Raw genomic sequence first — 57,671 nt, 5'->3', positions numbered from 1 at the left:
TGTATTGGGCGTATACGCTACTTCTACAATAAATCCATTTGGATCGTAAAAGTCGATTGTATAGTACCCATCTGAATAATGATTCATTTCAATCGGACCACGTATTACTTTCACTTTCGTACTAAAAAGAAACTCTGCTACTTCATCAACTACACCTCTATGAATAGCTTGATAACAAATATGTCTTGGTCCTAAAGTATTTACAATCTCCTCCTCTACTTCTTTAAAATAAATTTCACTTTCTCCATCCAATTATTGGAAACAACATATCATAAAAAGAAATGGACTCCTCTAAATCCTTTACCAAAAATTCAATATGATGAATACCATCTCGAAATGTATTCATTTTAAGAATGCGCCCCCTGTACTACTTGCACAATTTCCATCGGTGTATGAACCATATAATCCGGTGCATCTTTTTTTACTGTTTCAATGACATCATACCCCCAAGATACCCAAATTACATTCACACCAGCCTTTTTACACGCTGCTACATCTCTCTGCTCATCACCAACGTATAACATATCTTGCTCTGTTATTTTTTTTGATTTTAAAAATCTTTTTATCATTTTATCTTTACCGAATAAATTTTTAGAACAATACACTTCTTTAATATTTTCTATTCCATTGTTGTGTAAAAATGCCCGAATATGCTCTTCTGAGTTCGATGATATGACTGCAATCCCGTATCCCTTTTTATGTAATTCATCTAATACATCCTTCATCCCATGGAACAAAACGAGATCTTTTATAGCGGGTTGATATAATTTATAAAACTCTAACGCTAAAATAGGAAGCTTATACAGTGGTACATCAAGCTTTTTACATCTCTCAGACATAGTCAATTTTCGTAAAGGCTCAATTTCTTCTTCACTAACGGTCTTATAGCCATGCTTTTCAGCAAGTTGATTATAAATCGGAACAAATATATTTTGTGAATCTACTAATGTGCCGTCAAAATCAAAAACAATATATTTTTGCATCCCCATACTCCCTTTATTTCTTTTTTTCCTAAACCTCTGTTATTCAACAACATTGTTGCCTTACCCTTCTATAAGCATAAAAAAAAACAAGATTTTCTCTTGTTCTTTTTAAGAAAGCCATTTTGGCGGTACATTCGTATTCCAATAAATATTTCCTAACTCATGATGCCCATTGTATCCATCATCAAAACGATGATAATGGAAATTAAAATAATAACCATCTTGCGGTGGATGATCTCTTCTTACATGAAATCGCAGTAAGTCATTTCCTGATTTCGTATCATAAACGTGAAAAATCTTTTCATTATTCCCACCAGCTGGTCTTTGAGAAATCGCTAACGATTGTAACGATTCTTCTGGTACATCATTTGCCAATTCAGCAATTGCCTCTTCAATTTTTGGTAATATTACATCTTTAAACTCATCTTCAATTACTGGACCAATTTTAGTACCAAACTTTTGCATCGACTGCTTCTCTGCTTCTTGCATTGCATAAGTAATAAAAGTATCGGTGGTTAACCTGTCATTCGTTTCTTCATATGTATAGGACGTACTCTCCAAATTTTGTTGCCTAGCTGTGCTCGTAGGCTTGTCCGCAGCTTTGGCATTATCAAGCAATATGGAAGGAGGCGTCACTAAACCAAATGTAAGTACGGTAATTAATGCAACTAAGGTTTTTCTAAACCAATTTGGCATTTATGTTCCCTCCCCTTTCACTCATTATATTTTATATAACGGTTGTTTCTTCTATTATACAAAATGATTGTAATTTTTGCACTTTACAATTTTGTTAACGTTCACACATTTTTCACTTGAATATGAAATTGTAAGATTTCATACACTATATATAACAACAATGAGGAGGCAACCTGATGACTTTAGATGTCATGTATTCCGCCGCAAGCATACTCGTTTTAGTGTATTTTATTTATCAATGTGTTACAGACTAGAAAAAGAGCCATTTTTAGGCTCTTTTTCTATGGTAAAAATACAATCCAACCCATCAATAATATAAAAAGAATCCCGGTGATTACAGCTGGCAATAAATAAAAATAAGAAAATATAACGATTCCATATAAAAGTATTGCTGGAAGTAATAAATAACGATTCGCCTTCCATCTTAACAAAAGTAACTTCCCTTCTTCACAATATAAGTGAAGAAACATTTTTTGCGTAAACTCATTCCAATAATCACGTGCATAGCGAGAGATTGCAAATAAAGCGAATACGAGAATAATAGCTGCAATCCACCTCGGACTCATAATAATACTTACCGTGCTTATACATACAATTTGAACATAAAACATTCGTGTACTACTTGTACGGAAAAATTCTTTCAAAAAAGATTCAACAATACGAGAATCGGCTTTCTTTCCTAAAAACCTTTTAGAACGTGGAAACATCCACGGTTTTTTATTCGAACTACTCGGCTTAGCAGCATGACCACCAACTTGCATAATCCCGCTCGTCCAGCGCATACTTTCTTCTTTTTCTTTTTCGACTTCTTTATAAAAGTGATTTTTATAATTCATCTTCTCTTTTACTAATACAATAATTAAAGAAATTGCTAGACTGATACATAGAATTGAATAAAATGGATTTTTATAAATAAAAAATAAACTAACTCCCAAAAAGGATACGCTTATAGAAAATATTACATTTTTTACAATCCATAAAACCCATCGTTTCCCAACACGTACATGAATAAATCTCGTCAACAACGACAACAAAAATCGAAATACAGTAAAGAATACCCAAAATAATACGATTTGTATCTCTGTTACTTTGATGCCTTTTATCAACACTGGTAACATAATAACGACTACTATTACATTCGTTATCGCTATTCGAACAAATGTGTAAATCATGCCATACTGAACTAATTTTTGCATATGAGCTGGATACGAAATTAAAAATAAACTATCTGCTTGTTCAAAAAATGAGCGAACTCCTCTCGAATATGTTACAAGATAAAATATGAGTAACCCTAATCCGAAGTATATCGTCTCTTCCATCGATAATTCATGTATCCATAGTGACCGATAATAGATTCCCATAAATATAAATGCTGGAATAATAATATATAAGGCAACTGTCCAATCTGTTACCGAACGTATAGACTTCCATTTCCGCTCAAGTTCATGGCACAATCTTTTATAAAACTGTTGTTTAATCATGTTGTTCACGCCTTACAATTGCATCAAAGCAGTCTAATAATGGACTCTCCGGCATTTCAGCTAATGTTTGAATCGAATGTAAATTTCCATCTGCTATTAACGTTCCTTGCGAAATAAGCAAAAATCTCTCACAAATTCTTTCAGCGGTATCTAATACGTGCGTACAGAGTAAAATCCCTGCCCCGCGTTCTTTCTCTTTATATAGATAACTTAAAAATTCTTTTGTAGCTACTGGATCTAAGCCGATAAAAGGTTCGTCAATTATATAAAAATCTGGTTCCGTTAAAAACGCCAATATGAGCATTGATTTTTGTTTCATACCTTTTGAAAACTTTGATAAATACTCATGCTTATGCTTATCCATTCGAAATGTATGTAATAATTGCTCCGCCCGTTCTTCCCAGCTTCCAATTTCACTTCTACGAGCTGCCATTAATAATTCAATATGCTCCCAAAGCGTCAAATAATCATAATATGTTGGATGTTCTGGTACGTATGCATAAGAATTTTTCTTTTTGCCAAATGATATTTCACCATTCATATTTACAAGTAATCCGAGCATCGTTTTAATCGTCGTACTTTTCCCGGCACCATTTGCGCCAATAAGAGCAACTAACTCACCCTTTTCGATGGAAAAAGCAATATCATGAATTGTTTTTTCGCCTACTTCATATCCAGCAGAGCGGATATTTACTTTTAACATACATTCCCCTTCTTTCCATTTTCAATACAATCAAGGAAAAGAATAACATACAACCATCTATATATCACTATAAAATATTTATTTTCCTAGCAGGAAAAAACGTTTTTTAACAGAATATTAAATGTTTGATTACATTTTATCGGAGTGGATAGTATGTCTTTTCAAATTCGTGAAGCGACGATAGACGATCTTGATGCACTTTGCTCTTTAACGAAAGAATTAAAAGGTTCCTCTATTTCCTATGAAGATATGAATAACCGATTGCAATTCGTACAAATGAGTCCTTTTGATTTTTTATATGTTTACGAGGAAGAAGAAACTATATTTGGATTACTTGGGTTTCGTATACGTGAAAATTTAGAAGATGTAACTCGGTATGGAGAAATTTCAATTATTAGCGTTGATTCAACAATAAGGCGTAAAGGCATTGGACAAGTGTTAATGGATTATGCAGAGCAAGAGCAATTAGCAAAGAAGCATAATTGCATTGGCACATGGCTAGTTAGTGGAACAAAAAGGGTAGAAGCTCATCCTTTTTACAAAAAATTAGGATATGAAGTAAATGGATATCGATTTGTAAAACATTTTTAAACTACTTATAAATTGAAAGGACTATAACTATGACAAACATTAAAGCAATTTTCATTGATCGTGACGGTACAATTGGCGGCGACACTACAATACATTACCCAGGCTCTTTTACATTATTTCCTTTTACAAAAGCAGCCTTAAAAAAACTAAAAGCTCAAAATATAAAGCTTTTCTCTTTCACAAATCAACCGGGTATCGCAGATGGAATAGCGACTGTAACTGACTTTGTACAAGAATTAGAAAGTTTCGGTTTTGATGATATTTACCTATGTCCCCACAAACACAGTGATGGTTGTGAGTGCCGTAAACCAAGTACAGGTATGCTTCTTAAAGCAGCGGAAAAACATGGACTAGATTTAACGCAATGCGCTGTAGTTGGTGATCGATGGACTGATATTGTTGCAGGAGCAGAAGTAAACGCGACAACGATTTTAGTACGAACGGGCGCTGGATATGATGCTTTACATACGTACCGAGACAAGTGGGCACATATTGAGCCGAACTACATTGCAGAAAACTTTGAAGATGCAACAAACTGGATATTAAATCAACTGTAAAACAATTTAAAAGAGACGTTTCACTCTGTAAAATAAAAAAATAGCAATATAAATCCTCTCTTACAAAAACAAGAGAGGATTTATATTGCAGGTTTTGATTCACACGCCACAATGTAAAACATTGTTTACGTTGCTTTTTGAGAAACAAACATTACAAATCACATCATATTTTTATCACTACTATCAATACAATTCTCTGAACAAATAACATCGATATTAACAATACTTGTCATACCTTCCATCTCAGACTGTCAAATCATTTTCTGATTTTATATTAATCGCTTCTTGTAGAAGCCGTTCGAGGATAGCAGCAAACACAGCGATAACGAGCGCAGCAAAAATGATGATGAGCGCCATTAATCCAATTGGAGGATCAACTTTCTTCGCTATAAAACGAAAGAGTGGCATAGCTAATATATACAAACCACTGATTGCAATCGCGCAACACTTTATGTTCTTTAACGCCTTTACAGATAATTTTGAGAACGCTGTGTTCTTGTCTATATATTGCAAAAGATTAAAAGCCTGGTGGAGAGCAATGTAAAAAGGTAAAGCCGCTCCATACATGACAATGAAAACCAAATATTTCATCAAGATAATATTTGGATACAACTCAGCCGCGAAATTCGCTATTTTGGGCACTAAAAATATACATAATGCAAGCACTGCAATTCCAGCCAGAAAAAGAATTACTTTTAAGAAAGTAGTTGAACCTCGTTTCACATTCATTTACAATACCTCACTTATTTAATGACAATATGATTTTATCACATGTTTTATCGTTTAACAATAAATTATTGTTGTTTTTTATCATAATATTATTGTTTTCACCATGTTTTTTGACAAAAATAAAAAGAATTTCTCATTACAAAGAAATTCTTTTACTTTAAAATGTCTCTTTAATTTTATATATTTTAAAACGTTAATTCATAATGGAAATAACGATTATCTCTTAAATAACCATTTTCAGCGTATAATCGCTGCGCTGATAAATTATCAATCTCTGTTTGTAATTTTACACCTTTTGCGCCATTTTCTAATGCGAATGTTTTAGCAGCCTCTAATAATTTTTTACCTGTTCCGGCTCCGCGCTTCGCCTTTTGTACAAACAGATCATTTAAAATCCATAACTCTTTCATCGAAATGGAAGAAAATGATGGATATAATTGCGTGAATCCAATATATTCACCATCTTCAACTGCTACGAAAATAACGGATTCTTTTTTCTCAATGCGATTTCGTAAAAATACTTTTGCGCCTTCTATATCTGAATCTTGTTTATAAAACATGCGATAGTTATTAAAAACTGATGCTAGTCCATCTAAATCTGCAATTGTTGCCTCATATATTCTCATTTTACTCCATTCCCCTTCCAATACTGTCTCATTATATCTGTTGCCCATGTAGGCTGTTGTATGTCCTCTTTCGGCATAAACTCTTTCATTATTGGCTTTATATCCAATATAGGGGTACCATCAATAGCATCTAATCCCTCAACAATAATTGATTTACCTTCTCTTTTTATTACTTTTACAATTGTCACACCTATACGATTCGGACGATTTTTCCCGCGCTGTGCAAAAATACCTACTTTAGGATAATCATTATTATTTCTAGGATATCTAGCTACATATTGAATTTGTTCAGCAGTTACTTTATGAAAATAAAAAACAATTTCAATATGAGAAAATTCTTCAATTCCTTGTATACTTTCTTCTGTATACATATCAGTTTAAGTAATGCAGGACCTAACTTCTCCCCACTCATCATCTTTTATTTCCTTTCTTTCATTATGTACAAATGCGATTGGTTGAACTGAAAACATACGCATTCCCCCTCAAATGTAACCACTTACATTATAAAATATTTTCTGAATGTTTTCCAGATAGATGCACTAAGTTTACATAATATAATTATAATCTATCTTTCTAAGGAGACATTTACAGCTTCTATTGCATGTATATGAGTAGTATCAAATACTGGGACTGGTACGTCTTCTTGCTTTATTAATAACCCTATTTCTGTACAACCTAATATGATTCCCTGTGCTCCTTTTTCCACTAACTCTTCTATGACTTTTTTATAACATTCTCTAGATTGAGATACTATTTTTCCTAAACATAATTCTGTATATATTACTTCGCTTACTTTTTCTCTATTTTTTTCTGATGGAACTATTACTTTTATATCATTCTCTTCTATTCTTGACTTATAGAAATCTTGCTCCATTGTATATGTCGTTCCAAGTAGCCCAACCGTTTGAATACCTTTTCTTTTAATTTCTTTTGCAGTTGCATCAGCAATATGCAAGACTGGAATATTAATATTTACCTTTATTTTGTCAACTACCTTGTGCATTGTATTTGTGCAAATGATTATAAAGTCTGCTCCTCCTATTTGCAGTGAATATGCCGCATTCCCTAATACTTCTCCTGCGCCATCCCAATCTCCGTTAGACTGGAATCGTTCAATCTCTTCAAAGTCAACGCTATTAATCATACATTTTGCTGAATGTAATCCTCCTAATCTCTCTTTTATTTCTTCATTAATAATTCGATAATATTCAGAAGTTGATTCCCAACTCATACCACCTATAAGACCTATCGTTTTCATATAAACACCTACCTAAACTATTTTTAGAAAACTAATACCAACATTTTATTATGTATATTATACATAATAAAACAAGACTTTAAGTTTATAATATAAAGTCTTGTTTTAACTAATTTAAGATGTCAATAATGAAAATTAATTCTATATTCATTTCCAAGGAAATTTTTATAGAATATTCAGAAATTAACATTCCGATGTTTTTATAGAATCTTCATATTGATAATTAAAGCATTCTCGATACAACTGTTTAATTTCATCATAAGTAGGAACTCGCGGATTATTACCTGGGCTACCACTTACAATTGCATCTTTCGCCATTTTAGAAATAGCATTTTCAAATTCAACTTCATTAATTCCGTATTCTTTTAAATTTGGAATACGAAGATTAAAACAAAGTTCCTTTATTTCAGCAAGCGTGTAATTCGCTACTTCTTCATCAGAATTTGAGTACAAATCTTTGTTTAAACTGCGTCCAATTTCTGCTAACCTTTTCACTGCACTTGTTTTTGTAAACTCTAAAACTGTAGGTAATAGTATGGCATTCGATATACCATGTGGTACATGAAATAATGCCCCCACAGGCCGAGACATTCCATGAACTAATGTAACGGATGCATTGGAAAATGCGATTCCAGCTTGTAATGAGGCAATCATCATTGCTTCTCTTGCTTCCATATTATCTCCATCTTCATATGCAATACGTAAATATTTCATGATACTTTCAATAGCTGAAAGAGCAAGTACATCTGTAAGTGGCTGTGAAACTTTAGAAATATATGCTTCTATTGCATGGCACAATGCATCTATCCCTGTTGCTGCCGTAATGTGGGGTGGTACCGAACATGTTAAAATAGGGTCAATAATTGCTACTTGTGGTATAAAACTAGGATGCTTCATCATCATTTTTACATCTGTTTTTTTATTCGTAATTACTGCTACACTTGTTACTTCTGATCCAGTACCAGAAGTTGTTGGAATTGCAATAAGTGGTAGTGGATCATTTTCTATTTCGATATCCTTTTGAACGTAATATTCAATTTCTCCACCATTAGTAAATAACACTGCTACCGCTTTCGCAGCATCAATACAACTTCCACCACCAATACCGATAATAAAATCACACTTTCCTTCTTTACAAATAGTTAACGCTTCTAACACGTGTATATTTGTAGGCTCAGCATTCACTTTATTATATGTAATAACAGTTATACCTTTCTTCGTTAGTTGTTTTATACACCTTTCCACATAGCCTAATTTCTCCATAATTGTATCAGTAACTATAAAAGCTCTTTTCCCTAACTTTTTTGATTGTTCTCCCAGTTTTTCAAGCGAATTTCTTCCATATAATACAGACTTCGGCATACGAAACTCAGCAACTTCTTGCAAGTATTCCACCCCTTCTTACCCTAATTAATATTTTATGAAATAAAATATAGATTTGATGAATCTTTATTATTCAATTTTTAATAGATTCCTGTTAAAGTATAGAACGCGATAACTGCAAATACAGCAACCGTTTTCAAAATTGTAATAGCAAATATGTCTTTATATGATTGTTTATGTGTTAATCCTGTTACTGTTAGAATAGTAATAATTGCACCGTTATGCGGCAATGTATCCATACCTCCTGATGCCATTGATACGATACGGTGCATAACTTCTAATGGAATATCAAATTGATTGGCTGCTGCAATAAATTTATCCCCCATAGCACTTAAAACAATTCCCATTCCTCCTGATGCAGAGCCTGTAATACCTGCTAATATATTTGTCGTTACCGCTCCATTCACTAAAGGATTCGTGAACGTTGCAGAAATACTGTCTCTCATTATCGCAAAACCAGGAAGTGCTGCAATCACACCGCCAAATCCAAATTCAGCCCCTGTATTCATTGTCGCAAGTAGTGCTCCCCCAATACTTGTATTTAATCCAGCTTGAAAACCTGTTACTACTCGTTTCCAATATAATAAAAGTGTTGAAACAATCCCAATAATAAGTGCCAACTCTACTGACCAAATTCCCACTACTGCACTTAATTCTACTTTTCCAAATGCTTTCATACCAATAGCAGAAAAATCAAAACCGTCCGGATACCACTTCGGTATCATGATTGTGAAAACTTTATTCATTACACCTACTAAAATAAGTGGTACAAATGCAATCACTTGCTGTACTCTTGTAATCTCAATACTGCTCATTAATGGCATAGCTTTTTGCTCTAATTGCAAAGATGCAGCCATTTCATTATTCCCATCATTAAATCCGAAATACCCTTCTCCTGCTGCCTTAGCCTTTTTACGTCTACTCTCTAAATATAGTAAACCTAACGTTAAAACAAAGATTGCTCCTAAAATACCTAGTATCGGTGCTGCATAAATATCAGTTTTAAAAAAAGTTGTAGGTATTACATTTTGAATTTGTGGTGATCCAGGAAGTGCATCCATTGTAAACGTCGCTGCTCCGAGAACAATCGTTCCAGGAATTAAACGCTTTGGAATATCCGCTTGTCGAAACAACTTAGCCGCAAACGGGAATATAGCGAATACCACTACATACACACTAACACCGCTATACGTTAAAATCGCTCCCATTAATACAATTGCTAAAATTGTACGTTTTTCCCCAACTAACTCTACAATTGTCTTTGCGATTGAATCAGCAATTCCTGACATTTCTACTACTTTCCCAAATATTGCTCCAAGTAAAAACACAGGGAAATATAGCTTAATAAACCCTACCATTTTCTCCATAAAAATATTAGAAAAGAAAGGTAATACAAAACTAGGTTCTGTCAAAAATACCGCAAACAATGCAAAAATCGGTGCAAATAAAATAACAGAAAACCCTTTATATGCTACAAACATAAGTAAACTAAGTGCTAATAAAATAATAACTAGCTCCAATTATACCCCTCCTTTAAACTGAAAATTCAATCTTTTAACAACAAACTTCTACAATCATGTCAAACTCTATTCTATCCAGACAAACCTCCTCTATTTATTACAAATTTTTCATGCTAAATATGTCTAATTATACATATTCGATTACATATGAAAAATCCCTTTAAACAATAACGACTTCATCATCATATGTTAAAGGGATTACTAGTATCTATATTTATTATTTTATCAAACTTGTTTCTACACAAAAATGATGCAGTTCTTCAATATCCTTCACTATATGAGTCGCTTTAACTTCAGTCAATTCAGTTTCACTACCATACCCATATAACACACCGATTGAAGCAATTCCATTATGATTCGCACCAATTATATCGTGCTTTCTATCACCAATCATGACCATTTCTTCTTTTTTAAGCCCTTCATTTGTTTGTAAAATATGAGCAATGATTTCTTCTTTTTTTATTCTTGTACCATCTAAATTACTCCCAACAATATCTTCAAAATAACCCGTCAACTGGAAATGATCTAGTACTTGTTTCGCAAATATAGTAGGCTTTGACGTTGCTACAAATAAATGATTGCCTCCATCTTTTAATTCTTGCAAAAGATTAGTAATACCATCATATACTTTATTTTCTAATAAGCCACTTTGTTTTAAATATTCACGAAAATAATAGACAGCTTTCTCAACTTCTATTTCACTCATATTATATCTATTTGCAAACGATTGTTGAATTGGCGGGCCGATAAATGCATCTAGCTCGCTTATATTTCCTTCTTCTATCCCCATTTTCTCTAACGCATATAGAACAGAATTTATAATCCCTTCTTTCGGATCAGTTAATGTTCCATCTAAATCAAAAAGAAATGTTGTATACATATTGAATTCCTCCAGTTACTTTACTTTATATGTAACCCACCAAAAACACTCACCTATATGAAAAGTTAAATCTAATGCAAATGGTTCAAAAATAGAGCGCAACTCTTCTTTCGTATAATAGTTTTTAATAATCTCATGTCTCTCGCCATTCGAGAGTGTGCGAATTTTATATGTATTTACATCTCCATCTTTACGAATAAGCTCTCCACCAATTCCTTCATTGAACATATTATCTGCGAAACATACAGTTGATCCCTGTTGCAATACTCGGTGGAACTGTTTTAAAAAACTAATAATCTCTTCTTTTTTTATATGTGAAAACCAAAAGTTTGCATATCCCCCTTGAAAGATATCTTTCATTTGTTCTAGTTTAAAAGCATCACCTTTCTGAAAGGTAACCTTTTCCTTAGAAAGCTCTTTTCCCTTCGCTATCGCTAGTACTTCCTCAGAATAATCGATCGCTGTTATATGTGTAGCTACACCTGCTACATACTTCGTCCAATATCCTGTTCCGCAAGCCACTTCAAGAACTTTTCTTCTATTACATATTTCTTTTAATTTCTGTTCAAGCATCTTTTGTTCCGCCTGCCTTACTGGATCTTCCCGATTGTACACCGCTTCATATTCACTCGCTCGATTACCATAATATGTATACATAAAAAAACTCCCCCTCTATTAAACAAATCACACCATTTCCATAATATCATTTTTATTCTTTTCAGAAAATTACTTTTTCACCCTCTCATACTTTCAGTTACAAAACACAAAAGATATGATAAAGTAAAAAAGTTACAATTATTTTAATAGAAACTGGTGAAATACATGTCAAGCACAGCTTCTGTCCTTGTAAATGGTTTTGCTACTATTTTATTAACAGTTTTACTTGATCCACGCATCGCCCTTTTAACAGAACGGGCTCTTCAATCAGAAGAAGGTGCTGAAGTAATGAGTAAAATGTATGGTTGGCTAATGATTTCTAGACTTCTCGGCACGTTATTAGCAAAACTATTATTTGTACCAGGTGCTTACTGGATTTTGTGGATTATTGAACTAATGCATTAATTCGCTAACTCTATAAACAGAGGGGAATTTATCAATGACTATAAAAACCGAGCAAGATATTATTCAAATGATACAAAATGAAGAGTGGATGATGAATGTATTACAAATGGCAAAATCACTAGAGCTACCTGATTGGTGGATTTGCGCCGGGTTTGTCCGTTCTAAAATTTGGGATACTTTACATAACTACGAAGTAAGAACAACTACACCAGACGTGGATGTCATTTATTTTGATTCTTTTCATAAAGATGAGGCATACGAACAATTACTAGAAAAGAAGCTGATAAATTTGGATGCTTCTATACCTTGGTCAGTAAAAAATCAAGCTCGTATGCATGTAGTGAATAATATGCCACCGTATTCTTCTTCTGTTGATGCTATTTCTAAATTCCCTGAAACAGCAACTGCTTTAGGCGTGACACTTGATGAACAAAACAATATTATATTAACGTCTCCATGCGGAACAGAAGATGTACTTTCATTACAAGTAAAGCCTACAGCTCATTTCCTTGAAACGAAAGAACGAATACATATGTACAATAAAAGAGTTATGAAAAAGAATTGGCATAGCAAATGGCCTAACATAACTATCACTTATCCAGAAATGTAGAAAGGGTGCTTCTCATTTGTAGAAGCACCCTTTTCTTCATTTCAAAAAATGAATGACTGTTTCAGCAAATCGATCTGCTTCCTCATAATGAGGTGTATGACCACTCTCTTCAAACATAATATACGTACCGTTTCGAGCATCTTTATTAAATGTGTCAATTTGTTTTTCACACGTTACTACATCATGTTTTCCTACAATTAATAACATCGGACTCTCTACATCTTTTATTTTAGATAATAATGACGTATAATATGCTCCTTCTGACTTTAATCTATCGAAATGGATTTTGGAACGATTTGAAAATACTTCCCACTCTTCATCACTATATAAACTATAATCTGTTTCATCTTCTTTATAATTGTAAATCTCCATTCTTTTTTCTTCTAATTCAGCGCTTAAACTTATATAAGCTTCGAGTAACTCTCCTGAACTAGCATTTGCATTACTAGATGAATAAGCAAAACAGTCTTCTGCCGCTAATTCTTTTCCATATTTCTTTAATAAAGTTCCTGTCTTTTGTAGTAAAGCTCTACTTGTTAATGCAAAATCGAAAGTTGGCCCTTCAAATATGATTTTCTCTATTGAATTTGGATACGTCTCTGCATATAACAATGCTAAATATCCACCGAAAGAGTGCCCGATTACAGACCATTTTTCAACCTGTAATACTTTCCTTAATTCCTCACAATCTTCAACTAAATCGCTTAATCCAAAAGATTCTGCTTCGGTAATTACTTCTGAACGGCAAACCCCTCGTTGATCCAACATAATTACATGTAAGGAATCTTTTAATCGCTCCGCTTGATGAAATGAAAAATCATAACAACTTTCACCTGGACCTCCATGCAAATACAATACTGACTTATTTTTAGAGTTTCCATACGTTTCAACGTATAGCTTTTCACCTCTAATGTTCATGTATTTCCCCGCTTCAGTCAAATTCGCCTTTATAATCATCACCTTCTTTTCACTGAATATTATAACATTTAAACTTAAATAATCCCTATTACATTTAAAAAGACGATGATGATTGCAAGTGGTGCTACAAATCGAAGTAAAAACGCCCAACAAGTGAATACTTTTTTTCCGTAATTTCCACCTACAAAAAATTCTGCTTCTAACACTTTCTTTTCCATTTTGAAGGATACGAAAATACTAATAAATAGTGCTCCGAGTGGCATTAATATATTACTAGATAAGAAGTCTACTGCATCAAAAATATTCTTTCCGAAAATCGTAATATCACTCCATACACCAAATGAAAGCGCTGATGGAATACCGACTAGAAAAATACAAAAACCGATAACCCAAGATAGTTTATTTCTTCTTTCTTGCTTCCCATTCGCCATTGCTGAAACAACTGTTTCAAGTAAAGAGAAAGCTGATGTTAATGTGGCAAATGTAAATAGTGCAAGAAATACTGTTAAGAACAATCCGCCAAATGGAATTTGACTAAATACTGATGGTAGTACAATAAATAGAAGTCCAGGTCCTTCTGTCGGCTCCATGCCTAATGAGAATACTGCTGGAAAAATAGCAAGACCGGCAAATAAAGAAACAAATAAATTCAATCCAATAATTGTAACTGCTGATTTTGGTAAACTTTCTTTTTTATTTAAATAGGAACTATACGTAACCATAATTGAAATCCCTATACTAATCGCGAAGAATGATTGGCCCATTGCGAACAAAATATTTTCTGAAGTAATCTTTGAAAAATCCGGTTGTAAGAAAAATTTTACACCTTCTATTGCGTCATCAAGTGTCAACGAACGAATGATAAGAGCGACAAATAAAACGAACAATGCTGGCAACATATATTTACTTGCTTTTTCAATCCCATTTTGTACCCCTTTTGATACAACCCATATTGTAATAAACATAAATGCAAAATGACCGATAATGGCCCAAGTGGGATTTCCAATTGTCTCTGTAAATAATGTACTATAATTTTGTCCTGGAGTAATAAGCTGCCCTGTTACTCCCCTGAACAAATAAATTAATACCCATCCACCTACAACACTATAAAACGAAAGTAATATAAAACATGTTCCAACCCCAAGCCGTCCAATCCAATGCCATCCTGTATTTGGCGCGATACTTTTAAATGCTCCAACTGCTTGTTTCTGTGTACTGCGTCCAATCATAAATTCAGCTATTAGTAATGGCAGTCCAATTAATACAGTAAATAATATAAAGATTAAAAAGAATGCTCCTCCCCCGCTTTTCCCAGCGATATAAGGAAACTTCCATATCGCACCTAATCCAATTGCTGATCCTGCCGCAGCCATTATAAAACCTAATTTCGAAGTCCATTGCTCCGTCTGTTTCATCTTATTTTCCTCCTAATAAATCTTTTTATATAGATAATTAAATTTTATAAAATTATCCAAATAAACCCTCCATTTCTTTTTCCATAAAATAAAAAATGGCCCAGCATCTCTTTTAAAGAGACGCTAAGCCATTTACTTAACGCGGTACCACCCTTATTGATTCCATTATGAATCCACCTTAGTAGTAATCGTTTGATTACAAACCTAATATCGAAGGTTAACCGTTAAGATTTACTAAGAATGTAATTCCGTTCCACCTTACTGCTCCTAGGCGAGTTCAGGATGTCATTTGACTATGTCACACCAACCCATAGCTCTCTGTACAAATACATGACCTTACTACTCCTATTCAACACGTTTTAATATTTAGAATATATTTTCTTTTGAAATTAATATGAAGTATATCGGTTATATGTATAACTGTCAAGGTATATATTAATTTTTTTGTCGAAAAGGATTTTTATATAGATTTATAGAAAATATTTACAATAAAGTGAAACTTTATGCAGTGGGGGGGGCCATCCCCCACTGATTATTAGTTTAACCAATCGGGCTTTTACGGGCAGCCCGACCCCCACCTAACTTCTTCGCTTTTGCTGAATTTTGAGGTGGGGGTCTTATTGTCCACAAATAGCGGGATAAAAATAAAAGGAGCTTAAAACGTTATGTCACTATTAAAAAATGGTTGTTTTTTTGTTATCCGCTCATTTTTCATCATTCTTGGTATTATTGCGATTTGTTCCTTACCACAATTGTTTTTCGGTGCACCTCCAAATTCAGCAAAATCGCTAGCAATTCCGCCTACACCAACTTTACAATTTAATTTTAGTAACTATTTAGATTCGATATCAAATGTAATTTCTTCTTTGTTTCACCCTACAAGTATTACTTATAAAATTAACAATGCTGGCACTCAGTCGCCGGACCGTGATCTTTTTCCATACTTACTAGAATCATATACGCATACATTAACGATTATGATTTGCGCCTTCCTTATCGCCGTACTTCTTTCTACTACTTTTACTATACTTACATTTTACTTCTCTAAACGCATTCAATTTCTTATTCTTAAAACTTTACACGTACTAGAATCATTGCCAGACTTGTTTTTTGTCGTTTGCGTACAGCTATTTGTCATTTGGATTTATAAAAATACGAATTTACTCGTTACGGTTCCCTTTTCTACTTTGCAAGAAAAAACATATTTATTACCAATATTAACACTGAGTATTTTACCGACTATTTATTTATACAAAATTTCCCTTTTAAATTATAATGATGAGCTACAAAAGGATTATATAAACGTTGCGGTCGCAAAAGGATTAAAGCCATTTTACATTTTATATAAACACGTACTCATTAACGCATTACTCTCCATCTTTTATAATGCAAAATCTATTTTTTTATTTATGATTTCCAATATGATCGTACTGGAGTATTTATTTAATTCCTACGGCTTATTTAAATTTTTAATTACGCACCAAACACCGGAAATTATTACTGTAAGTATATTAATTTTAACAATTCCATTCTATCTCTCCTTTGAACTATTAAAACGCATTTTACCAGGAAGTAGGGATTTACATGCTTAAAAAGATAGTTTTTAACATACGATTTTTAATCGGACTCTTGATTTTAGTATCCATTATTATTTCAAGTTATATTACAAAAGAGAAAGTAGACACAGGAAAAATCAAACCTATCCCTGAATATCAATACATCGAAGGTAAAATAACTCGTACAGCCCCAGCACCGCCATCTTTTGCTCATCCTTTTGGGGTAGATATGCACGGAAATGATGTGTTAATTCGGACTCTTTACAATGCAAAAACACCCATTTTTTATGCAATAATTATTAGCTTTTTCCGTATAACCTTTTCACTTATATTTGGTGTTCTTCATGCATATTTTTATCGATACGTACGCTTTTTAGATGTTCTATTTGAAACATTCCAATACGTCCCTAGCACCTTATTAGCGATATTTTTACTATCACCTGTAATGTTCGTATCTCCAGAAGATGAACACCTTTGGCTTACTTATACGATTTCGGTTTTAATTTTTATTAGTGTACCTAATTTATTACAACTTTTCAGCAATGAAATTCGTTTATTACTACAAAATGAATTTGTGACAAGTTCTAAAACATTAGGTGGTGGTTTTTTTCACATTTGTAAATTACATCTTAAACCCTTTCTTACACCAAAAATTTTCATTTGGATAAATCAACAAATGCTGCAAACTTTAGTATTATTATTGCATTTAGCACTGTTTCAATCCATTTCATTTAACATTGCGGGTACACTTGTTTTACTTGGTCATAATCACCAGTTTTTAAATGTTTTACCTTGGGTAGCGTTCGGCCCCGTTTTATTTTTCACTATCGTTATTTTAGCTGTATACATGATGTTATCTGGAATGCAAAATGCACTAAAAAGTGATATAGATCAAATTGATAACTCACTTTTATTAAGTGTATTAGCGAAAGAAAAGAGAGAAAAAAAGAGTCTATATTTCTCCCTTTTTAAACCGAATGTAAAAATAAAAGAACATTAAAAAAAGAATCTTCGCGATAATCGCGAAGATTCTTTTTACGGTATAAGGCGAGTACAATCTCTCGGAAAAGCACTCGCTTCTCTCACATTCGATAATTGTAAAAACTTATACACAACTCGTTCTAATCCAATTCCAAAACCACCATGCGGCGGACATCCGTAGCGGAATGTATCTACATACGATCGGAATTTCTCTGGATGTAATCCTTTTTCTTTAAAAGAAGTGAGTAACATATTATACTCATGAATTCGCTGTGCGCCTGACGTTATTTCTAATCCTTTATATAGTAAGTCAAAAGAATCCGTTATAGCTGAATTCTCCTTATTTGGCATCGTATACATCGGCCTAGCTTCTTTCGGATAATGTGTAATGAAAACAAATTCACTACTATATGTTTCCTTTACATATTTCCCTAACAACTTTTCCCCTTCTGTATCTAAATCCCCAATTGGCGATTCTTTCCGGTACTTATTCTTCAAAATGTCTTGCGCTTCTAACAATGTGATTTTAGGAATTTCAGTAATTACGGGTACTGCTACTTGTAGTAGTTCCAATTCTGCTTCACATTTTTCTCCTACTTGTTGAAACATATATCGTAAAACATCTGTTTCCAATTGCATCACTTCATAAAAATCACGAATAAACCCTAATTCTACGTCTAACGATATATATTCATTTAAATGCCGTGAAGAGTTATGATGTTCAGCGCGGTACACTGGAGCAATTTCAAAAACACGTTCTAATCCTCCCGCTACCATCATTTGTTTATAGAACTGTGGTGATTGGGCTAAATACGCTTCTTTTTGGAAATATGGAAGTTTAAAAACATTCGCTCCGCCCTCTGCTCCTTGCGAAACAATTTTCGGCGTAAATATACGTGTGAAATCGTTCTCCGTTAAATATTCACTAAAGCTTTGAGCGAGTGTAGCTTTCACTTTAAAAATCGCCGCGGTTCGCTCATGTCTTAATGATATTACCCGCTCATTCAATATTTGATCTAAACCAACTTGTAACTTCTTTTTGTTTATTTCAAATGGAAGTGGTTCCGCATTATTTAATATTTTCACTTCATGCGCAAGCACCTCAACACCTAATTCTGTTTTCGATGTCTCCACAATCTTTCCAATTACTTGAACAACACTTTCAACATCAATTTTATATCCCGCTAACTCGTTTTCTAATACACATTGTATAACTCCTGACCTGTCCCTCAATAATAAAAAACTAACATTACCTAAATGCCGAACTTTTTTTACCCATCCTTGTAGTAATACAGTCTTTCCGGTATGCCCCGTACATTCTCGTGTGAGTGAACGCTTCATTATTTGACCCATTACATTTCCCTCCAGTAATTTTATTTTTATTTACGTTATTGTTATCATCGTCATCATCCACGGTCACTCACCTCCTTTCAAAGAATACAAAAATCCGCCCCTATAAATAGGGACGGATTTTTCCGCGGTACCACCCAAATTGTCATACTGACCATCTTAGTCCTGATAACGGTAGGTACCGTTTGCTTTTACTAATTATCACGTTCAAAGCAACACTCACAGGTGTCTTTCCATCATGCAGTATCGCAACCTTCCCAGCAATCGGCTGCTCTCTGTAGACCTTTGCATCATGTACTTTTCCTGATCATCACTTTTTATATTTACAGAGTATTCTAACTCTTATTTTTGTAAAGTGCAAGCCTTTTTATTAAATTCTCTTCCTCTATAGTTTTTTAGTAATTTTTTTTTACGTTTTATTATTATTTACCCATTTAGATTTGCATTAGTCTTTTCAATAACACCTTCCATTTTATTACATAAACTCTACATTTTCCACACATATTAATATCAAAATTGTAACGGAGGTATACATATGAAAAAAGCAATTAGTTTCTTTCTCTTGTTGTTATGCTTAATTGTAGTGAATGAAACATACGCCTATTCACCAAACTCTTTACCAATCTCTCAAAATTCTGATCAATGGCGAGTGAATATTGCTGAACCGAAAAAAATAAGCAAGAATATGCTTCAAGCTAAAAAAGATGAATTTCAAACATATCAATTTTCAGTAACGAATGTTGGAGAAAACGAAGTATATAACGTACAAGTTGAAGTCTTCCGTAATGAACCAAATATGAAAACAAAATACGAACTCTTTTCCCTAGAAGAAAGTCGACTAGCAAGCGGAAAAACTGGATTCAGACATGCTAACTTCCCTGTTGCTACAAAATCAAATGAAGTGGACGTGATCATTACGTGGCAAGAACATCCTTTCCGCTCGATGAGAAACGGTCAAAAAGTTGAGTCTAGAAAATTTAAAGAGCATTTTGTTTTTAAAGATACAAAAAAGTAAATGGAATGTGGATATATTCACACTATCATTGATATCACCTAATTTACTCATACCAGTTCTTAGAAAAATAAAAAAGTCGTGGCTTATAAAATACCACGACTTTTTTATTTTAATTCGTACTAATTCCTCTTGCTGCCCAAATACGATCGATATCAGCGGCATGTTGTCCGCCATATAAAAGAGCATCCGCTTGCTTAATTGCCTTCGCACCATCACGGAATTTCGCATTTGGTGTTAATGACCAATGTGATTGTAAAATAATTTTTGTTGCTACATCACGGCCAAAAGCTTGTGCCATTTCGTATTGGCCTTGTGCCCAAATTTCCCCATCATCATGTACTTCATTCGTAATATCTTTCGGATACACTTTATTATTATCTAATCGGCGTAAGCACGTTGGATCTGAACTAGAATATGCAGTCGCATCCCATTCTCCAACACATGCTTTTCCGTACCCTGTAGTCGACACTGCATCTTCATAAGTAGCACCTAAGAAGTCACCAAACCCTTCTCCCATCGCTCCACCTTCTGGTGAACTACCGAATCCAGGTACTTGATTATCTTGAATTGAATGTCCATATTCATGTGCAATAATACCCGCATCTTCTGCATCATCCACTCCGCCAGTACCGAAAGTTAAAGCTTTCGTTGATGGAGAATAGAATGAATTATCATCTGTTGTACCATTTACATTCACTTTAATGGAACGATTGTTAATATTTTTGAATCCTAGCCCTTGAATGTAACGTTGTAATGTATCAATATGATAATATGACATAACATCTTCAAAGCTATCATTCGCGCGTGTATAGTTAAATTGTAAATTTGTAGATTTTGTCTTCGATTTTGAAGAAATTGTTACATACTCTCCAATTAAAAACCCTGTACCATCTAAACCTTTTAAAGTAACTGTTTTCAATTGATTCGTTAAAGCCGTTGAATCTGCATCTTTATTATCCTTTAACCCTGCCAGACTACCACTTGATACGACAGGATTAGGTAAAAATACTTTTCCAGTTCCTTCTACTTTTCGGTTTATATCAACTTTTTTAATTAACTTTCCATTTTCCGCATCAACAAATGTTTCCCATGCACCGAATGGATTATTAGAATGGACTACAACTTTATATACTGGAATAGCGACTCCATCTTCAACAATATATCCGAATTCTTTCTCTGTAGGAGCCCATAAGTTTTGCTCACTTTCCCCTCCAACATACGCCATTGATTTTTGTTCTGCATCTTTTTCACTAATCTTTTTCGTTATTTCCTTCACATTTTGAACAGGCTGGTAATCAGACACAGCAAGTACTCCTTGCCCCTGTCCATTAATAGTAACTGTTATTTGTTTTGAAAATACAGGAGCACCGTTAACTACTTGTTGGAATCGAACATATGAAGCTACTGACGTATCCGTTGTAGAAATATATTGTAAATCTGAAAGGTCTGGCTTTAATCCATATTCCGTAGCATGTCCTTTCAAATATTCAATTGCTTTCTTTTGCGGTGAATATGCTTCTAGCTTTACTTGTTGTTTTTCCAATGCCGAAACAGTAGAAATTGTCCCCATTACTAATGGTACAGTCATTGCCATTGCCACCATTTTTTTATTAAACATGAAACCACTCCCCCTAATAAATTGAAACCTTTACCCCATTCCTATAAGGCTATTACTGTCCATAAGTAACGAAATAAAGTGAATCTACGAGTAATTCTATACGAGCAAATCTATTACCTTTACATTTAGGGGGAGTGGAATTTTCTCAATATTTATGTGTAAAAGGAGCAAAATACTGTAGAAATATATTTCTTTCCTAACCATACAAAAAGGAAGTTGGAATGATTCCAACTTCCTTTTTCTTTAATTTGCCGCGTTTAATTTAATGCGAACTTTCGTCTCACCTAAAGATAGTTCATCGTCTTCATTCGTTAAGCGATCAAATGTAAATTGCTTAACGAGTAAGTTTTCTTCCAACAAACCTTTATGATTCGTTAACGTTTTTTGTAGTTCTTGCTCTGTATCAAGAATAACATCCACACGTAAATTAACCGGTAAATTCAACTGCTTACGATATTCTTGAACGGCGCGAATAAATTCACGTGCTACCCCTTCTTGTAACAATTCTTCCGTTACATTCGTATCTAACATAACCGTATATTGCCCGTTAGTCGTATTAGAGAAGCCTGATTTTGCAACTTTCTCAACCAATACATCTTCAGCTGTTACAACTACTTCTTCCCCTGACGTAGCTTGATATACCGCTTTTTCAGTTGAGACAAAGCGCTGTACTTCTTCTTGTGACAATTGTTTTAACCAGCCATTTACTGCATTCACATTTTTACCGAACTTCGGCCCAGCTGTTTTAAAATTCAGCTTTAATTGATAGGATGTATACTTCGTTTCATCGAGTTCCACATGGAATACTTTTACATTTAGCTCATCCATTACGATATCACGATAAGATTCCCAATCGATATCATTCTCTTTATGCTCAAGTAATACAAGTTCTGCTAACGGCTGTTTTACTTTTAAAGAATGCTGATTACGGTTACTTCTTCCAAGTTCAACAACTTGTAAAACAGCATCCATTTCCGCTTCTAATTTCGGCTGAATAAGTGATTCATTTACAACTGGATAATCTTCTAAATGAACGCTTCTGCCTTCTAAATTCAAATGAATATCTTCAGCGACAAATGGTGTAAATGGTGCAATTAATTTACTAACTGTTACAAGCACTTCATGAAGTGTGTCATACGCAGCTGCTTTCTCAGCATTCATACCAGATTCCCAAAAACGAGTACGTGAACGCCTTACATACCAATTACTCACTTCATCTACAAGCGCCGCGATTTCACGAGCTGCATTTGTAAACTGGTAATCATCCAGTGCCGTTCTTACCTTTTTCGTTGTGCTATGCAATCTTGACAATACCCATTCATCTAATTTCGTCCGCTTTACGTCATACATTTCGTTCGGATTATAACCATCTAAATTTGCATATAAAACGTAGAAGCTATACACATTGACTAACGTATCTACAAATTTAGATTTGGCTTCCAGTACTGTTCTTTCAGAAAAACGTTTCGCATTCCATGGAGCACTATCAACGAGTAAAGCCCACCGTAGCGCATCCGCACCAAACTTCTCTACTAAATCAACAGGATCTAGTGCATTGCCTTTACTTTTAGACATCTTTTGTCCTTCTTCGTCTAGAACATGCCCTAGTGATAACACTCGCTTATAAGGCACTTTTCCTGTATATAGTGCTGACACTGCTAATAAACTATAAAACCAGCCGCGCGTTTGATCAATGCCTTCTGCAATAACATCCGCTGGAAACTGTTCTTCAAATAACTCTTTATTTTCAAATGGGTAATGATATTGTGCAAACGGCATGGAACCACTATCAAACCAAACATCAATTACTTCAGGTGTACGATTCATTGTACTTCCGCATTTTTCGCAGCAAACTTGCACTTCATCTACATATGGCTTGTGCAATTCTAAATCTTCAGGCGTTTCTTTCGTGCTATGTTTTCTTAATTCAGCAATACTTTTTGGCGCAAATTGATGATCGCAGCTTTCACATTCCCATACGTTTAATGGTGTTCCCCAATATCTATTTCGGCTAATATTCCAGTCCACCATATTTTCTAAAAACTTACCGAATCTTCCATGTTTCATATGATCTGGATACCAAGTGACAGAATCATTATTTTGTAAAAATGTATCTTTAATTGCAGTTGTTCGGATTAACCAACTCTCTCCTGCATAATACAGTAACGGTGAATCACAGCGCCAGCAATGTGGATAGCTATGTTCATACTTTTCTTTATGATATAGTAACCCTTCCTTTGCCAAATAACGAACGATATCAACGTCACAATCTTTTACAAACTTACCTTTCAAAAACGGTACTGCTTCCGTATACTCACCTTTTTCATCTACAACATGTAAGAATGACAATCCTTCACTTTGAACAACTTTATAATCGTCCTCGCCATATGCTGGAGCGATATGAACAAGTCCTGTACCACTATCTGCCGTTACGAAATCTGCTCCGATAACGCGGTAGCCATTTGTAACTTCTTTCATCGGAAATGGTGCTGTATACGATGTGTTTACTAATTCTTCACCTTTATGAACAGATAATACTTCATAGTCTTCTTTTAATACATCTTGTACACGTTCTTTCGCAACAATGTATACATGACCTTCTTGTTTTGCTTTAACATATTCCATATTCGGATGTACAGCGAGCGCCACATTTGCTGGAAGCGTCCAAGGTGTTGTTGTCCAACCTAAGAAATACTCATTTTCACTATCTTTCACTTTAAACTTAACTGTTGCGCTTAAATCTTTTACTGTTTTATACCCTTGTGCAACCTCATGTGAACTAAGAGATGTTTGACAGCTTGGGCAGTATGGTGAAACTCTATGCCCTTTATACAATAATCCTTTTTCATGAATCGTCCCTAAAATATGCCATACACTTTCGATATAGGGATTTTCTAACGTAACGTATGGATCATCCATATCTACCCAATAACCGATACTTTCAGTGAATTCACGCCACTGCTTCTCATAAGTAAATACACTCTCTTTACACTTTTGAATAAACGGTTCAATGCCGTACTCTTCAATTTCATGTTTACCCGAAATACCGAGTTGTTTCTCAACACCTAATTCTACAGGTAAACCATGTGTATCCCAGCCCGCTTTTCTTAATACTTTATAGCCTGCCATCGTTTTATATCTTGCTACTACATCTTTAATTGTTCGTCCAAGTGCATGACCTACATGCGGTAATCCATTCGCCGTTGGTGGCCCTTCATAAAACACAAAAGATTGTGCGCCTTCTCGATTCTGAATTGATTGCTCGAAAATGCTTTGCTCGTTCCACTGTTTACGAATACGTGTTTCTCTCCCTACAGCTGACTCTTTTACATCTACTTTCTTCATCTACAATCACTCCTTTTGAATGTTTTAAAGCACACAAAAAACCCGTCCCTATAAAGTAGGGACGGGTTTACCCGCGATACCACCCTAATTCTATTAGCTATTCACTAATAGCACTTAGCAACGTACTATCATACGTGTTCTTTGTAACGGTAGACATCCGTCCGAGCTTACTTATGTTCAGCCTCGGCTCCTCGGAGATGATTTTCAAATAACGCCTGAACACCGGCTTTCAGCTATACACCGGTTCTCTGGGGAACAGTTCATTATTTTACTCGTTCTCGTCTTCAGATTTGTATACTTTGTTAAAAGCTATTCTATGCCATTTGGCAATCAATTGTCAACTAATTCGAAATATATATTTAATTATATCCTTGCTTAACCATTCCTATACAGTTACTTCTCAAGTTCTCGTATTCCTGCTAAATCCTCATCTTTCTCGATAAGCTCCGCAAAAAATCCAGTTCCATCTTCCCGAATTACAATTTCAAGCTCTTGTTTAGCCTCTTCATGTCTGTTTAATTGAGCTAAGTAACAAGCGTGATCATATCTTGCTAACAAGTCTGTAGCATCCATAGTTAATACTTCACTTGTTATTTTTTCTGCCTTTATCGTTTGTCCAGCCCCATGATATGAAGATGCTAAAGAAAGAAGAATTGCCGTATCGTTTGGATGATGTATAGAAGCGCCTTCTAATAAGTGAATTGCCTCTTCAAATCTCTCTTGACTTTCATACATTTCCCCTAAAGCAAGGAATCCTCTATTTACAAACGGTGTTTTCTCCGTTAATTGTAAATAAATCTTTTCTGCTTTTCTTTCTTCTCCGGCTTCAAAGAAAACATGTGCTTGTAAAAAAAGAGTATCATAGTCATCTGGTAACTCTCGAACCATTTGCTTCGTTAGTTCCAAAGCATCTTGCAATCTATCTTGTTCTTCACACTCGATAAAAAGATTTACTAGTTGCTTCGCTACATCATAATCCCATTTATTTTCTAACGATGTTTCCAAAACTTCTATCGCTTCTTTATTCATCGCTGCATTCTCGTAAAATTGTGCAAATCGCTGCGCTGCCATACTATTTTTCGGATTTAACTTTAACGAAATTTCATATAATTCAATGATTATTGTTATCATTGAAATTTCTTTCGCACGGTTTTTCATACGATAAAACGCTCTCGTAAATATAGACTTTTTCGGTTGTTCATTTTGCTGGCGTTCAATCCACATTTCAGTAACCGCAGCTGCTGCATACATAAATGCCGCACTTCTTTCTGCTTTTTTCACTTTCAATGTATGCAAAAAATCACGTATGTTAGACAATTTCTGATGTTGTTCTACTGCTTTCACATAAACATCAAAAATACGTTCATTACCTATATCTTGTCGCATGACTTTCATTGCAACTTCCATTGCTTTTGCATCTCTTTTTTTCACCAATACATTCGCATAATGATATAGAACTTCCGTATGTTCCCCATCTAATTGTATCGCTTGCTCAATTTGTTCTTTTTCCTTATCTATTTCATTCATTGCTCCATACACATATGCGATCGCATCTAATCGCCATATTTCAGGTACTTCTCCAGCTAACCGTTCTAATTCCGCTAGCAACTCTTCCTGTAATTCTACTTTTACTGAAAGCTGCGCCAAGTATTCCATATTTATATGCAATGGTTCCTCTTTCATCGCCTGAACCATATGACTTTGTTCCTTTGAATGATTTTCTTCTTTTTCATATATTTCTGCAAGCTGTAAATGTACACCTACGAAATTCCCATCAAGCTCTAAACATGTTTCATACGCTTGTTTTGCTTCTGTCAATTGCCCTAATGCCATAAGTGTTTCGCCAATTCGGTAATAAGGTAATGCCGTTTTCTTTTGTTCTATTGCCTTATTATATCTTTTCATTGCTTGGCCGTACTGTCCAATAGATTCATATAAAATACCTATATAACAACCGTATTCACTTACTTCATTTCTTTCTTTTTGTAACGTTCTTAAAAAAGCTATACCTCGTTGTACAAACACAGTTCCTTTAATTCGATTTACATATTCATCTAATGCACTTGCTACACTATAATCTCCCTGCTTTATACCACTCTCTAATTTAACCAATGCTAATTTTAGTTCTTCCTCATTCCCGCCCAGTTCGATTTCTGCATCCCATAAAACCATCCCAGCATTCATAAGGAAATCTTGACTCTTTTCAATTTGTTTTTCGATACCGAGAATATATTGTTTCGCTTCTTTATATTGCTCTTTTGCCATATACACTTGCGTAATTCCGAAATGAGAATAAACATCTTCATCATTTTCTTCTAAAGCACGCTCATACAATACTTCTGCTTCTTCTAAACTATCATTCTGAAAATGATAGTCACCTAACCTTACGTAAAGAGATGCTTTATCATCACAATTCTCAATACCTTTTAATAAAATTTCTTTCGTACTTTTGTCATCCTTCAAATCTGATTCGTATATTTCCGAAAGTTTCGTATAAATGTAAGGTGCATTACTATCCAAATGAATCGCTACTTTAAGCCCTTTTATCGCTAAATGTAACTTCCCTAATTGATGTGCACATCTCGCTCGCTCATACCATACATGCGCCTCACTTTTATACTCTTTTAACAAATCATTAAAGATGTCATATGCTTCTTCATATCTTTCTAAATCGATTAATATTAAACCGTGATTCGTTAACGTGAATCTTTCAGGACTACGCTCTAAAGCAACTTGAGAAAACTGCAACGCATTTTCACATTTATCGATATACATATAGGATAAAGCGAGAAAACTCCAAGCAATCGGCTGATCTGCGTCCAATTGTAACGACGAACGAAAACTTGAAATTGCTTCTATATAATTTTCTTGTTCAAATGCATATCTTCCATTTATCAAATGATACAAAGCACGATTATTTTTCTTCTCAACACTTGTCAGCATTTGCCCAGCTTTCTCCATTTCTTGAAGACGGATAAAGCACTGGGCACCATGTAATTTAACAAAATCCGAGTTCGGAAACTTTTCCGTTAACTTTTCTATACAATTAAGAATAAACTCTTTATCTACTTCAACATCTAGATGTTTAATCGTATATAACCACGTATTCGGATTATCACTCGTCTCTTTTAAAAAGTGTACTAAATGACTAACCCCCTCTTTATCGTGTTCATCTAAATGATCTGTAAGAGAAAAAATGGATTTAAAATACTGATTTTCTTCTTCACTTAAAAACGATAGTTGTTCCTTCTTTTCTTTCGGAACAAACGTGATTGCCAAACAACCTGTATAACGATATTTCTCTTGCAATTTACTATATTCCACAAGAACTGGTTCTATAAAGTTTGGATCTTGAACATAAAAAGCTTGTAACGTATCATCATATCCAGATAGTACTTGCACATGCGAAGCATGCTCAATATCTATACTTAATAAAACGGGAATTCCTCGGTCAAGCAGTCTCTTATAGTTTTCCTCATTCCCTTTGAAATAACGATATTCATAACCTAATCCTTCTAAATACGAAACAGTATCCGAAAACTTTGAACCTGTCATATCAAAAATAAACTCTGCAATTTCGTCTTGTGTACGTTTCTCTCCCCAAATTTGCAACATCATTTCTAAGCTTGTCGGAACACAATAATTATCCTTTTGTACAATAGGAACTATCGGCAGGTGAACCTTTTTTCCATCTCGATTTTTTTCTAAATTATGATACAAGGATTCTTTTAAACTTTTTTCTTCTTTTAATAACTCCTGTAAGTTTACAAGTTTATTCATTTTATACAGCGCTTCTGCACGTAAATGAATAAAGTAAGCCTCATAAGCATGATAAGGAAGCTGACGATTAATATTATCTATTACCGCTAACATCTCTTCATATTGCCCTAAATCTAATAAATACTTCACCTTTTCAAAGTGAAAATATGGTACTTGCGGGAACTTTACAATCGCATCATCAATTAGCTGTAATGCACGTTTCTGTTCCCCTTTATTCGCATATAACTGTGATAATAAATAGGTAGATAACTCTTCACAATCTTTATGCTGCATGCCGGCTATAAATTGTTCCTCTGCTTTCTCCCACTCACCTGTATGCATATAGACGTAGCCCCATTTATCAAAAACCGCACGTGTACTGTACTCCTCTGCTTTTTGCATATAGATTAGCGCTTCTTCATTTCGTTTCATTTCTAACAGACATCGTACTAACGTAAAGTATGTTTTCGCTAAAAAATCGACATCTATTTTTTCTTTATTACTCTCTTCTAAAGAATCTTTTAACAACTGTTCTGCTTCAAGAATTTTCCGCTCATCAATTAACTCGTCACAATATAAAGAGAGCGTTCTCATATTTGGGAATTTTTTATAAGCGTAGCGAATGAGGAATGAACTGTATTGGTGCATAAGCCCTTCATCAGTAAGGCGAATTAATATATCAAACTCCTCATGTGAAGGAATATTAGCAAGCCACTTTTTCACATAAGATATAGTATTCGTTTCTTTTATATATGAAATTTCTTTATTTATTTCCTGTAATCCATCTACAAATCTCTTGTCTTTCAAACAAGCTTCTAACTGCTTAAAATCTAGCATGCATTCACCTCGAATTTATATTTATACTGCTACTTGCTTAGATTTTACACATCATATTGTAGGTATTCAACTATAATCTCTTATAATGAGTGGTATTATTTAATATTATTCTAATCCATAACAGAATATAGTAAAAATGTTTGTTTTTCTCTGTATTTTGTTTGATTTTATGAAATAACGTAACATGTAGCTCTTATCTTTCAAAAGGTGAACTCTATATATAAAATTATATCGGCGATTTTCAAAATATATCAGCGATTATATGTCGAATATCGACTTACCAACATTAAACGACATTATTTTCACTTATCAAATTCCAAATCTGCAAAAACACCGTAATGATCACTAGGAAACACACCAGTTGAAGTTAGTACCGAATCCCCAAATATAGATACGTTTTCAATCGTAGGAAATTCAAATGCGGCATTTTCTTGTATCATGATCCAATCGTATCTTTTTTCTTGCTTTACATAGCCTTTTAAATTCAGATTCTCTCTATAATCTAAAGTTGGTTGAGCTATCATGTTCTCTTCGATTTCTTTAAACTGAGCTACATCTATCCAATGCTTCCGAATTAAGTATTGATGCACCATTGAATATGGATCATCATTAAAATCGCCACATAATAATTCATAATTACTGGCTCTGTTTTCAATCCAATTATTCACAGTGTTCATTTGTTCTTGTCTTATCCTACTAGATTTCCAATTTAAATGAACATTCGTAACTCCGAACTTCCAATCTTTATATTTAAATGTGATTCGAATGGCACAATAATTTGATTCCTCTATATCAGTTTCCCAAATTGCTTCTTCAGCTATAATAGGAATTTTACTAAAAAAAGCTAGTCCTTCATCTGGAGAATCAGGGTACTCTTTAAATATACAAAACGGATATCCAGTTTGATTCGCTATATACTGGGCCACATTTTCCTTTGATTTCAAATTAACAGAACTTCTAACTTCCTGTAGAGCAAGAATATGCGGAGAAATGCTTCGAATCTCCTCACAAATAGCTTCTAACCTTTCAAACCAAAGACTCTCATGGTTCCATATATTAAAGGTAGCAATCCTCAATAAAGCGCTACCTTTTAACATACTATTTCACCATATGTAATTTTCATATTCGGAGTATATACTAAAGAAGAATGTAGATGAAATGCTTTAAAAAATCGTAGTTCAGCTTCATATTGAGCTAGCGCATCATCATATGTTAATTCCCTGGCCATTAAACGTTCTATAAATTGCTGTTTATCTCCTGGATTGCCCGCTATTCCCTCTTCTTTTAACGAATGATACAAATCGTTTTTATCTTTGTGATGTATATTAGAGTCTAAAAAATTCACTTTATCGCTCACTCTACACTCAATATTTTTCACACCTAATTCACTTAAATACATCGGTATTTTCATGCCGATATTGCCATCTTTACCACTTCTCTGCGTGTCACTTTCAAATAATTTCTGTAAAATGCCTAGCTGGATAATTTTCGATTGGCTCTCTCCATCTAACACGTATGAAGACATATTTGAAATCCAATGTGGTTCAAAACAGATTATTTTACCACCATCCTTAATTGACTGTATCATTTTTTCTAGCATCTTTTTTGGTGAGTTCATATGTAATAAGAAAGCATGACAGATTGCTATATCGTATTTATTTTTTAATTCAATTTCTGTAGCATCTCCTTCAATAAATTCTGATTCATATGGAAGTGAACGAAATAACTCTCTTGCTTCAGCTATTAATGTTTCCCCGCTATCAATACCTGTATACTTTGAGCCCTTTGGAAGTAAAGGCAACAATACTAGGCCTAAATAGCCGTATCCACAACCGTAATCAACAATATGTACTGGCCCAGAGATCTGCCAAACTGTATTTACTAAAAAACTTAAATAATCGTCATTGTAATATAAGTCTCTCGTGTTTTTTAAATATATCAGTTTACTATTCCAATCGTACGTTTCCAATGTCTATTCCCCCTTTATATACAACACAAAAATAAAATTCTATTTATAGAAGACATATTCCTACACTTGTGTGGAATATTTAAGCCAGTTAATCATAAATAGCAAAATTCTAAAGCAAAAAGGGCTAGTGCATCGTTAAAAATACACTAACCCTTTTTACTTTGAAGAAAGATAGATCAATAGAAGCTTAATCATTACAATCACAATCTAAACAATCAGTACAATCTAAATCGCCGCAGTCGAAATTTCTTCTTTTTTTGCTTCTTTTAAGATAATAATATAGCACGCCAATAAACAATGTGCACATACCAAAAGCTATTATTGCTTCTGTATATTTCTCGTGCATGATAAAACCAATTCCACTTCCTCCTGAAATGCAAATTAGAATTAAATAGATCCAGAACATCTAAGTAGCTACCTCCATTAATATACGCTTTAAGAAAGAATCCATATAATGCTAGATGAAATGAGTAATCCCATCCCATTACCGCTTAATATACCGGTAGTTACTCTTAGCAAATTTGTGCTGCTTCTCCATTTCCATTTTTGGGTGAATCCATCAATAAGTAACGGAATTTGAGCGCAAATTGATAGTATGATTGCCATAGGAAATGAAGGTGTTATGTAAAAATAAATTGGAAACAGTAAAATACCAATAAGCATGCCCGTACAACGCGTACATAAAGGTATGTACTTTTGTAGTTTAAGGAAACTTCTTTTAGATTTTCTATGACAAGGAATTTGTAAGATAAAAGTTCGAATCAATATGAATCACCCTCTCTAAATAGATTTTAATTGATTTTGCAAAAAAATTATATATCAATAAAAAAACAAACCAGGTTCATACTAGACCCGGTTTGTCAGTTTACTACTATTTCACATCTCCTCAGGAGCACCCACCCCAAGTAATCGTAATCCTTCTTTTAATACAACCGTCACAGCATACACTAATGCCAGTCTACTATCCTTTTCTTCACTCTCTTCCAATATACGCACATTTCCATAATATTTATTGAACGATTGTGCTACATCTAATACGTATTTTGAAATAATGGATGGCTCATTTTTGTTACATGCTGCTTCAATTACTTGCGGGAATTTGTTTAGTAATTTTACGACGCTCCAGCTATAATCATCTTTTAATGCAAACGTACATGTTTCAAATTCCACACTTTCTTTTCTTAAAATAGAGCAAGCACGTGCATGTGTGTACTGTACATACGGACCTGTTTCCCCTTCAAATTTCAGCATATTTTCTAATGAAAATTCGATATTATGCATACGCTCATTTTTTAAATCATGGAATATGATTGCCCCAACACCGACCTGCTTTGCTACTTCTTCTTTTTGTTTTAAGTTTGGATTTTTCTCTTCAATATTTTGTTTTGCCAGTTCGATCGCTTCTTCAAGTACTTCTTCAAGTAAAATAACTCTTCCTTTACGCGTCGACATTTTCTTACCGTCTTTTAATATGAATCCAAACGGTACATGTTCCATACCATCAACCCAAGTGTAGCCAACCTTTTTTAATACAGTGAAAAATTGATTGAAATGCAAGCTTTGTTCCGGGCCAACTACATATAACGCTTTATCAAATCCATATGTGCTTTGACGATATAATGCTGCTGTTAAATCGCGTGTTGCGTAAATTGTCGCACCATCTGATTTTCTAATTAAGCAAGGTGGCATACCTTCTTCTTCTAAATTAACGACTAATGCGCCTTCTGACTCTTCAAGTAATTCATGTTCCTCTAAAATCCCAATAAAATCTTCCATTAAGTTATTATAAAAAGCTTCTCCTTGAAAATTAGTAAATTCTACACCGAGAAGTTCATAAATACGAGAAAACTCTTTTAAAGATTCGTGACGGAACCAATTCCAAAGCTCGACTGCTTCTTCATCACCTTCTTCTAGTTTCTTAAACCAAGCACGACCCTCTTTTTCTAGTTCTTCGTCTTCTTTTACCTCTACATGAAACTGAACATATAGTTTAAATAATTCACGTATTGGATCCTCTTTAACTACTTCTTCATTTCCCCATTTTTTATATGCGGTAATTAACTTTCCAAACTGTGTTCCCCAATCACCAATATAATTAATTCCTACAACTTCATATCCACATTTTTCGGCGATATGCTTTAATGAATTACCAATCATTGTAGAACGTAAATGCCCCATTGAAAAAGGTTTCGCGATATTAGGCGAAGAATAATCGATAACTACCGTTTTTTCACATCCAAAGTGGTTTTGACCGTACTCTTCTTTCTCCGCTAAAACCTTTTTTAATACATCATCACTTACAGTTTCACGATTAAAAAATACATTTACATACGGACCAACGGCCTCTACTTTCATAAAGAACGGATCATTTAATTTCTCTGCAATTTCCTTTGCGATAATAGCCGGTGATTTTTTATATTGCTTCGCTAGTGAAAAGCATGGGAACGCTGCATCTCCAAATTCATCTTGTTTCGGTGTTTCAATTAAATCTAAAATTTGCTTTTGCGCTAATTCATCCGTAAAAATATTGGATAAACTTTCCGCAAACTTCGTTTTATAATCCATACTACAACCTCCTTATTTTTTTAAACACAAAAAACTCGTCTCTAATAAAGAGACGAGTTTTAACCCGTGGTACCACCCTTGTTGTTCAATACGAACCACTTTCCCGTTTATAACGAGGACAGGGGGCCTCGGCTTACTCTACTATTCGTTCAAGAAGCGTCTCCGAAGTGCGCTTCATCTTTTTCTTCCGCACTAGGCTCACACCATCCCTAGCTCGCTTTCCTTCTAAAAAAGACTACTCTCTTCATCACAGACAATATATTTAATTAATTATTGCTTATTATACATCTTTTCAAACAATTAGCAAGGGTCAATTACACCAAAGTGAAACTTTGCACTTTTTCTTTTGTATACGTAAAAATTGTGTTTTTCAAATCTAGAACTACGGAAATGATCTTTCAGAACGACACGTTTACTCGCCACACGCTTCGCTTCCGCAATTGTTTCGTCAGTTATATCATGATACAAAGCGAAGTGTTTTAATCCTTTTATCCCATCTGATTCTATGACAGTTTCTTCAAACATTGGATCCAGGTAAACAACATCATAACTATTATCTTCACATTGTTTTAAAAATGCGTAATGCTCCGTTTGCTTTACATCGATTCTTTGCATTGCTTCATCAATTTCAGAAACGGATGAAGACCATGTTTGCAAACCATTTTTCATAATATAAGCCATATATTCATTACCTTCAAGCCCTGTTACTGTTCCACCTTCACCAACAACATAACTAGCTACAATACTATCTGATGCCATACCGAGCGTACAATCTAACACTGTCATTCCACTCTCTAATTTAGCAGCTTGTACAAACGGATCGTGTTCTCCGCGCATTAATCTTTTCACACGAAACATCGCTGAGTTCGGATGAAAGAAAAACGACTCTTCCGTTCCTTTCGGATAAATAGCTAATCGATTCTTCCCTACAACAAGCACATCTTGTTCATACTGTTCATGCAGTTTATGTACTGGTATGTCATTACGTTTAACGAATGAAACATTTAACTCTGCTGCTACCTTGTTTGCATAATCTGTCATTTCTTTGTTTGTTCTTCCTGCTGTTGTTACTATCATTATTTCACCTCTATATAAAGAAAAGAGGGAGATTTACTCTCCCCCTTCTTTAGCAATTCTTTTCGAAAGCTTGTTCTAAGTTCGTAATAATTTCGTCCATAGTTGCACCTTCAATTTCATGACGGTGAATGAAGTGAACAACTTCTTTCCCTTTTAATAATGCCATAGATGGTGAAGATGGAGGAATTTCTCCGAAGTATTCACGCATTTTTGCAGTAGCATCTTTATCTTGACCTGCAAATACAGTTACAAGATGATCAGGTTGTTTTTCAGCACGAACAACCGCTTGACCTGCTGATGGACGTGCTAAACCAGCTGCACAACCACAAACTGAGTTTACAACTACTAAAGTTGTACCTGATGCATTCTCCATAAATTCTGTAACAGCTTCTTCTGTAGTTAATTCTTCAAATCCAGAACGCACTAATTCTTGGCGCATTGGAATTACCATTTGACGCATGTATTCTTCATAAGCATTTGACATCGTGTAATCTCTCCTTCAACTTTCATTCCAAATTCATCATATCACGCTCTATTAATAGGTGCAAAAGAAAGATAGTGACGATTTCATTTTTTTGAAGGGATTTCACAAACCCCTTCACGGCAATGTCCAACTGGGACGAGTTTTCTATTGTTAGCGATATAATCGTATACTTTACTTCCAAATCCAAGTACGATAGATAGCTTTATAAAAGGAACGGCAAACCAATAAGACGGAACAGCCTTTGCTAATACATGTATGCTATGGATTCCGTCATACCATTTATTATTTTTTAAAATATACAATCTTTGTTCCATCTTACTTTGTAGTTCTTGAGAAAGCTCATACTTCGAGACTACATCTTCATCTCGAAATGAAACAAATTTCATCTTTCCCTTTTTATCTAATTTTTTCGTACGTTCTGCAACCGCCGTACACATCAGACACCAACTATCATAGAAAACAATCATACATTATTCCCCTTTACGAGACTCCGTCATTTGTTTCCATACTGAACCTTTCGCTTCTTCGCCGCCTTCAATACGCTCTAACGCAAGACGGGCTTGCATTGCTACTTCAAACTCTGGGTCATCTTGCGCTGCTTTTAGTGCTGGAATTGCACTTTCGTCACCTAGTTCAAATAAGAACATTGCTGCACGCCAGCGTACTAATTTACTTGAATCTTTCAGAGATTTAATCATAACGAACATTGCTGCTGGATCACCTACGTCTGATAAACAATCTCCCGCAGTACGACGAACACTTACTGAACGGTCTAGTAACGCTTTATATAATAACGGCAATGCTTCATCACCTTTTACCATGCCTAAATAAGCTGTCGCTAAGCGGCGAATAGATACTTTCTCATCATCTAACGCCAATTTCAATACCGGAATATCTTCTTCAGTAGGATCCATTTGCTCTAATGCTGCAAAACGGTTTTTCCAGTCAGAGTCTTTCATCATCTCTTCTGTTACTTTATATGGCTCACGCTTTTGAATCGTTACTTCAACTGCTCCTGCCTGATTTAATAATTCTTTAACCGTTTCATTTACACGTTCTTCTGAATAAGCAGCAACGATTTCTTCTACAACTTCTTTTCCGATTTCTTCAAAGTTACCGTAACGTGTACTTTGCTCTACCCATTTACGCTCTTTCACAACGTTCGGTGCAGACATTTGCACTTTCATAATTGCTTCTTTAAATCGATCTGGTAAACCAACACGTTCTTCCGATGTTCCATCTGTTAACTTCACTTGCATTGGGATAGTAAAGAACATTTGAATAAACACTTTCACTTCTCCAAAATGAGACAGTTGTTGTTCTTCGCTTTCTCCTACTATTTCTTCCCCGAAAACGGCACGAACTTGTTGTAATAAAACTTTCCAGTCATACTTCGCATTACGCTCCACTGCTAAAAAGTCTGCAACATGATATACACCTTTAATACCTTCAATTTTCAAAATCTCTTGCACTTGCATCGGTGCTTGTTCTTTATTTTCATTTGTATAATTATTACGCGCTCCTGATGGTAATACTTCATTCAAAATAACTTTCATTGTATTTGGACTTGGCGTCGGTTCAATTGCTTTAATCTTCACGTAAAAAACTCTCCTTTATTGCGTGTTCTTAGGTGTATTGTAACATGTTATCACTCTATACTCCTACTCGGATGCTTTATTTTACGACTATCTTTTCTTTTTAAGCAGGTTATTTGTTTTCTTTGTCGTACTTAAAAAGAGTCAACTATTTAATTGGCAATTTAGTTTATAGAAAACTTTATAAGTAGAAGAAGCTTTGGAGGATATTCCATGAAAAAAGAAGAACTTTTTAAAAATATAAGAACATTGATGAAAATGCACTCTGAAGGGCTTATTGGTGGAGAAACAATGCCTGAAGACGTTTTGATTGGTGTTATTCCGGAAGATGAATTAATGGATGTTTTAACACTAACTATGGCCTTGAATTATCAACGAAATTCCTATACTTTGTGGAAAGCAGTTGTAAAGGCGTATCAAGATGAAGAAACAAAGTGGATTTTCAATCTACACGATGTAGCAAATAGCGACATAAATACCCTCCGTAGCTCATTACTTTTTCACCGTGTAGGATTACAACCTAACCGTCATCCAGAGATTTGGAGACGTGTAGCTAATGGGATAGTACAATCTTCAAAAAAAGGAAATGTACAAGGTCTTCTAGAATCGGTGCGATTTGATATTTCTTCCTTAAAGAATATTATGCAAGGCACACGTAAATCCGATTTCCCCTATCTTTCCGGACCAAAAATCTTCAATTACTGGTTATATGTCTTAGAGAGTTATGCAAATGTCGCCTGGAATTCTCGTGAACTTATTACAATAGCCCCAGATACACATATATTGAAAGCTACAGTAAAGTTAGGACTATGTTCTTCAGACGTATTAAATGGAAGTACTTCAGATCGACAAACTGTATCTAAAATATGGGAGACTGTATTGACTAATAGTAACATCTCCCCTATCGATGTCCATACACCATTATGGTTGTGGAGTCGTGCAGGTTTTCCGCAACTTTCAAGCTTGGAAACATTACAAAACAACCCCTAATAAAAATGGATAAAAAATAAATCTATATTTTTTATCCATTCCTTTAAGTTTTATCAAAATACTTTCATAGAATTCTATCGAACCTATTATTTAAAGCCTTATTTTATTGCGATGCCCCCTCCCGCCTTCTCTCCAAAAAGGTAATACTCTCAATCACGACTTCCGTTCTATATATTCTCTTTCCTTGCTCATCATCGTAATTACTCGTATGAATACGTCCGGTAATCCCAACAAGTGACCCCTTCGTACAATATTCAGTTACATTCTCAGCCGACCTTCGCCATACGACACAATTAATAAAATCTACTTGTTGTTCACCCAAACTATTTCGAAAACCTCTATTCACCGCAATACATATTCGTGCATAAGCGACTCCTTGTTTTGTGTAGTATAATTCTGGCTCCTTTGTCAATCTACCGATTAATACAACTCGATTCATCATAAGTTATACCACCTCACATGTTTTTCTTTATTGTAAAGAAAAATGTGCAAAGGGTAAAAAGTGCAAAAGGGTATGTTTGTATATAAAAATGTTGATTTTCTATTTTATAAATACAAAAAAGAAACCTTACACATTTTAAACATGTAAGGTTTCAAAAATATTATACTTCACTACAAGATATATAATAGCCTCCGTTAGCTATCTTTATCGCAGTATACTATATTTCGTTTTCTAAGTAGAAAGTAATTGGTTTAACTTTACTCTCAAATTTTAGTTACTCATTGCATTCAGCTACACATAATTCAATCACTGAAGTAATGACTTCCTATGATGGATACGTTCAAGCTTCATCTAGTTCTATGAAAAACTTTTAGAAAATAGTTTTATCATAAGCCCTTTTCCCTTTCAGCATATTCCATCCCCTTCAGTTCGAGTTATCAATCCCCCTTTTTAATTTATCTTTGAAAATATAAAAATCCTGCATTTTTCATGCAGGATTTTTTACTAGTCATTTTTCGTAAAGTAAGAAACGAAACGAAGAATTTCTAAGTATAACCATACTAGAGTCATCATGAGACCCATTGCACTGTACCACTCCATATATTTTGGAGCTTGGCTACGCGCACCACTTTCGATTAAATCGAAATCTAGTAATAAGTTTAATGAAGCAACTACAATAACAACCGCACTAATGATAATACCAATAGTTCCACCTTGGTGAATATATGGTACAGTTACACCGAACATATTTAATAAGAATACGATCAAATACATAACCAGAATCCCCATTGTTGCAGCCATTACACCCGTACGGAATTTATCTGTTACCTTTACAACGCGCGTCGCATATAAAACTAACATTGCAAATAAAATTGAAATTGTTAGTAATACAGCGTTTAAAACGATAGCATCGCCAAATTTCATTGTATAAATCGCTGAAATACTTCCTAGTACAACCCCTTCTACCGCTGCATAGATTGGCGCCCCAATTGGTGCCATTCGCGGGAAGAAGATAGATGCAAATGCAATAATTGCTGCGATTACTAATGCACCAATTAATACTGGCATTTTCATCGTACCCTCTACCATCTGTATGTATGAATAGACAGACGTTGCAAGTAGTAAGATAAGCATAATGAACGTTTTGCCTACTGTTCCGCCAATAGTCATCGCAGAAGCATTTGCTCCCTCTTTACGGAATGCCTCTTTTTTCAACATTGGATTAGATGTTCTCATTTTTTCCCTCCTAAAATAGGTTCTACCAATAGTGTAAAGTTTTTCTCTTTACTTTTCAATATATGCTGCTTGTTTTTATTTTAAACCTTCAACGATGTCTGATAATTCGCTCCATCTTTCCATCGTTTTCTCTAGCTCTTCTTCTGTTTTCTGCTGTGCTTCAGACAATTCTTGCGCTTTCGTAAAATCAGAACCAACATTCGCAAGTTCTTCTCCAAGCGATTCAAGTTTTTCTTCAAGCTCTGCAATAGTATCTTCAATTGTTTCCCATTCACGCTGCTCGTTATATGAAAGTTTACGTTTACGTTGTTGTTTCGGTGCTTCTTCTACTATTTTTTTCTCTTTTTGCACTTCCGCTTTCTCAATAAGCTCTCTCGTTTTTTCCATCTCTAAATAATCTGTATAACTACCTAGAAATTCACGCACTTCGCCCTCGCCAGTGAAGATGAACAATTCATCAACTACTTTATCTAAAAAGTAACGATCATGCGATACAGTTAAAACAACACCTGGGAAATCTTCTAAATAATCTTCTAGTACTGTTAATGTTTGTGTATCTAGATCATTCGTAGGTTCATCAAGTAATAGTACGTTCGGTTCTCCCATTAATATACGTAATAAGTATAAACGTCTTCTTTCACCACCAGATAGTTTACCAAGGGGTGTACCATGTGAATGTGGCGGGAATAAGAAACGTTCTAACATTTGAGACGCACCGATTACTTTTCCATCTGTCGTATGAATGACTTCTGCAATTTCTTTAATGTATTCAATCATACGTTGATTTAAATTCATCTCTTCATTTTCTTGCGTATAATAAGCAATTTTGACTGTTTGTCCAACTTCAATTTCACCACTATCAGGAGATATCTTACCTGCAAGCATATTTAATAAAGAAGATTTTCCACTTCCATTCGCTCCAATAATCCCTATACGATCGCCTGGTTTTACAATATGATTAAAATTATGTAGTACCGTTTTATCGCCAAATTTTTTCGTTACATCTTTCAACTCAAGTACTTTTTTCCCAAGACGGCTCCCGCTAAGTGCAATATCAACTGACTGTTTTGAAGCTGGTCCTTCTTGTCCTTTTAATTCGTCAAAACGCTGAATACGTGCTTTTTGTTTTGTTGAACGAGCTTTTGCCCCGCGGCGAATCCATGCTAGTTCACGGCGATATAAGTTTTGGCGTTTTGATTCTTGCGCAATTTCTTGTTCTTCACGAAGTGCTTTCGCTTCTAGAAACGTACTGTAGTTACCTTCATAACTATATAACTTTCCGTTGTCTAATTCGAAAATACGATTCGTCACACGGTCTAAGAAATAACGATCGTGGGTTACTAGCAATACTGCACCCGTGTATCTTGCTAAATATTCTTCTAACCATTCAACTGTCTCATGGTCAAGATGGTTCGTAGGCTCATCTAAAATTAATAAATCAGGCGTTTCAATAAAGCATTGCGCCATCGCAATACGTTTTTTCTGTCCACCAGATAAATTTCCAACAGTTGCTGTAAAATCAGTAATACCTAACTTCGTTAATAACGATTTCGCATTCGCATTTGCTTCCCATGCACTCATCGCATCCATACGCTGTTGAACTGCGAATAATCGCTCTTGAACTTTCTCATTGCTTGGATCTTTTTCAATATGTAATAATGCTTCTTCATATTCACGAAGCAAACGAATTAACGGTGTATCACCATGAAAAACTTGCTCTAGTACCGTTAAATTCTCATCAAAATCCGGTTGCTGTGATAAATAACTAATCGTATATCCACGTGTATGTGTCATATCGCCAGTGTCAGGAATTTCAGCCCCTGCAATAATTTTTAATAAGGTCGATTTACCAGTACCGTTCACACCGATAATACCTGCGCGTTGTCCTTCTGCAATACTAAATGATAATCCATCAAATAACGGTTTTTCTCCATATGATTTCGATAAGTTCTCCACAGTTAACATTTTCATATTTGTGCATTCCACTCTTTCATAAATTGTTCAATAAATTGTTCCATATAACGATGACGAACTTCAGCCTCTTGTTTTGCTGCGTTCGTATTCATTAAATCTTTTAATTTCAATAATTTTTCATAAAAATGATTTAAAGATGGATCGTTATTTTTTCTATACTCTTCTTTCGTCATCACTTCACGCGGCGGAATAGTTGGATCATACATTAATCTACCTTTCGCTCCGCCGTATGCAAATGTACGTGCAATTCCAATTGCTCCAAGGGCGTCTAAACGGTCCGCATCTTGAACAATCTTCCCTTCAAGTGACTCAACAGCGCCGCCATGGCCACCTTTATAAGACATATTTGCAATAATATGAAGAACATGCTTACTTACCTCTTCTTCAACACGTAACTCTTCTAACCAATCAGAAACTTTTTTCATTCCTGCTTCTTCACTTTCATTTAACTTTTCATCTGCCACATCGTGAAGTAATGCCGCCATTTCAATTATAAAACGATTTCCACCTTCTTGCTCAGATAAAGACATCGCCAGTTTATGTACACGCTCAATATGATACCAATCATGCCCACTCGCATCTTTTTCTAAAATATGTTTTACAAAAGTAATTGTTTTTTGAATTTTTTCTTGTTTTGTCATTTTATCTTCACCCAGTTACTTATTGTAACACGCCCGCATTTTTTCATCACATATTTTCTTGTCCGCCCATACACTAGGTGGTAGGCATTATCATGAAGGAGGAATAAATATGTTCTATAATAATCAACCGCCTTACCCAAGGCAACCATTTTACCCTCAGCAACAGGAACAAGAACAAAGATATACAGAACAATATGAAGAACAAGAGCAACAATTTCAACAAAATCCATACGCAACACCGCAATATCAAGAAGCTAATTATCCACAAAATCCATATGAAGCGCCGCAAACTCAGGAACAACAATATCAGCAAAATCCATATGGCACACGTCCAAGTTACGAATATCCACAAAATCCATATATAGCACCACAAACTCAAGAACAACAATATCAGCAAAATCCATATGCAGCACCGCAAACTCAAGAACAACAATTTCAACAAAATCCATACGCAACTCAGCTACAACAAACGCCATTCCAACAACAAATGTATCAACCAAACTATGACGCACGTGTCTCACCACCTAAACCACCAACAATTGATCCGACACAACCACAAATTTTACCACCAGGACCGACACTTGATATTACACAACCACAAATCTTACCTCCTGGACCAATTACAGAACCAACGCAACAACAAATTCAACAAGTTGTCGGTACACAGTTTTTACCTTTAAAGAAACCTGTATTAGATTTCGTAAAACCTTGGGTAGATTACGGTTTAAATGAAGCGAAACATACATCACACAAACATGCTTTAACAGAAGTTGCTGCGATTATGTTTTTAGTTGGTAAAGGATTTAATCCTACGATTGCGCATTATATTGTAGAATCTTGGGAGAAGAATGAGCAGTTTTAGGGTTGTTCATTTTATATTATATAAAACTATAAAAGTGCTGCAAATGCCTATTATACAAGCATTTGCAGCACTTTTTATTTGTTATATTATATTCTATTCCAAAAGGTATTTCATATTTTCCCGCGTGTTTTTATATTATTTGTGAGCAAATAATAGCCTTTTAATTCAACTGTATTAGGTCGATTTTCATTTTAAAAACAATTCATTTAAGATAAATTTCTACGATAAATCTTGAATTACAATCATCTTGATAAATAGGTATTACCGTTCTCATTGTTGAACTTTTATGCGGATCAAGCTTCACACCCTAATAACATATCAAAGTAATCACGAAACCCCTATTTATAGGGAATCTTAAAAATTTGAAACTCAAAACAAATAATATTGTTTCATTATTTCGTGGGCGTTTTGTGGGTACTTTTGTGGGCATCTATTAATCAAAAAACAAAAGAGCACAGCATGTATATAAAGTGCTACCAACACTCTATATACCGTCCGCCTACTCACGATAGGTAAACACTTATATAAAAATCATGGTTAGTTAAATCCGTATTGATTATATGTGGAACCAAAAATCCCTACGTATGCATTTTATTATTTCATAAATAATACACATATCTCCAAAAACCTGTATAATGATACAGTTATTTATAACAATTAAGGGGATATACAAACATGTCAAAAAGAAGAGAAATAGTTAAGCAGACTCCATCCGCTTCGATACCGAAGAAATTCATCGGTATTGGTAAGATTATAAAAAAACAAACAAAAGTGGAGCGTCCTACATTAACCCAAGACGAACAAGAAATGATTGAAAACAAGTTATTATGTGCATACCTTTCTGAAGAGAAGATATCGATTACTTATTATAGAGATGGTCATTTGCTAACTAGATATATGACTGTAACTGACATAAATCCGATAAAGAATTTAATAACTTGCACTGACGCATCCTATAACAGAATTTTTCTTGATTTTATAGATATAATTGATTTAAGCTAAAAAACATAAAGTTTTCCAAAGATAGCCGGAATATCAGACTTTGAAATAGAAAATCTGATATTAGAAGACAGTACTATGAAGGTTATGAGGTCTATTTTTAACGCGTTTCGTTTACTTAGTAAAATCATAAACCTTATATTAAAGGCATTATCTAAAAATAAATTCTAGTTACATAGAAATTAAAAAAACCGTCATTTAAATAGGCGGTTTTTCTATTTTCACCTTCCTTTCTCCTATCTACACATCCACAATTTACTTTCCAATCCTCCCCCTATTCTTCGCATAGCATGTACTAAAAAGGAGATGCGTGCTTAATATGTCAAACTATTATTACTTCACTCCTCTCAATCATATTTATATTTCAGATATTCCCTCCTTTAGAACAATTCCAGCACTTTTATGTATAGGCTAAAGTCTGCTCTTTTTTAATACAAACATTCCCTTTTCAATGCCCACCATAAATTACCTCATTTCTCTACAAAATGAAATTTTTACCACAAAAGTAATTATTAAATATTTTACGCTTATACATTATAATGGAATAGTTATTGTATATTGGCATTAAGAGAAGCGCTCTGATTAAGCGCTTCTCTTTTTTGATATTGATAAAATAACGAACATTCATTTTGAAATCCAGCTGCCCCCTATAACACACGAATATTTTATATTATATAAAACTATAAAAGTGTCACAGATGCCTGTTATATAAGCATTTGTGACACTTTTCATTTGTTATATTCATGTTTATTACTAAGAATGCGACTTTATAACATTATGCATAGAATTATAAATCAAAAAGAAAAAGGCCAATTTCTATCGCCCCTTTCAAACTACATCTTATTAATATTCTTTATTAAGACCTTTTCTTTCTAGGACCTACAATTAATTTAATTGCTGTTCTTTCTTGATCATTAATAGAAATCTCTTGAAATGCTGGAACAAAAGTCAAATCAACACCACTTGGAGCGACAAATCCTCTTGCAATCGCAATTGCTTTAATTGCTTGATTTAAAGAACCAGCCCCAATCACTTGAATCTCCACATTGCCACTTGCTCTTAGTACACCTGCTATTGCACCTGCGACTGAATTTGGACTTGATTTTGAAGATACCTTTAATATATTTTCCATGTAAGTTGCTCCCTCTATTATTTAATCCCTCTTTTGTTACAGCTTAAAATCTTTTAACATATCTTTAACTACTATTCACACCAAAAGCAAACAATGCTATTTAAGTACATTCATTCGATACTTTTCGTCTTCTTCCTGCCCGACTGCATAAATAAAAACCGACAACCAAAAAACCTTTTTATACAAATATTTAAATAACAGAAATCTAGCTCCTTTTATAGAACGTAAGCTCACTTTTCTATTCGTATAATACACACGAAAAAAATGCAGAAATCTTTTTAACACAAGGTTTCTGCACTTTTATATTAATACATTTTTATTCTATCTTACTTCTCCACATAAACCGACTTAACTAGCGTACGACTATATGGTTGTCCTTCTTTATTCGTCCCTTTTATATCCATCGTTACGTTATATACCCCTGGTTCCTTTATGTCTTTCAAAGCGCCTGTAAATGTATCTGTATTAACATTTTGTAATTCATTGCTTTCAGATACTAGCTTCCCTTCTTTATTTACGACTCTTACCGTTATTGAAAGATTACCTTTCATTTCAGGTGCTGTAGGAGATTTTTTAAGTTTATACTCTGATTTGTTTACTTTAACCTTTGATGGCATTTGAAGAACAAATGGCGCCCCATTCTTGTAATCGCTTACAATTAGGTAAGCATCTTTTGATTGCTTCGCCATCATTTTAACTTTCCATTCTCCTGCTTCCATTTTATCAAATTTAAATGTTCTAATTGTCGCCCCATTAAAGAAAGATTCACCTTCACCAGTAGTTATAACGCTATCTTTGTTTGTATATACTTTTCCTTTTGGAGACATCAGTTGTATTTCTACATGAGAAGAAGCAGTTAGTACAGAAACTATCCCTTCTGCCTTTTTATCAACCGCCACAGTTTGCTCTATCCACTGATTTTGCGGCAATTCCCCTCCTATAATATTTTGATTAGCAGTTGTGTTTAACTGTTCTACCTTCTCATCAGAACTATAATTCGGCGCTACTAAAGCTGGCACGCCTACATTTGCTGTACGTAAGTATGGTTCAATTCGTGAGAAAACAGCTGACCCTTTTCGTATATTGTCATGATCAAACTTTGAATCTGTAAATAAATGCGTTCCATATGGTAACTTAGCACTCCACTCATTCACTAATCCATCATTTGAACCGTACGATGACAAATACAAACCACCCATAGATAATGCAGAAAAGACGGGACCCCAGCTTGTACCAGTAGCTGTATAGTAACGGTTTAATTTAACTGCAGGATTATTATCTATTGTAGAACGAAATTTTGCCATTTCTCCTATTTGTAATGAGTACGTACCATCATCTTTTTGACCTAATATAGAAGCAAGCCAACCTGCCCACCAGCTATATGATAAATCTGCTAAATTCGATCCGTGATGCGGTGTAGCGAGTGTAATAACATTTCCAACAAATCGATTCGCTCCATATCCAACTAATGCAGCTTGTGTATCGATACCACCTTTACTATGCGCTACAATATTAACTTTTTTACCGAAATGATTATATATTTCTTCAAGTTTTTGCGCTAACAATTTTCCGTTGTCCCACTGACTAGCCGATCCTTTCCCCGCAGCATCATATAATTGTATAAATACGGTTTGATAACCTGCTTTCAAAGCATAATCATACATATCATTTATATCGTGATATACTGTCTTTCCATACCAACTATCCGCATTACCATTCCTTCCTTGGACAAAAAGGATTGGAGGCTTACTCTCATCATAATTAGTTGGCTTTTGACCTAAAAACCATTCTCCAGGTGTAAATACTTCTTGATCAGGAAATCCAGTTTTAAGCTCTTTTACTCCCTCCGCCTCTACTTTCGTACTAACAACCAATGGAGCCATAATAATAAATGCGAGAAATAGTATCATACACCTTTGCAAAATCCTCATTAACATTCCCCCTTTTTTGAAAGGAAGCACTAATTTTACTCTAGTTTATTTTTGTAGATAAAATAAATAGTAACTGTCCTTTCTTATGAAATGTTATTCTCTCATCATTTACTCATTCCTTTACTCAGTAAACGCATAAAAATTTTCTCAATACATTTCTCTACTATAAAAAGCTACGTATAAAAGGTCTCTTATTCATAACCCTTTATACGTAGCTTCTTTATTATAAATCAATGATATATTCATCATCATATTTATCGTATTGTAACCCTGCCCCTATTTGGGATTCCGTAACCTGATCTCTTAAAAACGGTGCATATTCCATTTTGCTAGTTGCAATTTCAATTCCATATTTTTTCGTTAAATGGGCTAATTCTATTAAAAACCACTCTCTTCGCAATACAACTGGAATATCAAATGTTCGTCTTTTCATATATAATAGCACCTCTTTTATTTTCATAACTTTAAAAAATTCACTCCATACATTTCTTAAGACTAGTGTTCATCAATTACAGCAAATGAAACATTATAGTATATGCATGTCCCTTTTAAACGTGCTATTACAAAAATAGTATCGTAGTTCACATAATATAATTATGTATAAGTAGAAAGAGGCTTGTCCTCCTCTTTCTACTATAGGGATTTAAATTAAGAACATCTTGGTACACCAAAAGCTAAAAATAATCCTGCAACTCCTGCTGTAATCGGTACTTTTAACGTAATAACATCGTCCACTTTCGTTACTAAAAAGTACGCATTACCTTCTTGTAATACACAATTTACTACCAATTGAAATTCCATTCAGCTCTCCTCCTTTCAATCGATATACTATAATTTATGAAACTTATTTCAAAAAGTAATAGTAATTATATCCATTTTTCTTAATATAAAAATTAATTGTTAATTATTCTGTTAAAAATATTAATTTTCTAAATTTATATAAAACGTGTAATATCCAATAAGTTCCTATATAATCAATAGTGAAAATCTTACAAATGGAGGTATAAAAATGGCTATTTTGAGTAATATTGGCGCAGCTTTATTTTTAATTGCTATCATTCTTTTAATCTTATGTATCATTTCATTCTTTAAGAAAAATGGAAAAGCAAAACAATATGGGCGTCCTACCGTTATTCTTTTTATGATTTCAATTGTATTAATAATTACTGGGGTAGAAACTTCTAATCACCCAATTGTTGAATTCTTTACTATATTAAGTTTTGTCTTATTTATTTTCTTCCTTGTTCTAGCACTTTTATCTGTAATTAAGAAAACCGGTGTAGCAAAAAAACAATTTATCATTACAGCAGTATTGTTTGTCATTTTTGTTGCGCTAACAAGTATTTCAACTCCTTCTTCTGAAAAAACAACAGCAACTAGCAAGAAAGTTGCCTCAAACAATGAAGAACAAAAAGATAACGAAAAGAAAAAAGAACTAGAAAAGAAAGAAGCGGACGAAAAAACTCGTAAGCAAGAAGACGAAAAACGCCAAGCCGAGGAACTAGCTCGTAAGCAAGAAGATGAAAAACGCCAGGCTGATGAACTAGCTCGTAAACAACAAGAAGAACAAAAGCGTCTGGCTGATGAACAGGCTCGTAAACAGCAAGAAGAGCAAAAACGCCAAGCTGATGAACAGGCTCGTAAACAACAAGAGGAACAGAAACGCCAAGCTGATGAACTAGCTCGTAAACAACAAGAAGAACAGCAAAAAGCGCAGCAAGCCCAAGCGCAACCAGATGCAGGAAATACTAGTAATGTATCCTACGCAAATTGTGCCGCAGTTAGAGCTGCCGGGAAAGCTCCTTTATATAAAGGTCAACCAGGATATAGTCGTAAACTAGATAGAGAAGGCGATGGAGTCGCATGCGAATAATAATAAAAAAAGAAGCTTAATAGAAGCTTCTTTTTTTACTGTAACGTCTTATATTTAATATCTCTTCCCCTTTTTTCAGATGCGTCCTTAAATAAATTTCATATTATTATTCTCAAAAATGACACATATTAAGTGATTTATATCACCACACTCATTTTCGTATATTGCTATTCTTAGTTTAGTTATCACAATAAACTTTATGGAGGCATTCATATGGAACATACATTTACTGAAACTTCTATTGTCGGTGAGATTGTTACACAATTTCCGAAATCCAGTGATCTTTTTAAATCATATAGAATAGATTTTTGTTGTGGTGGTAATAAACCACTTATTGATGCAATTAATGAAAGAAATTTATCAGCTTCTGAAGTAATTTCAGAATTAAATACGCTTTATCATAAGACAAAACTATTAAACGAATCTGAAATTGATTGGAAAAATGCTTCTTATCGCGAATTGATTGATTATATAATTAATAAGCATCATCGCTATTTAAATGAAGAATTGCCACAGCTAAGTCCATATGTGACGAAAGTATTACGCGTTCACGGGGCAAGTCAGCCTCATTTAGCTCAAATTCATACGCTATTTCATGAACTTAAGATGGAACTAGAACAACATTTAATTAAAGAAGAAACGGAAGATTTCCCATTAATTTTAGAATTCGAACAAAATCCAACTGATGAAAACTATGCAAAGTTACGTAAAGTAGTAGATGAATTAGAAAATGAACATAATCACGCTGGAAATATTATAAAAGAACTTCGCAAAGTGACAAATGACTTTACTCCTCCAGAAGGAGCTTGTGGCACTTATCGCCTTGTTTACCAACGTCTTGAAGCGCTAGAGTCTGATTTATTTGAGCATATTCATTTAGAAAATAATATTTTATTTCCACGTGCCATTACGAGAGCATAAATTAAGTGCAGGACATGAGTTTACATACTTATGTCCTGCTTTTTCATTTTGCGAAAAATATCCACATCCCCCTCACACAAATCCGAATTTTAACAATTTGTGAATTATTATAAAGATGTGATAAATATCACATCTCCCCCTTTTTTGATTTTCTATAATAAAAATATAATCCTTTGTTCAATATTTCACATAAAAAGGGGAAACGAAAATGAAAAAACGTTTAGTTATGATCGGAAATGGTATGGCTGGCATACGTTGTATAGAAGAAATATTAAAACATGATAGTAATTTATATGAGATTACTATTTTTGGAGATGAACCGCATCCAAACTACAATCGCATTATGCTCTCTCATGTTTTACAAGGAAAAACAAATATGCAAGATATCATTATGAATGAATACAGTTGGTATGAGGAAAATGAGATAACCTTGTATACAGATGAAAGAGTTCAGAATATTAACCGAGAAGAAAAAATCATTATCACAGAAAAGAATCGTACTCTTACATATGACAAACTCATTGTCGCAACAGGTTCTAGCGCTTTTATTTTACCTGTTGAAGGTTCCACTCTTTCTGGTGTAACAGGATTTCGAACTATTGAAGATACACAGTTTATGATTGATACCGCTAAAGAAAAGAAAAAGGCCGTTGTCATTGGTGGTGGGTTACTTGGTTTAGAAGCCGCAAGAGGCCTTATTGACTTAGGAATGGACGTACATGTTGTTCATTTAATGCCTAGCTTAATGGAGCAACAACTAGATACGAAAGCAGCTTCTCTTCTGCGTGAAGATTTAGAAACACAAGGCATGAAGTTTCTAATGGAAAAGAAAACTGTAAAAATTCTTGGTACAGAACATGTTGAGGGCATTCAATTTGAAGATGGTGAAGTTGTAGATTGTGATTTAATCGTAATGGCTGTCGGAATACGCCCAAATACTCAAATAGCAAGAGATGCTGGTTTACTTGTCAATCGCGGCATTGTAGTCAATGACTATATGCTAACAAATGATGAATCCATTTATGCAGTTGGTGAATGTGCAGAACATGATGGTATCGCATATGGACTTGTTGCCCCTCTCTATGAACAAGGCACAATATTAGCGAAACATATAACGAATTTACAAACGAATGGATACACGGGCAGTATCGTTGGTACGCAATTAAAAGTCGCTGGTTGTGATTTATTCTCTGCTGGCCAAATTTATGAAGATGATCAAACGAAAGCAATATCAATCTTTGATGAATGTAAACGTTCCTATAAAAAAGTATTAATTCGTGACAATAAAGTCGTTGGTATCGTTTTATACGGGGATACTGCTGATGGTACACGACTCTTTAGCATGTTAAAGAAAGAAGAAGATATACAAGAATATACAACCGCTTCCCTTCTTCACAAAGCTGGTGAAGAAAGTGAACTTGACGTTGCTACAATGAGTGCGGATGACACGATTTGTGGATGTAATGGTGTTACGAAAGGTACAATCGTTCATGCCATTTTAGAGCAAGAATTAACTACTTTTGAAGAGGTAAAAGGATGCACGAAAGCCGCAGGATCTTGTGGTAAATGTCGTCCGCTTGTGGAACAAGTTTTATCTCATACACTCGGAGATGCCTTTGATGCTTCTGCGCAGTCTGCTGGTATGTGCGGATGTACAAGTTTATCACGAGATGAAGTCGTAACGGCCATTCACGAGAAAGGTTTAAAATCTCCAAAAGAAGTACGAAATGTTCTTGGTTTTGTACATGAAGATGGCTGTTCGAAATGTCGTCCTGCTTTGAACTACTATTTACGTATGGCGATTCCAGAAGAATATGAAGATGATAAAGCATCCCGTTTCGTTAATGAAAGAATGAATGGTAACATCCAGCACGATGGTACATTCTCTGTTATTCCACGTATGTACGGAGGCGTTACAACAGCAGATGATTTAATGAAAATTGCTGAAGTTGCGAAAAAGTACGATGTGCCTCTTGTGAAAATTACAGGTGCGAGCCGAATCGGCTTATATGGTGTTAAGAAACAAGATTTACCTAACGTATGGGCTGACTTAAATATGACTTCGGGATATGCGTATTCAAAATCGCTTCGTAATGTAAAATCATGTGTTGGTTCTCGCTTCTGCCGTTTCGGTACGAAAGATTCATTAGGACTTGGTATGTTACTTGAACAATCATTAGAAATGGTAGATACACCTCATAAAATGAAGATGGGTGTAACGGGCTGTCCGCGTAACTGTGCGGAAGTACTGACGAAAGATTTTGGCGTTGTTTGTGTCGAAAATGGATACCAACTTTATATTGGCGGAAATGGTGGTACAGAGGTACGTGAAGCTGATTTTGTAATGATTGTCCCTACTGAAGATGATGTCCTTCGCATCGCTACAGCTTACATGCAATATTATCGTGAAACTGGTATTTACGGAGAGCGTACTGCCTACTGGACAGAACGTTTAGGCTTCGATCACATAAAAGAAATACTACAAGATGCAAGTATGGTTACCACGCTAAATGCACGCTTCCAAACAGCCCGTAGCACTTATACCGAAGCATGGGGACAAGCATTAGAAACGAAGTCATTAAAAGCGATGTATGAAGTAGAAACTGTGAAATAAGGAGCTGTGATTTATATGATACAAACGAAAGAAAAAATAAAAGTTATGTGTGCAGAAGATCTTCCTGTTCAAATCGGTAAAGAGGTACAAATGAAAGGTATGTCTATCGCCCTATTCCGCCTTTCAAATGGCGATATTCGAGCTGTAGAAAATCGTTGTCCTCATAAAAACGGACCATTAGCCGAAGGAATTGTATCTGGTGAATTCGTCTTTTGTCCACTACATGATTGGAAAATTTCATTACTAACAGGTGAAGTTCAAAAACCTGATGACGGCTGTATTCAAACATATGAAATAGAAGTTATTGATGGTGACATTTATATATACATGTAATTTACAAAAGGAAGCCTCCCCCTGGCTTCCTTTTAAATAAAAATAGATGAGGTGCGATTATGAACGGATATGTATATTTAGTTGGTGCAGGACCAGGTGATGAAGGGCTTATTACAAAGAAAGCGATAGATTGTTTAAAGCGTGCAGATATCGTTTTATATGACCGTTTATTAAACCCTTTCTTTCTTAGTTATACAAAAGAAACATGTGAACTTATTTACTGCGGAAAAATGCCAAAGAATCATATTATGCGACAAGAAATGATTAACGCCCACCTTCTTCAATTTGCGAAAGAAGGAAAAATCGTTGTTCGATTAAAGGGCGGAGATCCATCTATTTTTGGCCGTGTTGGTGAAGAAGCAGAAACTTTAGCAACAGCGAATGTTCCATATGAAATCGTACCAGGTATTACATCTAGCATCGCCGCTAGTAGCTATGCAGGTATCCCCCTCACCCACCGTAACTACAGTAATAGCGTCACTTTACTAACTGGGCATGCAAAAGGTCCTTTAGCCGATCATGGAAAATATAATTCGTCCCATAATAGCGACACAATCGCCTACTACATGGGTATAAAAAACTTACCTACAATTTGCGAAAACTTACTACAAGCAGGAAAGAAAGAAGATACGCCAGTAGCAGTCATTGAATGGGGTACAACTGGTAAACAGCGCGTTGCCACTGGAACACTTGCAACCATTGTTCCTATCGTGAAAAACGAAAATATTTCTAATCCATCAATGACAATTGTTGGTGATGTCGTTTCCTTACGTAATCAAATCGCTTGGAAAGAACGTAAACCATTACATGGTAAAAAAGTTTTATTTGCATCCGCAACAAATAAAACAAGTTTAATGAAGCAAAAATTACAAGAATCCGGTGCAGAAATATATCAAATTCCAACTTTTAAAAAGGAAGAATACACATTAACACCTGAACAAATCAATGAAATTTTTAACGTTAATCGGCTTGTATTTTGTTCAGCTGAAAGTGTAGAAATCTTAATGCGATCATGCAGTAAATATCATAAAGATATTCGTACTTTACAGGCAGAACTGCAGCACATGAACGGTAACACTCAAGAAAAACTGATGCAATATGGACTATTAAGTCAACAAGCAACATTCTCTTCCGATACAACTGTTTATTTAGGTCGAAACATTAACCGCATTGCTTTTATTCAAGAAAAAATTGGTGCAGGATCCTACACGATGACTCATGAGTATACAATTGATCATCGCTTCGATGAAATTCATTCTCGTATGCTTTCTGAATTTTCATGGGATAGCATCGTATTTGAAGGACGTGCCTCAATTGATGCATTTTTATCAGAAATAAAACGACTTGGTTTTATCAATATTTTTACTCTCCCATTCTCGTATACCGACGTTTCAACTTTGCAATATGCAAATAAAGTCGGACTTCATAACGTAGATCATTCATTACAAGAAATTATTATGAAGAAAGACATGGTGAGACAATGAAAGGAATTATATATGTTGGACACGGGAGCCGGATCCAAGAAGGTAACAAACAATTCATTCACTTTATTCAATCTATGATGAAGGAACGTAACGAAAGAATTCAAAAAATAGCTTTTCTGGAACTAACAACACCTACTATTTCAGATGCAGTTACAGAAACAATACTAGAGGGCGCAACCGAAATAATGATTGTACCTGTTTTATTATTTGCAGCAGCTCACTATAAACGTGATATACCTTTTGAGATAGAGAAAATGCAAAAGAAATATCCACATATCACATTTTCAATTGTACCACCTTTTAGTACACATCCACATATGGTGGAACTTGTAGTGAAAAGAATACGTGAAGCTATGCCAATGCAAGAGAGTAGTATTTTACTCGTAGGACGAGGCAGTAGTGATCCACAGCCAATACATGAATTAAAACAAATCGGAGCAGCTGTCGAACGAAAACTTGGTATGTCAGTAAGTTGTTCCTTTTTAACGAAAGGAACGCCCTCTTTTACTACTGAACTCAAGACTATAACATCGACTGCTTCTCATGTATACGTCATGCCGTACCTTCTCTTTACCGGATTGTTACTTCAAAAAATTAAGTCGCATACAAAAAAATATGATCACGTTACGACTTGTAACTGCCTTCAGTTTGATACATATATGAAATTAACATTATTAGAGCGAATGGAGGAATGTGTGTATGTATATCATGTACCCTCTTATGTTTAATCTACATAATAAAGTGGTCGTTATCATTGGTGGAGGTAAAATCGCATATCGAAAAGCGTCTGGATTAAAAGATACAGGTGCTTTTATCACCGTTATTAGCCCAGAAATTTGCGGGGAAATGAAGGAACTTCCTTATATTAATTGGAAACAAAAAACTTTTTCTCATGATGATATTAAAGATGCTCACCTTATTTATGCAGCTACAAATCAACATGATGTAAATATGATGGTCAAACAGGCCTCCCATGATTTTCAATGGGTTAACGTTGTAAGTGATGGTACAGAATCATCGTTTCACACACCTGGTGTCATACGCAATGGTGAATATGTTGTAACGATTTCAACTTCAGGTAAGGATCCATCGTTTACGAAGCGTATGAAAAAGGAATTAACATCTATACTTCCTAAACTTATAAAAAAGCTTTCTCGTACTCACAAATTGTAATCTATCACTTAGCTAAAATAGTAATTACCTTTGGACAAACGTTTTTTAGAAACGTTTGTCCTTTTTATTTTGATATTGTTTTTTAAAGTTTCACAAGCAAATTACGAAGAAAATGAATGGTGCTGGCAACTTGTAAACTAATGAATTGTATGACAAATACAATATTACGAGCAACTGGTTCAATTCAGTTTTTACATTTGATATTCATCCAACCAAATTAACGCTTGTTCATAATCATCAAAAAATTTTACAGATTCTTTCGTATTAGATTGCTGTAAATAATTCAGTATCTCTCCTTTTTCAAGAAGAAATGCAATTGCCTTACTATGATTCAAAATAGTTTCATTGAAGAACTTCTCTTTCCATACTTTTTGAACAGAAAAATGATTTGGCGTGTATCCTTTTCTATCCACCAACAATTTGTATTTCCGCCCTTCGGAAATGAATTGCTGACAAACCTGCTCGAAACCATTAAACCATTCATACACATCCTCTGTTTTAATCTGGCCAATTAGATGGGTAACAATCAAATCTCCCGAAACTGTTGTGCTAATATTCTGTTCACTCAAATTAGAATCATCCCCCTTAATTACAATTATGAGGAAAAACCGCATAAAATCAATAAAGATAAAATTCTTACTTGACACTTTCACCCATTGCTATCATCCTAAGCTCATGTAACTTTACATGACAAGCGAGATTGTGTCTTTTTTCGCAAGTATATATGTAAATGCTTTAAAGATTTGCATACGAAATAACCCCTAATGAGTTTCCTTTTTTTGAATTAAGCCGCTTGATTATCAGACATTGTACAATTGTAAACGACACCCAATATATCAAAAACCGCTTTCTTCTCATATCGATGGGATTTCCGTCCATCATTTACCGCCTCAAATCTATTCATTTTTGCTCGTATATTCAAAACAAAATATATGAAAAATAAATAACGACAGTTACTGTAATAATGCTAAAAAGTGTTGAAAATAAAACGATTTGTGCATGTAATTCAGGCTCTATTTGATATTCCATAGCAATGGTCGATGTATTTCTTGAAGTAGGAAAAGAACTTGCAATAAATAATGATTGTGCAACAATACCATCGATGTTTAGTAGGTAGATCATGGCAAGTGCTAATAATGGTCCCATCAGTAACCTTCCAATTAAAGCCCATGTTATGACTCGATGGAAAAAATTAAGCTTAATGTTGGATAATTGTGCCCCTAACAATATGAGTGCTATTGCAACAAAACCATTCGCAAGCTGATTAAGAGGTAGCAAGATAGAATTAGGTAATTGAATTGTAAAAGATTGAAAGAGAACCCCTAATACGAGCGCATGAAATACAGGCAGTCTTAGAAATGATTGAATAATACCTCCGATTGTTTTTGTTGTTGATAGTAAGTTATATATCCCATATGAATAAGTTAAAAGATTCTGGAAAATAACAATAAAAATCTGAATGGAAACCCCCACTGGATTATGACTGAAAATCAATTGACTTAC

At 34.5% G+C, this 57,671-nt stretch carries 53 protein-coding genes, 3 pseudogenes and 4 other annotated features (2 of these 60 running past the window's edge); of the genes and pseudogenes, 17 read left to right on the top strand and 39 right to left on the bottom strand.

What is annotated here, in order from left to right; translation table 11 throughout:
• From COE49_RS10975 to COE49_RS10955, 5 genes are all read right to left on the bottom strand, one after another.
• Positions 1 to 252: the 5' portion of a VOC family protein gene (locus tag COE49_RS10975; protein ID WP_088230388.1), read on the bottom strand. Its footprint begins 9 nt before the window's first position; the window shows 252 of its 261 coding nt (coding positions 1–252); its start codon is at positions 250 to 252; its stop codon lies off the left edge, out of view.
• A 95-nt stretch (positions 253 to 347) separates the two neighbouring features.
• Complete coding sequence (locus COE49_RS10970) at positions 348 to 983, bottom strand: HAD family hydrolase (RefSeq protein ID WP_140417335.1); 636 nt, start codon at positions 981 to 983, stop codon at positions 348 to 350.
• A 108-nt stretch (positions 984 to 1,091) separates the two neighbouring features.
• Entirely contained in the window at positions 1,092 to 1,679 is a 588-nt protein-coding gene (locus COE49_RS10965) for a YpjP family protein (RefSeq protein ID WP_088230390.1), read from the bottom strand.
• A 281-nt stretch (positions 1,680 to 1,960) separates the two neighbouring features.
• Positions 1,961 to 3,160, bottom strand: coding sequence for an ABC transporter permease (locus COE49_RS10960; RefSeq protein ID WP_098252923.1), 1,200 nt, complete (start codon positions 3,158 to 3,160; stop codon positions 1,961 to 1,963).
• Positions 3,153 to 3,863: an ABC transporter ATP-binding protein gene (locus COE49_RS10955; RefSeq protein ID WP_098356880.1), complete on the bottom strand. Its 711-nt coding sequence runs from the start codon at positions 3,861 to 3,863 to the stop codon at positions 3,153 to 3,155. The genes COE49_RS10960 and COE49_RS10955 overlap by 8 nt, the downstream gene beginning before the upstream one ends.
• 153 nt (positions 3,864 to 4,016) lie before the next feature.
• Here COE49_RS10955 and COE49_RS10950 point away from each other — a divergent pair, with 153 nt between their 5' ends.
• Together COE49_RS10950 and COE49_RS10945 are read left to right on the top strand one after the other, a co-directional pair.
• On the top strand, positions 4,017 to 4,454 hold the full coding sequence (locus COE49_RS10950; RefSeq protein ID WP_098945905.1) for a GNAT family N-acetyltransferase: 438 nt from the start codon (positions 4,017 to 4,019) through the stop codon (positions 4,452 to 4,454).
• Positions 4,455 to 4,483: 29 nt separating this feature from the next.
• The gene (locus COE49_RS10945) at positions 4,484 to 5,011 is read left to right on the top strand and encodes an HAD-IIIA family hydrolase (RefSeq protein WP_098356881.1); all 528 of its coding nucleotides are present in this window, start codon (positions 4,484 to 4,486) and stop codon (positions 5,009 to 5,011) included.
• Positions 5,012 to 5,254: 243 nt separating this feature from the next.
• Here the strand turns inward: COE49_RS10945 and COE49_RS10940 are convergent, their stop codons facing one another.
• From COE49_RS10940 to COE49_RS10905, 8 genes and pseudogenes are all read right to left on the bottom strand, one after another.
• Positions 5,255 to 5,740 carry a DUF2975 domain-containing protein gene (locus tag COE49_RS10940; protein WP_098356882.1) on the bottom strand — a complete coding sequence of 162 codons (486 nt, stop codon included), beginning with the start codon at positions 5,738 to 5,740 and terminating at the stop codon, positions 5,255 to 5,257.
• A gap of 185 nt (positions 5,741 to 5,925) precedes the next feature.
• Positions 5,926 to 6,366 carry a GNAT family N-acetyltransferase gene (locus COE49_RS10935; protein WP_088230395.1) on the bottom strand — a complete coding sequence of 147 codons (441 nt, stop codon included), beginning with the start codon at positions 6,364 to 6,366 and terminating at the stop codon, positions 5,926 to 5,928.
• A pseudogene (locus tag COE49_RS10930) lies at positions 6,363 to 6,836 on the bottom strand (SAM-dependent methyltransferase). The gene COE49_RS10935 and the pseudogene COE49_RS10930 overlap by 4 nt, the downstream one beginning before the upstream one ends.
• 95 nt (positions 6,837 to 6,931) lie before the next feature.
• A complete protein-coding gene (locus tag COE49_RS10925; RefSeq protein ID WP_088230397.1) occupies positions 6,932 to 7,624 on the bottom strand; it encodes an aspartate/glutamate racemase family protein in 693 nt (230 codons plus the stop codon).
• A gap of 183 nt (positions 7,625 to 7,807) precedes the next feature.
• Entirely contained in the window at positions 7,808 to 9,010 is a 1,203-nt protein-coding gene (locus COE49_RS10920; protein ID WP_098882499.1) for an iron-containing alcohol dehydrogenase, read from the bottom strand.
• Between the two features lie 77 nt (positions 9,011 to 9,087).
• Positions 9,088 to 10,527, bottom strand: coding sequence for a GntP family permease (locus tag COE49_RS10915; RefSeq protein WP_098356885.1), 1,440 nt, complete (start codon positions 10,525 to 10,527; stop codon positions 9,088 to 9,090).
• Between the two features lie 217 nt (positions 10,528 to 10,744).
• Complete coding sequence (locus COE49_RS10910; protein WP_088230400.1) at positions 10,745 to 11,407, bottom strand: HAD family hydrolase; 663 nt, start codon at positions 11,405 to 11,407, stop codon at positions 10,745 to 10,747.
• Between the two features lie 15 nt (positions 11,408 to 11,422).
• The gene (locus tag COE49_RS10905) at positions 11,423 to 12,064 is read right to left on the bottom strand and encodes a class I SAM-dependent methyltransferase (protein ID WP_088230401.1); all 642 of its coding nucleotides are present in this window, start codon (positions 12,062 to 12,064) and stop codon (positions 11,423 to 11,425) included.
• Between the two features lie 168 nt (positions 12,065 to 12,232).
• Here COE49_RS10905 and COE49_RS10900 point away from each other — a divergent pair.
• Together COE49_RS10900 and COE49_RS10895 are read left to right on the top strand one after the other, a co-directional pair.
• A pseudogene (locus tag COE49_RS10900) lies at positions 12,233 to 12,469 on the top strand (lipid II flippase family protein); the annotation flags it as partial.
• 34 nt (positions 12,470 to 12,503) lie between these two features.
• Positions 12,504 to 13,079 carry a nucleotidyltransferase family protein gene (locus COE49_RS10895; protein ID WP_088230402.1) on the top strand — a complete coding sequence of 192 codons (576 nt, stop codon included), beginning with the start codon at positions 12,504 to 12,506 and terminating at the stop codon, positions 13,077 to 13,079.
• Between the two features lie 36 nt (positions 13,080 to 13,115).
• Here COE49_RS10895 and COE49_RS10890 read toward each other — a convergent pair whose 3' ends face one another.
• Both COE49_RS10890 and COE49_RS10885 read right to left on the bottom strand, forming a co-directional pair.
• A complete protein-coding gene (locus COE49_RS10890) occupies positions 13,116 to 14,036 on the bottom strand; it encodes an alpha/beta fold hydrolase (RefSeq protein ID WP_088230403.1) in 921 nt (306 codons plus the stop codon).
• Positions 14,037 to 14,071: 35 nt separating this feature from the next.
• A complete protein-coding gene (locus COE49_RS10885) occupies positions 14,072 to 15,412 on the bottom strand; it encodes a sodium-dependent transporter (RefSeq protein ID WP_098252932.1) in 1,341 nt (446 codons plus the stop codon).
• A gap of 113 nt (positions 15,413 to 15,525) precedes the next feature.
• Positions 15,526 to 15,774, bottom strand: a binding site (T-box leader).
• Positions 15,775 to 16,077: 303 nt separating this feature from the next.
• On the opposite strand from COE49_RS10885, the gene COE49_RS10880 reads away from it, so the two are divergent.
• Together COE49_RS10880 and COE49_RS10875 are read left to right on the top strand one after the other, a co-directional pair.
• Entirely contained in the window at positions 16,078 to 17,004 is a 927-nt protein-coding gene (locus COE49_RS10880) for an ABC transporter permease subunit (RefSeq protein ID WP_088230405.1), read from the top strand.
• Positions 16,997 to 17,968, top strand: coding sequence for a peptide ABC transporter permease (locus tag COE49_RS10875; protein ID WP_088230406.1), 972 nt, complete (start codon positions 16,997 to 16,999; stop codon positions 17,966 to 17,968). Before COE49_RS10880 ends, COE49_RS10875 begins: the two co-directional genes overlap by 8 nt.
• Positions 17,969 to 18,003: 35 nt before the next feature.
• Here the strand turns inward: COE49_RS10875 and aspS are convergent, their stop codons facing one another.
• Entirely contained in the window at positions 18,004 to 19,302 is a 1,299-nt protein-coding gene (gene aspS / locus COE49_RS10870) for an aspartate--tRNA(Asn) ligase (protein WP_088230407.1), read from the bottom strand.
• Between the two features lie 105 nt (positions 19,303 to 19,407).
• Positions 19,408 to 19,619 (bottom strand) — a binding site (T-box leader).
• Positions 19,620 to 19,834: 215 nt separating this feature from the next.
• On the opposite strand from aspS, the gene COE49_RS10860 reads away from it, so the two are divergent.
• Positions 19,835 to 20,314, top strand: a complete 480-nt coding sequence (locus COE49_RS10860; protein ID WP_088230408.1) for a hypothetical protein — start codon at positions 19,835 to 19,837, stop codon at positions 20,312 to 20,314.
• Positions 20,315 to 20,423: 109 nt separating this feature from the next.
• On the opposite strand, the gene COE49_RS10855 is transcribed toward COE49_RS10860, so the two are convergent.
• From COE49_RS10855 to COE49_RS10800, 12 genes are all read right to left on the bottom strand, one after another.
• Positions 20,424 to 21,932, bottom strand: coding sequence for a M36 family metallopeptidase (locus COE49_RS10855; RefSeq protein ID WP_088230409.1), 1,509 nt, complete (start codon positions 21,930 to 21,932; stop codon positions 20,424 to 20,426).
• A gap of 243 nt (positions 21,933 to 22,175) precedes the next feature.
• The gene (gene ileS / locus COE49_RS10850) at positions 22,176 to 25,277 is read right to left on the bottom strand and encodes an isoleucine--tRNA ligase (protein ID WP_088230410.1); all 3,102 of its coding nucleotides are present in this window, start codon (positions 25,275 to 25,277) and stop codon (positions 22,176 to 22,178) included.
• Between the two features lie 54 nt (positions 25,278 to 25,331).
• Positions 25,332 to 25,571: a binding site (T-box leader), on the bottom strand.
• Positions 25,572 to 25,670: 99 nt separating this feature from the next.
• Positions 25,671 to 29,873, bottom strand: a complete 4,203-nt coding sequence (locus tag COE49_RS10845) for a bacteriocin-processing peptidase family protein (protein WP_088230411.1) — start codon at positions 29,871 to 29,873, stop codon at positions 25,671 to 25,673.
• Positions 29,874 to 30,175: 302 nt separating this feature from the next.
• A complete protein-coding gene (locus COE49_RS10840; RefSeq protein ID WP_098252934.1) occupies positions 30,176 to 30,970 on the bottom strand; it encodes an endonuclease/exonuclease/phosphatase family protein in 795 nt (264 codons plus the stop codon).
• Positions 30,964 to 31,842 (bottom strand): class I SAM-dependent methyltransferase, encoded by an 879-nt coding sequence (locus COE49_RS10835; protein WP_088230413.1) that lies wholly within the window; start codon positions 31,840 to 31,842, stop codon positions 30,964 to 30,966. The genes COE49_RS10840 and COE49_RS10835 overlap by 7 nt, the downstream gene beginning before the upstream one ends.
• A gap of 187 nt (positions 31,843 to 32,029) precedes the next feature.
• Entirely contained in the window at positions 32,030 to 32,248 is a 219-nt protein-coding gene (locus tag COE49_RS10830; protein WP_088230414.1) for a hypothetical protein, read from the bottom strand.
• Positions 32,249 to 32,277: 29 nt separating this feature from the next.
• A complete protein-coding gene (locus COE49_RS10825; protein ID WP_088230415.1) occupies positions 32,278 to 32,607 on the bottom strand; it encodes a DUF2085 domain-containing protein in 330 nt (109 codons plus the stop codon).
• Positions 32,608 to 32,718: 111 nt separating this feature from the next.
• Positions 32,719 to 34,407, bottom strand: a complete 1,689-nt coding sequence (gene argS, locus COE49_RS10820) for an arginine--tRNA ligase (RefSeq protein WP_088230416.1) — start codon at positions 34,405 to 34,407, stop codon at positions 32,719 to 32,721.
• Between the two features lie 45 nt (positions 34,408 to 34,452).
• Positions 34,453 to 34,667 (bottom strand) — a binding site (T-box leader).
• Positions 34,668 to 34,707: 40 nt separating this feature from the next.
• The gene (locus COE49_RS10815) at positions 34,708 to 35,484 is read right to left on the bottom strand and encodes a class I SAM-dependent methyltransferase (RefSeq protein WP_088230417.1); all 777 of its coding nucleotides are present in this window, start codon (positions 35,482 to 35,484) and stop codon (positions 34,708 to 34,710) included.
• A gap of 49 nt (positions 35,485 to 35,533) precedes the next feature.
• Complete coding sequence (locus tag COE49_RS10810) at positions 35,534 to 35,968, bottom strand: BrxA/BrxB family bacilliredoxin (protein ID WP_000063703.1); 435 nt, start codon at positions 35,966 to 35,968, stop codon at positions 35,534 to 35,536.
• A gap of 83 nt (positions 35,969 to 36,051) precedes the next feature.
• On the bottom strand, positions 36,052 to 36,435 hold the full coding sequence (locus COE49_RS10805) for a thiol-disulfide oxidoreductase DCC family protein (protein WP_088230418.1): 384 nt from the start codon (positions 36,433 to 36,435) through the stop codon (positions 36,052 to 36,054).
• A 3-nt stretch (positions 36,436 to 36,438) separates the two neighbouring features.
• Positions 36,439 to 37,566 (bottom strand): conserved virulence factor C family protein, encoded by a 1,128-nt coding sequence (locus COE49_RS10800; protein ID WP_088230419.1) that lies wholly within the window; start codon positions 37,564 to 37,566, stop codon positions 36,439 to 36,441.
• Between the two features lie 210 nt (positions 37,567 to 37,776).
• Here COE49_RS10800 and COE49_RS10795 point away from each other — a divergent pair, with 210 nt between their 5' ends.
• Positions 37,777 to 38,553, top strand: coding sequence for a hypothetical protein (locus COE49_RS10795; RefSeq protein WP_088230420.1), 777 nt, complete (start codon positions 37,777 to 37,779; stop codon positions 38,551 to 38,553).
• Positions 38,554 to 38,656: 103 nt separating this feature from the next.
• Here the strand turns inward: COE49_RS10795 and COE49_RS10790 are convergent, their stop codons facing one another.
• From COE49_RS10790 to COE49_RS10775, 5 genes and pseudogenes are all read right to left on the bottom strand, one after another.
• Positions 38,657 to 38,995: a single-stranded DNA-binding protein gene (locus COE49_RS10790; RefSeq protein ID WP_098252936.1), complete on the bottom strand. Its 339-nt coding sequence runs from the start codon at positions 38,993 to 38,995 to the stop codon at positions 38,657 to 38,659.
• A 217-nt stretch (positions 38,996 to 39,212) separates the two neighbouring features.
• Positions 39,213 to 39,385, bottom strand: a pseudogene (locus COE49_RS28475) (DUF4318 domain-containing protein).
• 114 nt (positions 39,386 to 39,499) lie between these two features.
• Positions 39,500 to 40,231, bottom strand: a complete 732-nt coding sequence (locus COE49_RS10785; RefSeq protein ID WP_098252937.1) for a Bax inhibitor-1/YccA family protein — start codon at positions 40,229 to 40,231, stop codon at positions 39,500 to 39,502.
• A 75-nt stretch (positions 40,232 to 40,306) separates the two neighbouring features.
• Positions 40,307 to 42,202, bottom strand: coding sequence for an ABC-F family ATP-binding cassette domain-containing protein (locus COE49_RS10780; protein ID WP_098252938.1), 1,896 nt, complete (start codon positions 42,200 to 42,202; stop codon positions 40,307 to 40,309).
• Entirely contained in the window at positions 42,199 to 42,846 is a 648-nt protein-coding gene (locus COE49_RS10775) for an HD domain-containing protein (RefSeq protein ID WP_098882503.1), read from the bottom strand. Before COE49_RS10775 ends, COE49_RS10780 begins: the two co-directional genes overlap by 4 nt.
• A 109-nt stretch (positions 42,847 to 42,955) precedes the next feature.
• Here COE49_RS10775 and COE49_RS10770 point away from each other — a divergent pair, with 109 nt between their 5' ends.
• Positions 42,956 to 43,708, top strand: a complete 753-nt coding sequence (locus COE49_RS10770) for a hypothetical protein (protein WP_098882504.1) — start codon at positions 42,956 to 42,958, stop codon at positions 43,706 to 43,708.
• 675 nt (positions 43,709 to 44,383) lie between these two features.
• Positions 44,384 to 44,710 (top strand): YolD-like family protein, encoded by a 327-nt coding sequence (locus COE49_RS10765; RefSeq protein ID WP_088230426.1) that lies wholly within the window; start codon positions 44,384 to 44,386, stop codon positions 44,708 to 44,710.
• Positions 44,711 to 45,563: 853 nt separating this feature from the next.
• On the opposite strand, the gene COE49_RS10760 is transcribed toward COE49_RS10765, so the two are convergent.
• The 4 genes from COE49_RS10760 to exsG all read right to left on the bottom strand — a co-directional run bounded on the left by COE49_RS10760 (position 45,564) and on the right by exsG (position 48,571).
• Positions 45,564 to 45,839, bottom strand: a complete 276-nt coding sequence (locus COE49_RS10760; RefSeq protein ID WP_088230427.1) for a stage V sporulation protein S — start codon at positions 45,837 to 45,839, stop codon at positions 45,564 to 45,566.
• 326 nt (positions 45,840 to 46,165) lie between these two features.
• Positions 46,166 to 47,770: an esterase/lipase family protein gene (locus COE49_RS10755; RefSeq protein ID WP_088230428.1), complete on the bottom strand. Its 1,605-nt coding sequence runs from the start codon at positions 47,768 to 47,770 to the stop codon at positions 46,166 to 46,168.
• Positions 47,771 to 47,993: 223 nt separating this feature from the next.
• Positions 47,994 to 48,203 (bottom strand): hypothetical protein, encoded by a 210-nt coding sequence (locus COE49_RS10750; RefSeq protein WP_140417336.1) that lies wholly within the window; start codon positions 48,201 to 48,203, stop codon positions 47,994 to 47,996.
• 215 nt (positions 48,204 to 48,418) lie between these two features.
• Positions 48,419 to 48,571 (bottom strand): exosporium protein ExsG, encoded by a 153-nt coding sequence (gene exsG / locus COE49_RS10745; protein WP_088230430.1) that lies wholly within the window; start codon positions 48,569 to 48,571, stop codon positions 48,419 to 48,421.
• A 208-nt stretch (positions 48,572 to 48,779) separates the two neighbouring features.
• Between exsG and COE49_RS10740 the strand changes: the two genes are divergently transcribed.
• The 7 genes from COE49_RS10740 (at position 48,780) to COE49_RS10710 (ending at position 56,168) form a co-directional block, all read left to right on the top strand.
• Positions 48,780 to 49,643, top strand: a complete 864-nt coding sequence (locus COE49_RS10740) for an excalibur calcium-binding domain-containing protein (RefSeq protein WP_098252939.1) — start codon at positions 48,780 to 48,782, stop codon at positions 49,641 to 49,643.
• Positions 49,644 to 49,856: 213 nt separating this feature from the next.
• Positions 49,857 to 50,564 carry an iron-sulfur cluster repair di-iron protein gene (gene ric / locus COE49_RS10735; RefSeq protein ID WP_098252307.1) on the top strand — a complete coding sequence of 236 codons (708 nt, stop codon included), beginning with the start codon at positions 49,857 to 49,859 and terminating at the stop codon, positions 50,562 to 50,564.
• Positions 50,565 to 50,772: 208 nt separating this feature from the next.
• Positions 50,773 to 53,178 (top strand): NADPH-nitrite reductase large subunit, encoded by a 2,406-nt coding sequence (nirB, locus tag COE49_RS10730; RefSeq protein ID WP_098252306.1) that lies wholly within the window; start codon positions 50,773 to 50,775, stop codon positions 53,176 to 53,178.
• Between the two features lie 15 nt (positions 53,179 to 53,193).
• On the top strand, positions 53,194 to 53,511 hold the full coding sequence (nirD, locus tag COE49_RS10725; protein ID WP_098252305.1) for a nitrite reductase small subunit NirD: 318 nt from the start codon (positions 53,194 to 53,196) through the stop codon (positions 53,509 to 53,511).
• Between the two features lie 59 nt (positions 53,512 to 53,570).
• Complete coding sequence (locus COE49_RS10720) at positions 53,571 to 54,995, top strand: uroporphyrin-III C-methyltransferase (protein ID WP_098252304.1); 1,425 nt, start codon at positions 53,571 to 53,573, stop codon at positions 54,993 to 54,995.
• A complete protein-coding gene (locus COE49_RS10715) occupies positions 54,992 to 55,723 on the top strand; it encodes a sirohydrochlorin chelatase (protein WP_098356894.1) in 732 nt (243 codons plus the stop codon). Before COE49_RS10720 ends, COE49_RS10715 begins: the two co-directional genes overlap by 4 nt.
• Positions 55,695 to 56,168 carry a precorrin-2 dehydrogenase gene (locus COE49_RS10710; protein ID WP_098252302.1) on the top strand — a complete coding sequence of 158 codons (474 nt, stop codon included), beginning with the start codon at positions 55,695 to 55,697 and terminating at the stop codon, positions 56,166 to 56,168. Before COE49_RS10715 ends, COE49_RS10710 begins: the two co-directional genes overlap by 29 nt.
• A gap of 191 nt (positions 56,169 to 56,359) precedes the next feature.
• Here COE49_RS10710 and COE49_RS10705 read toward each other — a convergent pair whose 3' ends face one another.
• Positions 56,360 to 56,782, bottom strand: a complete 423-nt coding sequence (locus COE49_RS10705) for an STAS/SEC14 domain-containing protein (RefSeq protein ID WP_240522822.1) — start codon at positions 56,780 to 56,782, stop codon at positions 56,360 to 56,362.
• 304 nt (positions 56,783 to 57,086) lie between these two features.
• Positions 57,087 to 57,671: the 3' portion of an AEC family transporter gene (locus tag COE49_RS10700; protein ID WP_098252300.1), read on the bottom strand. It continues 333 nt past the right edge of the window; the window shows 585 of its 918 coding nt (coding positions 334–918); its start codon lies beyond the right edge, outside the window — the gene reads right to left on this strand; the stop codon is at positions 57,087 to 57,089.

This window comes from Bacillus sp. AFS029637, from assembly GCF_002584985.1.
Lineage (GTDB): Bacteria > Bacillota > Bacilli > Bacillales > Bacillaceae_G > Bacillus_A.
This window is presented reverse-complemented; position numbering and strand designations above follow the sequence as displayed.

What these genes read in the sequence shown, in the direction of transcription:
- COE49_RS10875 (WP_088230406.1), top strand. Translation starts at nt 16,997, where the DNA reads ATGCTTAAAAAGATAGTTTTTAACATACGATTTTTAATCGGACTCTTG.
- COE49_RS10805 (WP_088230418.1), bottom strand. Translation starts at nt 36,435, where the DNA reads ATGATTGTTTTCTATGATAGTTGGTGTCTGATGTGTACGGCGGTTGCA.
- COE49_RS10765 (WP_088230426.1), top strand. Translation starts at nt 44,384, where the DNA reads ATGTCAAAAAGAAGAGAAATAGTTAAGCAGACTCCATCCGCTTCGATA.
- COE49_RS10770 (WP_098882504.1), top strand. Translation starts at nt 42,956, where the DNA reads ATGTTCTATAATAATCAACCGCCTTACCCAAGGCAACCATTTTACCCT.
- COE49_RS10880 (WP_088230405.1), top strand. Translation starts at nt 16,078, where the DNA reads ATGTCACTATTAAAAAATGGTTGTTTTTTTGTTATCCGCTCATTTTTC.
- COE49_RS10955 (WP_098356880.1), bottom strand. Translation starts at nt 3,863, where the DNA reads ATGTTAAAAGTAAATATCCGCTCTGCTGGATATGAAGTAGGCGAAAAA.
- COE49_RS10705 (WP_240522822.1), bottom strand. Translation starts at nt 56,782, where the DNA reads ATGCGGTTTTTCCTCATAATTGTAATTAAGGGGGATGATTCTAATTTG.
- COE49_RS10790 (WP_098252936.1), bottom strand. Translation starts at nt 38,995, where the DNA reads ATGATGAATCGAGTTGTATTAATCGGTAGATTGACAAAGGAGCCAGAA.
- COE49_RS10935 (WP_088230395.1), bottom strand. Translation starts at nt 6,366, where the DNA reads ATGAGAATATATGAGGCAACAATTGCAGATTTAGATGGACTAGCATCA.
- COE49_RS10795 (WP_088230420.1), top strand. Translation starts at nt 37,777, where the DNA reads ATGAAAAAAGAAGAACTTTTTAAAAATATAAGAACATTGATGAAAATG.
- nirD (WP_098252305.1), top strand. Translation starts at nt 53,194, where the DNA reads ATGATACAAACGAAAGAAAAAATAAAAGTTATGTGTGCAGAAGATCTT.
- COE49_RS10890 (WP_088230403.1), bottom strand. Translation starts at nt 14,036, where the DNA reads ATGATTATAAAGGCGAATTTGACTGAAGCGGGGAAATACATGAACATT.
- COE49_RS10965 (WP_088230390.1), bottom strand. Translation starts at nt 1,679, where the DNA reads ATGCCAAATTGGTTTAGAAAAACCTTAGTTGCATTAATTACCGTACTT.
- COE49_RS10855 (WP_088230409.1), bottom strand. Translation starts at nt 21,932, where the DNA reads ATGTTTAATAAAAAAATGGTGGCAATGGCAATGACTGTACCATTAGTA.
- COE49_RS10810 (WP_000063703.1), bottom strand. Translation starts at nt 35,968, where the DNA reads ATGTCAAATGCTTATGAAGAATACATGCGTCAAATGGTAATTCCAATG.
- COE49_RS10925 (WP_088230397.1), bottom strand. Translation starts at nt 7,624, where the DNA reads ATGAAAACGATAGGTCTTATAGGTGGTATGAGTTGGGAATCAACTTCT.
- COE49_RS10715 (WP_098356894.1), top strand. Translation starts at nt 54,992, where the DNA reads ATGAAAGGAATTATATATGTTGGACACGGGAGCCGGATCCAAGAAGGT.
- COE49_RS10740 (WP_098252939.1), top strand. Translation starts at nt 48,780, where the DNA reads ATGGCTATTTTGAGTAATATTGGCGCAGCTTTATTTTTAATTGCTATC.
- COE49_RS10755 (WP_088230428.1), bottom strand. Translation starts at nt 47,770, where the DNA reads ATGAGGATTTTGCAAAGGTGTATGATACTATTTCTCGCATTTATTATT.
- COE49_RS10750 (WP_140417336.1), bottom strand. Translation starts at nt 48,203, where the DNA reads ATGAAAAGACGAACATTTGATATTCCAGTTGTATTGCGAAGAGAGTGG.
- COE49_RS10950 (WP_098945905.1), top strand. Translation starts at nt 4,017, where the DNA reads ATGTCTTTTCAAATTCGTGAAGCGACGATAGACGATCTTGATGCACTT.
- COE49_RS10780 (WP_098252938.1), bottom strand. Translation starts at nt 42,202, where the DNA reads ATGAAAATGTTAACTGTGGAGAACTTATCGAAATCATATGGAGAAAAA.
- COE49_RS10815 (WP_088230417.1), bottom strand. Translation starts at nt 35,484, where the DNA reads ATGATAGTAACAACAGCAGGAAGAACAAACAAAGAAATGACAGATTAT.
- ric (WP_098252307.1), top strand. Translation starts at nt 49,857, where the DNA reads ATGGAACATACATTTACTGAAACTTCTATTGTCGGTGAGATTGTTACA.
- nirB (WP_098252306.1), top strand. Translation starts at nt 50,773, where the DNA reads ATGAAAAAACGTTTAGTTATGATCGGAAATGGTATGGCTGGCATACGT.
- COE49_RS10845 (WP_088230411.1), bottom strand. Translation starts at nt 29,873, where the DNA reads ATGCTAGATTTTAAGCAGTTAGAAGCTTGTTTGAAAGACAAGAGATTT.
- COE49_RS10785 (WP_098252937.1), bottom strand. Translation starts at nt 40,231, where the DNA reads ATGAGAACATCTAATCCAATGTTGAAAAAAGAGGCATTCCGTAAAGAG.
- COE49_RS10830 (WP_088230414.1), bottom strand. Translation starts at nt 32,248, where the DNA reads ATGTTCTGGATCTATTTAATTCTAATTTGCATTTCAGGAGGAAGTGGA.
- COE49_RS10760 (WP_088230427.1), bottom strand. Translation starts at nt 45,839, where the DNA reads ATGGAAAATATATTAAAGGTATCTTCAAAATCAAGTCCAAATTCAGTC.
- COE49_RS10860 (WP_088230408.1), top strand. Translation starts at nt 19,835, where the DNA reads ATGAAAAAAGCAATTAGTTTCTTTCTCTTGTTGTTATGCTTAATTGTA.
- COE49_RS10775 (WP_098882503.1), bottom strand. Translation starts at nt 42,846, where the DNA reads ATGACAAAACAAGAAAAAATTCAAAAAACAATTACTTTTGTAAAACAT.
- ileS (WP_088230410.1), bottom strand. Translation starts at nt 25,277, where the DNA reads ATGAAGAAAGTAGATGTAAAAGAGTCAGCTGTAGGGAGAGAAACACGT.
- COE49_RS10895 (WP_088230402.1), top strand. Translation starts at nt 12,504, where the DNA reads ATGACTATAAAAACCGAGCAAGATATTATTCAAATGATACAAAATGAA.
- COE49_RS10910 (WP_088230400.1), bottom strand. Translation starts at nt 11,407, where the DNA reads ATGTATACAACATTTCTTTTTGATTTAGATGGAACATTAACTGATCCG.
- COE49_RS10960 (WP_098252923.1), bottom strand. Translation starts at nt 3,160, where the DNA reads ATGATTAAACAACAGTTTTATAAAAGATTGTGCCATGAACTTGAGCGG.
- aspS (WP_088230407.1), bottom strand. Translation starts at nt 19,302, where the DNA reads ATGGGTCAAATAATGAAGCGTTCACTCACACGAGAATGTACGGGGCAT.
- COE49_RS10710 (WP_098252302.1), top strand. Translation starts at nt 55,695, where the DNA reads ATGTATATCATGTACCCTCTTATGTTTAATCTACATAATAAAGTGGTC.
- COE49_RS10885 (WP_098252932.1), bottom strand. Translation starts at nt 15,412, where the DNA reads ATGAAACAGACGGAGCAATGGACTTCGAAATTAGGTTTTATAATGGCT.
- COE49_RS10905 (WP_088230401.1), bottom strand. Translation starts at nt 12,064, where the DNA reads ATGTATACATATTATGGTAATCGAGCGAGTGAATATGAAGCGGTGTAC.
- COE49_RS10840 (WP_098252934.1), bottom strand. Translation starts at nt 30,970, where the DNA reads ATGTTAAAAGGTAGCGCTTTATTGAGGATTGCTACCTTTAATATATGG.
- COE49_RS10940 (WP_098356882.1), bottom strand. Translation starts at nt 5,740, where the DNA reads ATGAATGTGAAACGAGGTTCAACTACTTTCTTAAAAGTAATTCTTTTT.
- COE49_RS10720 (WP_098252304.1), top strand. Translation starts at nt 53,571, where the DNA reads ATGAACGGATATGTATATTTAGTTGGTGCAGGACCAGGTGATGAAGGG.
- COE49_RS10970 (WP_140417335.1), bottom strand. Translation starts at nt 983, where the DNA reads ATGCAAAAATATATTGTTTTTGATTTTGACGGCACATTAGTAGATTCA.
- COE49_RS10945 (WP_098356881.1), top strand. Translation starts at nt 4,484, where the DNA reads ATGACAAACATTAAAGCAATTTTCATTGATCGTGACGGTACAATTGGC.
- exsG (WP_088230430.1), bottom strand. Translation starts at nt 48,571, where the DNA reads ATGGAATTTCAATTGGTAGTAAATTGTGTATTACAAGAAGGTAATGCG.
- argS (WP_088230416.1), bottom strand. Translation starts at nt 34,407, where the DNA reads ATGGATTATAAAACGAAGTTTGCGGAAAGTTTATCCAATATTTTTACG.